Source organism: Pseudoalteromonas sp. P1-9, assembly GCF_001399975.1.
Lineage (GTDB): Bacteria > Pseudomonadota > Gammaproteobacteria > Enterobacterales > Alteromonadaceae > Pseudoalteromonas.
Window position 1 is genome coordinate 1 of the sequence record NZ_LKBD01000006.1, and the last position, 57,671, is coordinate 57,671.

Annotated in this window: 49 protein-coding genes, 1 tRNA gene and 2 pseudogenes (1 of these 52 running past the window's edge); 10 read left to right on the forward strand and 42 right to left on the reverse strand. The window is 36.9% G+C overall.

Annotation, left to right across the window (positions count from 1 at the left end; translation table 11 throughout):
* The 20 genes and pseudogenes from AN214_RS05850 to AN214_RS05945 all read right to left on the reverse strand — a co-directional run.
* Window positions 1–3,972: pseudogene (locus tag AN214_RS05850) on the reverse strand (hypothetical protein); the annotation flags it as partial.
* 268 nt (window positions 3,973–4,240) lie between these two features.
* Window positions 4,241–6,232 carry a hypothetical protein gene (locus AN214_RS05855; RefSeq protein ID WP_054978855.1) on the reverse strand — a complete coding sequence of 664 codons (1,992 nt, stop codon included), beginning with the start codon at window positions 6,230–6,232 and terminating at the stop codon, window positions 4,241–4,243.
* Between the two features lie 317 nt (window positions 6,233–6,549).
* Entirely contained in the window at window positions 6,550–8,562 is a 2,013-nt protein-coding gene (locus tag AN214_RS05860) for a secretin N-terminal domain-containing protein (RefSeq protein ID WP_054978856.1), read from the reverse strand.
* A gap of 4 nt (window positions 8,563–8,566) precedes the next feature.
* Window positions 8,567–8,980 (reverse strand): hypothetical protein, encoded by a 414-nt coding sequence (locus tag AN214_RS05865; protein ID WP_152960721.1) that lies wholly within the window; start codon window positions 8,978–8,980, stop codon window positions 8,567–8,569.
* Between the two features lie 4 nt (window positions 8,981–8,984).
* A complete protein-coding gene (locus tag AN214_RS05870) occupies window positions 8,985–9,569 on the reverse strand; it encodes a hypothetical protein (protein ID WP_054978858.1) in 585 nt (194 codons plus the stop codon).
* Complete coding sequence (locus AN214_RS05875; protein ID WP_054978859.1) at window positions 9,566–10,612, reverse strand: hypothetical protein; 1,047 nt, start codon at window positions 10,610–10,612, stop codon at window positions 9,566–9,568. Before AN214_RS05875 ends, AN214_RS05870 begins: the two co-directional genes overlap by 4 nt.
* A 12-nt stretch (window positions 10,613–10,624) precedes the next feature.
* Window positions 10,625–11,521 (reverse strand): type II secretion system protein GspK, encoded by an 897-nt coding sequence (locus tag AN214_RS05880; protein WP_054978860.1) that lies wholly within the window; start codon window positions 11,519–11,521, stop codon window positions 10,625–10,627.
* Window positions 11,508–12,200, reverse strand: a complete 693-nt coding sequence (locus tag AN214_RS05885) for a prepilin-type N-terminal cleavage/methylation domain-containing protein (RefSeq protein ID WP_054978861.1) — start codon at window positions 12,198–12,200, stop codon at window positions 11,508–11,510. Before AN214_RS05885 ends, AN214_RS05880 begins: the two co-directional genes overlap by 14 nt.
* Window positions 12,200–12,634: a type IV pilin protein gene (locus AN214_RS05890; RefSeq protein ID WP_082428504.1), complete on the reverse strand. Its 435-nt coding sequence runs from the start codon at window positions 12,632–12,634 to the stop codon at window positions 12,200–12,202. The genes AN214_RS05885 and AN214_RS05890 overlap by 1 nt, the downstream gene beginning before the upstream one ends.
* A complete protein-coding gene (locus AN214_RS05895; protein ID WP_054978863.1) occupies window positions 12,616–13,023 on the reverse strand; it encodes a Tfp pilus assembly protein FimT/FimU in 408 nt (135 codons plus the stop codon). The genes AN214_RS05890 and AN214_RS05895 overlap by 19 nt, the downstream gene beginning before the upstream one ends.
* Window positions 13,010–14,218 (reverse strand): type II secretion system F family protein, encoded by a 1,209-nt coding sequence (locus AN214_RS05900; protein WP_054978864.1) that lies wholly within the window; start codon window positions 14,216–14,218, stop codon window positions 13,010–13,012. Before AN214_RS05900 ends, AN214_RS05895 begins: the two co-directional genes overlap by 14 nt.
* Window positions 14,218–15,870 carry a GspE/PulE family protein gene (locus tag AN214_RS05905; RefSeq protein ID WP_054978865.1) on the reverse strand — a complete coding sequence of 551 codons (1,653 nt, stop codon included), beginning with the start codon at window positions 15,868–15,870 and terminating at the stop codon, window positions 14,218–14,220. The genes AN214_RS05900 and AN214_RS05905 overlap by 1 nt, the downstream gene beginning before the upstream one ends.
* On the reverse strand, window positions 15,867–16,259 hold the full coding sequence (gene gspG, locus AN214_RS05910) for a type II secretion system major pseudopilin GspG (RefSeq protein ID WP_054978866.1): 393 nt from the start codon (window positions 16,257–16,259) through the stop codon (window positions 15,867–15,869). The genes AN214_RS05905 and gspG overlap by 4 nt, the downstream gene beginning before the upstream one ends.
* Window positions 16,260–16,325: 66 nt before the next feature.
* Window positions 16,326–16,979, reverse strand: a complete 654-nt coding sequence (locus AN214_RS05915) for a formyltransferase family protein (RefSeq protein WP_054978867.1) — start codon at window positions 16,977–16,979, stop codon at window positions 16,326–16,328.
* 347 nt (window positions 16,980–17,326) lie between these two features.
* Window positions 17,327–17,911 (reverse strand): annotated as a pseudogene (locus AN214_RS22950) (sugar transferase); the annotation flags it as partial.
* Complete coding sequence (locus AN214_RS05925; RefSeq protein ID WP_054978868.1) at window positions 17,895–19,091, reverse strand: DegT/DnrJ/EryC1/StrS aminotransferase family protein; 1,197 nt, start codon at window positions 19,089–19,091, stop codon at window positions 17,895–17,897. The gene AN214_RS05925 and the pseudogene AN214_RS22950, both read right to left, overlap by 17 nt.
* 70 nt (window positions 19,092–19,161) lie before the next feature.
* Window positions 19,162–20,469, reverse strand: coding sequence for a hypothetical protein (locus AN214_RS05930; protein ID WP_054978869.1), 1,308 nt, complete (start codon window positions 20,467–20,469; stop codon window positions 19,162–19,164).
* 6 nt (window positions 20,470–20,475) lie between these two features.
* Window positions 20,476–21,726, reverse strand: coding sequence for a lipopolysaccharide biosynthesis protein (locus AN214_RS05935; RefSeq protein ID WP_054978870.1), 1,251 nt, complete (start codon window positions 21,724–21,726; stop codon window positions 20,476–20,478).
* A gap of 6 nt (window positions 21,727–21,732) precedes the next feature.
* Window positions 21,733–22,287, reverse strand: coding sequence for a sugar transferase (locus AN214_RS05940; RefSeq protein ID WP_054978871.1), 555 nt, complete (start codon window positions 22,285–22,287; stop codon window positions 21,733–21,735).
* A gap of 1 nt (window position 22,288) precedes the next feature.
* Complete coding sequence (locus AN214_RS05945) at window positions 22,289–23,203, reverse strand: NAD-dependent epimerase/dehydratase family protein (protein WP_054978872.1); 915 nt, start codon at window positions 23,201–23,203, stop codon at window positions 22,289–22,291.
* Between the two features lie 147 nt (window positions 23,204–23,350).
* Between AN214_RS05945 and AN214_RS05950 the strand changes: the two genes are divergently transcribed.
* Window positions 23,351–24,571: a glycosyltransferase family 4 protein gene (locus tag AN214_RS05950; protein ID WP_054978873.1), complete on the forward strand. Its 1,221-nt coding sequence runs from the start codon at window positions 23,351–23,353 to the stop codon at window positions 24,569–24,571.
* A gap of 516 nt (window positions 24,572–25,087) precedes the next feature.
* On the opposite strand, the gene AN214_RS05960 is transcribed toward AN214_RS05950, so the two are convergent.
* The 10 genes from AN214_RS05960 to AN214_RS06005 form a co-directional block, all read right to left on the reverse strand.
* Window positions 25,088–27,358, reverse strand: coding sequence for a N,N-dimethylformamidase beta subunit family domain-containing protein (locus tag AN214_RS05960; RefSeq protein ID WP_054978875.1), 2,271 nt, complete (start codon window positions 27,356–27,358; stop codon window positions 25,088–25,090).
* A gap of 202 nt (window positions 27,359–27,560) precedes the next feature.
* Entirely contained in the window at window positions 27,561–28,628 is a 1,068-nt protein-coding gene (locus AN214_RS05965) for a DegT/DnrJ/EryC1/StrS aminotransferase family protein (protein ID WP_054978876.1), read from the reverse strand.
* Between the two features lie 2 nt (window positions 28,629–28,630).
* Window positions 28,631–29,215, reverse strand: a complete 585-nt coding sequence (locus tag AN214_RS05970; protein WP_054978877.1) for an acyltransferase — start codon at window positions 29,213–29,215, stop codon at window positions 28,631–28,633.
* Window positions 29,215–30,162, reverse strand: coding sequence for a Gfo/Idh/MocA family protein (locus tag AN214_RS05975; RefSeq protein ID WP_054978878.1), 948 nt, complete (start codon window positions 30,160–30,162; stop codon window positions 29,215–29,217). Before AN214_RS05975 ends, AN214_RS05970 begins: the two co-directional genes overlap by 1 nt.
* A gap of 17 nt (window positions 30,163–30,179) precedes the next feature.
* Window positions 30,180–31,484, reverse strand: a complete 1,305-nt coding sequence (gene wbpA, locus AN214_RS05980) for a UDP-N-acetyl-D-glucosamine 6-dehydrogenase (protein ID WP_054978879.1) — start codon at window positions 31,482–31,484, stop codon at window positions 30,180–30,182.
* A gap of 13 nt (window positions 31,485–31,497) precedes the next feature.
* Complete coding sequence (gene wecB / locus AN214_RS05985) at window positions 31,498–32,574, reverse strand: non-hydrolyzing UDP-N-acetylglucosamine 2-epimerase (protein ID WP_054978880.1); 1,077 nt, start codon at window positions 32,572–32,574, stop codon at window positions 31,498–31,500.
* Window positions 32,575–32,605: 31 nt separating this feature from the next.
* Window positions 32,606–33,709, reverse strand: a complete 1,104-nt coding sequence (locus tag AN214_RS05990) for a glycosyltransferase family 4 protein (RefSeq protein ID WP_054978881.1) — start codon at window positions 33,707–33,709, stop codon at window positions 32,606–32,608.
* 16 nt (window positions 33,710–33,725) lie between these two features.
* Entirely contained in the window at window positions 33,726–34,997 is a 1,272-nt protein-coding gene (locus AN214_RS05995) for an O-antigen polymerase (protein WP_152960722.1), read from the reverse strand.
* 9 nt (window positions 34,998–35,006) lie between these two features.
* Window positions 35,007–35,924 (reverse strand): Wzz/FepE/Etk N-terminal domain-containing protein, encoded by a 918-nt coding sequence (locus AN214_RS06000; RefSeq protein ID WP_054978883.1) that lies wholly within the window; start codon window positions 35,922–35,924, stop codon window positions 35,007–35,009.
* Complete coding sequence (locus AN214_RS06005; protein WP_054978884.1) at window positions 35,924–38,617, reverse strand: SLBB domain-containing protein; 2,694 nt, start codon at window positions 38,615–38,617, stop codon at window positions 35,924–35,926. Before AN214_RS06005 ends, AN214_RS06000 begins: the two co-directional genes overlap by 1 nt.
* A gap of 182 nt (window positions 38,618–38,799) precedes the next feature.
* Between AN214_RS06005 and AN214_RS06010 the strand changes: the two genes are divergently transcribed.
* Complete coding sequence (locus AN214_RS06010) at window positions 38,800–40,029, forward strand: glycosyltransferase family 4 protein (RefSeq protein ID WP_054978885.1); 1,230 nt, start codon at window positions 38,800–38,802, stop codon at window positions 40,027–40,029.
* A gap of 32 nt (window positions 40,030–40,061) precedes the next feature.
* On the opposite strand, the gene AN214_RS06015 is transcribed toward AN214_RS06010, so the two are convergent.
* The 3 genes from AN214_RS06015 to AN214_RS22200 form a co-directional block, all read right to left on the reverse strand.
* The gene (locus tag AN214_RS06015) at window positions 40,062–40,838 is read right to left on the reverse strand and encodes a YdiY family protein (protein ID WP_054978886.1); all 777 of its coding nucleotides are present in this window, start codon (window positions 40,836–40,838) and stop codon (window positions 40,062–40,064) included.
* 12 nt (window positions 40,839–40,850) lie between these two features.
* Window positions 40,851–41,672 carry a mechanosensitive ion channel domain-containing protein gene (locus tag AN214_RS06020; protein ID WP_010561160.1) on the reverse strand — a complete coding sequence of 274 codons (822 nt, stop codon included), beginning with the start codon at window positions 41,670–41,672 and terminating at the stop codon, window positions 40,851–40,853.
* Between the two features lie 73 nt (window positions 41,673–41,745).
* Window positions 41,746–42,156 (reverse strand): YbaN family protein, encoded by a 411-nt coding sequence (locus AN214_RS22200; protein ID WP_082428505.1) that lies wholly within the window; start codon window positions 42,154–42,156, stop codon window positions 41,746–41,748.
* A gap of 113 nt (window positions 42,157–42,269) precedes the next feature.
* Here AN214_RS22200 and AN214_RS06025 point away from each other — a divergent pair.
* Window positions 42,270–42,345, forward strand: a tRNA-His gene (locus AN214_RS06025).
* Between the two features lie 407 nt (window positions 42,346–42,752).
* On the opposite strand, the gene AN214_RS06030 is transcribed toward AN214_RS06025, so the two are convergent.
* From AN214_RS06030 to AN214_RS06050, 5 genes are all read right to left on the reverse strand, one after another.
* The gene (locus AN214_RS06030; protein WP_054978887.1) at window positions 42,753–43,583 is read right to left on the reverse strand and encodes a TIR domain-containing protein; all 831 of its coding nucleotides are present in this window, start codon (window positions 43,581–43,583) and stop codon (window positions 42,753–42,755) included.
* Between the two features lie 128 nt (window positions 43,584–43,711).
* Window positions 43,712–45,250 carry a caspase family protein gene (locus AN214_RS06035; RefSeq protein ID WP_054978888.1) on the reverse strand — a complete coding sequence of 513 codons (1,539 nt, stop codon included), beginning with the start codon at window positions 45,248–45,250 and terminating at the stop codon, window positions 43,712–43,714.
* 96 nt (window positions 45,251–45,346) lie between these two features.
* Window positions 45,347–45,820 carry a hypothetical protein gene (locus AN214_RS06040; protein WP_054978889.1) on the reverse strand — a complete coding sequence of 158 codons (474 nt, stop codon included), beginning with the start codon at window positions 45,818–45,820 and terminating at the stop codon, window positions 45,347–45,349.
* A gap of 64 nt (window positions 45,821–45,884) precedes the next feature.
* Window positions 45,885–46,580, reverse strand: coding sequence for a DEAD/DEAH box helicase family protein (locus AN214_RS06045; protein ID WP_054978890.1), 696 nt, complete (start codon window positions 46,578–46,580; stop codon window positions 45,885–45,887).
* Window positions 46,568–46,837 carry a hypothetical protein gene (locus AN214_RS06050; RefSeq protein WP_054978891.1) on the reverse strand — a complete coding sequence of 90 codons (270 nt, stop codon included), beginning with the start codon at window positions 46,835–46,837 and terminating at the stop codon, window positions 46,568–46,570. Before AN214_RS06050 ends, AN214_RS06045 begins: the two co-directional genes overlap by 13 nt.
* A gap of 342 nt (window positions 46,838–47,179) precedes the next feature.
* Between AN214_RS06050 and AN214_RS06055 the strand changes: the two genes are divergently transcribed.
* The 5 genes from AN214_RS06055 to AN214_RS06075 all read left to right on the forward strand — a co-directional run bounded on the left by AN214_RS06055 (window position 47,180) and on the right by AN214_RS06075 (window position 50,529).
* The gene (locus AN214_RS06055; RefSeq protein ID WP_054978892.1) at window positions 47,180–48,355 is read left to right on the forward strand and encodes a site-specific integrase; all 1,176 of its coding nucleotides are present in this window, start codon (window positions 47,180–47,182) and stop codon (window positions 48,353–48,355) included.
* A gap of 104 nt (window positions 48,356–48,459) precedes the next feature.
* Window positions 48,460–48,819: a hypothetical protein gene (locus tag AN214_RS06060; RefSeq protein WP_152960723.1), complete on the forward strand. Its 360-nt coding sequence runs from the start codon at window positions 48,460–48,462 to the stop codon at window positions 48,817–48,819.
* A 101-nt stretch (window positions 48,820–48,920) separates the two neighbouring features.
* Window positions 48,921–49,412: a hypothetical protein gene (locus tag AN214_RS06065; RefSeq protein ID WP_054978894.1), complete on the forward strand. Its 492-nt coding sequence runs from the start codon at window positions 48,921–48,923 to the stop codon at window positions 49,410–49,412.
* Between the two features lie 91 nt (window positions 49,413–49,503).
* Window positions 49,504–49,908 (forward strand): DUF2787 family protein, encoded by a 405-nt coding sequence (locus tag AN214_RS06070; protein ID WP_054978895.1) that lies wholly within the window; start codon window positions 49,504–49,506, stop codon window positions 49,906–49,908.
* Between the two features lie 174 nt (window positions 49,909–50,082).
* Window positions 50,083–50,529, forward strand: a complete 447-nt coding sequence (locus tag AN214_RS06075) for a lecithin retinol acyltransferase family protein (protein ID WP_054978896.1) — start codon at window positions 50,083–50,085, stop codon at window positions 50,527–50,529.
* 262 nt (window positions 50,530–50,791) lie between these two features.
* On the opposite strand, the gene AN214_RS06080 is transcribed toward AN214_RS06075, so the two are convergent.
* Entirely contained in the window at window positions 50,792–52,543 is a 1,752-nt protein-coding gene (locus tag AN214_RS06080; protein ID WP_054978897.1) for a DUF927 domain-containing protein, read from the reverse strand.
* Between the two features lie 20 nt (window positions 52,544–52,563).
* On the reverse strand, window positions 52,564–53,550 hold the full coding sequence (locus AN214_RS06085; RefSeq protein ID WP_054978898.1) for a site-specific integrase: 987 nt from the start codon (window positions 53,548–53,550) through the stop codon (window positions 52,564–52,566).
* A 207-nt stretch (window positions 53,551–53,757) separates the two neighbouring features.
* On the opposite strand from AN214_RS06085, the gene AN214_RS06090 reads away from it, so the two are divergent.
* Both AN214_RS06090 and AN214_RS06095 read left to right on the forward strand, forming a co-directional pair.
* Window positions 53,758–55,266: a hypothetical protein gene (locus tag AN214_RS06090; protein WP_054978899.1), complete on the forward strand. Its 1,509-nt coding sequence runs from the start codon at window positions 53,758–53,760 to the stop codon at window positions 55,264–55,266.
* 312 nt (window positions 55,267–55,578) lie between these two features.
* Window positions 55,579–56,406 (forward strand): hypothetical protein, encoded by an 828-nt coding sequence (locus AN214_RS06095; RefSeq protein WP_152960724.1) that lies wholly within the window; start codon window positions 55,579–55,581, stop codon window positions 56,404–56,406.
* A 461-nt stretch (window positions 56,407–56,867) separates the two neighbouring features.
* On the opposite strand, the gene AN214_RS06100 is transcribed toward AN214_RS06095, so the two are convergent.
* Both AN214_RS06100 and AN214_RS06105 read right to left on the reverse strand, forming a co-directional pair.
* A complete protein-coding gene (locus AN214_RS06100) occupies window positions 56,868–57,410 on the reverse strand; it encodes a YniB family protein (protein ID WP_054978901.1) in 543 nt (180 codons plus the stop codon).
* A gap of 109 nt (window positions 57,411–57,519) precedes the next feature.
* Window positions 57,520–57,671, reverse strand: partial view of a hypothetical protein gene (locus AN214_RS06105; RefSeq protein ID WP_235576714.1) — the 3' portion only. The gene runs 94 nt beyond the window's last position; 152 of the gene's 246 nt are visible here — the last part of the coding sequence; the start codon falls outside the window, past its right edge — the gene reads right to left on this strand; its stop codon occupies window positions 57,520–57,522.

Consider the following 57,671-nt stretch of genomic DNA (forward strand, 5'->3'; position numbering starts at 1 on the left):
ATTATCCCAACCATCACCATCACTATCCGCTGCGACTAATGGGTCGTTATCTTGGCCATCAATTATACCGTCATTGTCTTGGTCGTTATTACCTGCATCAAGTCCATTGTCAAATTCATACTGATTAGAGAGACCATCGCCATCTGAATCACCATTCGCATCAGCTACAACTGGGTTGGTACCGTTAGCAACTTCCCAACTATCTGGTAGTCCATCATTATCACTATCCGCACTTTTTGGGTTCGTACCGGCTAAGTATTCTTGATAGTTTGTTAATGAATCATTATCTAAATCGGCATTTGCATCATCACTAAGCGCATTAGTACCATTTATTACTTCCCAGTTATCTGGAATTCCATCACCATCCGTATCAGCGACAAGAGGGTTAGTGCCATTTTGATACTCGCTAAGGTTACTTAAGCCATCTGAATCAGAGTCTGAAGTCGCACTACCATTACTCGCTAACTTTCTATATTCAGCAGGAATCCCATTCTCATTTATGTCAATAGGAAAACTTAAAGTATCAATATTCACGGTCTTACCATCACAAGATGAGTTACAGATCATTTTCCATGATAGCTGAGCAAAACCACTTAAATAGCTTTCATTTGCAACTAAATGCGAGGACGTTAATTCAAATTTAGCAATATGCCATTGATTTTTCGTATCTTGACTTGATGATGCCCAGATTTCAGATCTTTCGATAATACCCGTACCAGGCATCCCCTTCAGAGCAACCACTAGTTTGTCTTGGCTGGGTTCAAAACCATCTGAGAATTTAAAGCTAAAAAACACCGTTCCAGGGGTTAATTTGCGTACTGTTGGATTGGCAAATTCATCAGTTTTAAACACCGAATTAAATGCTACAGTTTTATTATTGTTAGTTAACTGCAAAGAATGGTTACCGTCATAGCCATCTGTTAAATCAAGTAAGCGTGTATAATCATTAACAGCCGCAATTGGCGATAACGATGTGTTGTCTTCTATAAAAGACTCAACACTATCTATTTGACCTTGTGAAGCCCAAGGGTAATCTTGAGTAAATTCACCAGAAGAGAAACTAAAGTACCTTCTATTGAGTAATGAAGTATCTAGGGCTGACTTGTATATAGCATTTTGGATATAACTTAGATTAAGTGGCCCAAGTACACTTTCTCTTAAACTACATGACGAATCCGTAACATGATTACACGTTTGGTAAACCGATAACTCTTCAAGGTTTGTCATACCATCTAAATCAGAATCTAATGCGGCATCAGATGAGTCAAACGGGTTCAGTCCTGCTTCACGCTCATCATCATCAGAAATACCATCATTATCACTGTCACCATCAAGCTCATCGACAATGCCATCGCCATCGGTATCGACAGTAAACCTTGGGTCATCAACAAATAAATCGATATGGTCAAAAGCACCATCACCGTCTCGGTCTGTTAAGAACACTTCTTTTGGTGTTAATGCATAGGTTTCACCAAAAACTTTAGCTGAGCCTGTCTGACTTTGTTCGTTATAGCCCCAACCAGTAAGAAGGCTGTAGTTTGCGATTCCTAGACTATGCTTTGCACTTGAATCAATATATGTATAGTTGTAATCATTCAATACTTGGATTGGTAGATACTCAAACGATGAGTCGGCCCCTGCGCCTGTTTGCGCATTTACATTATTACCCCATGCCCAAAGTTGACCTTCACTGGTTAATGCTAGGTTAGTATTTCCATCTGAAACTATTTGGCGCCACGAAGAAACAGTGTTAATGGCATTACCTGCGTCGAACATTTCTGGTGTTTCAACATTTACAATATCAACCGTTTCGCCATTTGCGACTTGCTTGGTTTGCGCCCCCCAAAAATAGATTTTATTATCATTTTTGACACCAAAGCCATAACCATTTGACGCAGTAATCATCAACCAACCAGAGTCTACTAAAGTAGGTTCGACAAACGTGTCAACAATACCTGAATCACCCAACTCTTCATTTGCATTTTTACCCCAGGCAAATCGCTGCCCTGACGAATTTAAAGCAAAACTATAGCCATTAGCCGCTACAACTTGTTGCCACTCTGTTTCTAAACCAACTTGTTTAGGAACAAAAGAAGTACCTGTATAGCCTAATTGATTATCGCTATTACTACCCCACGCCCATAATTTACCATCAGTGTCAATCGCTAACGTATGCGTATCTGAAGTAGAAACGGTTTTCCATTTAGTGCCGAGTTCATTAGGTAAGGCTAGTTTGATTGCTGAAGAAACACTATTAGTATGCCCTAATCCTAATTGCCCGTGACTATTCGAACCCCAAGCATATAAATCTCCATTTACGTCTAGTGCGATTACGTGATTATTTGCAGACACCAAATCTACCCAGTCTTCTTTTCGATTGTAACTATCATCCAGCATAGTTAACGGGGAAGGCTTATCAATATAAGCTGTATTTTCTCCCGGATCGATAATAGCAGTCGTTAGCTGATGTGCTGTGTTATCTCCCCACCCCCAAATAGGTCCAATACCGAATGTTTCGTTAATCGTTTCTTTGACTGGACACACATCGGAATTGTAATCTGCAGGATTAAATGCGTAGTTTAAAACATCAAGGCTGTCATCATTTTTAAAACATACATCTTTAGCCATAATAGCTAAGCTATGACCATTACCGCCTGCAGCTACAATCTTACTCCAACGCGTCCAAGCTTGGGGAGTTTTGCTGTATGAAGAAGATAGCAGATATGCAGACTGCAAGCCTAGTTGGCCACTCGAATTACTACCATGCGCAAAAATATCTCTCTTGTCATTTACTATTATGACACTTCGTTCTTGAATAGCGTATTCATGGATTTTATTCCATTTTTCTACATGTTCGATATACCTAATCGCATCGTTTGAACCAGAAAAAAACTTATCAGAAGAAGTGGTATAATATTGATTAAGTCCCCAAAAATATAAATCATTGTCCTTATTAGCGATCGCTTGGTAATTCGTCCTAACTTGAACTTTCCCGTTCAATGATTCACTGGCTTGTGAAAGCCCCTCAGGTGATGTAATAAAACTGTCAAATGGCTTGAAATTTCCTGATGAAAAAGGCACTGTTTGAGGAGCAATGACATTATCACCCCATTGCAAAGCATAACCAAATTCGTCGATAGCTACCGCTTTATATTTTCCAGCGTCAATCTCTACCCACTTCTTCTTAACATTTGCAGTAGAATTTGGATGAGTTATTTCCGTTAAATTAGTAAAAATTCCACCGTTGATGCCCGTACCACTTAATCCAGCATCGTTTTCGCCAAAAAAGAAAGCTTCACCTAAATTATTTATCGCAAAGTAACCACCTAAACTGCTACTATCAGCCGCTGCAACATCAATCCAAGTTGCGCTTCCATCCTTTAATCTAGGCGCTTTAATTTCTGTTACCGGTACTTCTACCTCATTAACCATTTCGGTAACATCAAAAAGCTGCTTCTCATTGTTGCGGCCCCAAACAAATAAGTCGCCATTCGTTGATATAGCGATTGTTCCAAAGCTTGCAGCTTGGAGATTGTTGATCACAACATTCTCTATTGGTGTATTACCGTCAGCTTGATAAAAACTATCTACTTTCGTTGGCGTTAGAATTGTTGTACTTGATTGATTGATGCCAAGTACTGAATAGCGATTTGCACCCCAAGCCCAAAGTACTCCATCAGTATCTAAAGCGAAGCTATTATATGGTCCTGCAAAAATCTTTTGCCACTTGACTTGAGGCTTTTCAGCGATAAATACTTTCTGAGGGTTATACTCTTGAGCCACAGATAAACTTGGGTTACCTAATTGACCGCTTGAATTGCTACCCCAACTCCAAAGATCTCCATTATGATCTATTGCAAGAGTATGGTACCAACCAGCGGTAACTGTACGCCATTTAGCTTGTGTTGAAGCTGATAGATTAGCAACAAAAAACAATAAAAAGAAAAGTAGTATAAAGCGCATATACAACATACGTTACTCCAACAAAAGTGACCAATAAATCATCACTCGGAATGATACATTAACAGGGCATTATGACTCAAGAGAAGTCATGTATCCGAATTGTAACCAAACTAAGAAAAAAAGACCAGTTATAGGTTAAAATTAATACAAAACAATTAAGTACTGTTTTTATATTACTGTTTTAGATGAAAAGAATTTAAATAAGTTCAACTTACCACATTGTGAATAGGCATAAAAAAAGAGGGCTAATGCCCTCTTTTTATTTAACAATTAACAATTACTGCCACTGACGGCCGTCGTTGTTGTTGTTTGTTTTGTATAGTACTGGAGAATCAGCACGGCCATCTGGGCTCTTGTTCTGTGCTGCAGCATGTACAAAGTTTTGTGGAGCATTCACTAGGAATGTCGCTTCGATGTGCCAGTTAAGAGAAGCATCAACTGTACCCGCACCGAATTGAGTGTTGATAGCATTGATTAAGTCAGTACCGTTGAACGTGTACTGGCCTTCTGCTGGAACCATCTTAGGTAGTTTAACACCAACGAAAGTGTTACCTACAGCTGGAGTATTGAAACCTGCATCAGTACCTGCGCCTTCACCTGCTGGAGCGATGATGATATCAGCTTGGATACCAGCGTCTGCAGGGAACTCGTTAGTTACTTTAACAACTGAACCCCAACCATTTGCATTTGGTAAGCTATATAGGTACGGAGTCTTGAATAGAGCACCGTCGATACCCCAAACGTGAGTTACGCCGTCAATCTTAACTGATTCAGCATCATCACGGTTATAAGTGATAGCACCAAGAACTGTTGACGTTTCACCGTATACAACAGGAACGTTAACGTCTTGAGTGATAGAACCACCTTGCTTGATCACAACACCTGAAAGAACCCAGTCTTCAGCTGATTGAGCATTCGGGAATAATGGATCTACACCATTCGCTTCAATGTCAATGTTAGCTTCAAGGTTGTTGTTAAGCGCATCCATTAAGCCTAGAGTAGCTAGAGTACCTGAACCTTTGAACTCTTCATTAATGTTAGCCGTTACAGTTACACCACCAGTACCAGTGTTGTCTTGACCGAAAGTTACATCTTCAACACCTGAAATCGACTCACCATCTAAACGAGATAGAGTGAATTCCATAGTATTAGTGCTTTGTACGTCTAGACCTACGTCAGAACCGCTTGCGAACATAACTTTAGCACGTGAAATCAGACGGTCGCCTGAAGTTGCACATACATAGTCTTGGAACGCTTGGCCGTCTGTAGTTGTTACTGTCTCATCCCACGTTTCACAATCAGCGAACGTAGTACGGTCAGTTTCAACTTCGATAGTTGTAGTCGCTTGGTCAACAACTGTTAGTTCGAAACCATCAGTTACTGTAATAACTTTAGAGTTAACGCTACCTGTGAATAGTGCTGTTAACGGAACACCCGCAGTGTTCGTTACTTTTTCTAGGTTAAGGTGAATTTCGTCGCCCTTAGTAGCAGTATCAGATAGTGCCCAAGTAGTTGGGTTATAAGTACCAGCACCGCTGTTAATCGCTGAATCAGTAGTTAAGAATAACTGAATGTTTTCAGGAAGCGGGAAGTTAGCTTGTAGTGGAGCTGCTGGAACGATGTCATCTGGGTCTACAGTTAAACTACCGTCGTGGTTACGACCGAAGAACTGGTTGCCATCAACTTCTGACGTATTCGTATCGATCTGGATTACGAAGCTATCTACTAAGTCAGAATCGTTAGGGTTAACTGTGTATGAAGCTACTGAACCAACTTCTACAAAAGTGTTCGGTGTACCTAAACCACCAGCTACCTGAGCAACGATACGAACACTTTGAATATCAGAAACACGAATACCACCGTTAGCTGTGCCATTCGAACCATTGTGGATTTTGAATTCAAATGTTGCTTCGTTCGGAATCGCAGTATCAGCAGCGTAAGCTAAAGTTACGTCTGTACGCATTGAACCAACGAAAGAACCATTAGTGTTCCACACTGTATCAGCATCTAAATCAACGCGGAAACCAGCAAGAATCTGATCAACAGTTAGGTCATCGTTCACTACGTTATCGTAGTCGATACCAACGATCTCAGCAAAAGCAGCCGTACCGTTGTCAGCATTAGTTTGCGGACCAAATTGACCTACTTGCGTAGTAGGAGTAGTGTCCTGACCACCGTATGTAACTAAACGAGCAGCGGCATTAGCTGTCAATGGAGCAGCTAGAGCACCTGTGATAGCTAGCGCTACTAGACCTTTTTTATAGTTCATTAAGTTTCTCCTTTAGAACTTATTTATTTTGGTATACCAATTAAAGGTTGTATTAAAGCACAGGCGATAAAGATGTCAATGTATAAATTGCCAACTACTACCTGTTTAAATTATTATTTTGGCTAACCGATTTGTTAGCGGCACTTTTTATAGCCACTCCACGCCCTAAAGTCAACCAAAACGTCTAATAATTAGAGCAAATTAACGCTATTGTCGCAATATTTTTATTGTTATTTTTACATTTTTTTAATAATTAATGAAAAATAACTAATATATTGGAAATTAATTAACTCTACCTGCACTAAAAGCGTTTTAACTTACAAGTTAAATTCAAAATTTTCGTACTCACTTGTAATGGCATCAATTGCCTCATTAATCCCTTCTTCACTAGCTATGATTCTAGGTGTAATCATAACCACTAATTCAACTCGATTTGCGCGTTCACTTTTACTGCCAAAGAATAAATTACCAATAATAGGTAACTTCGAAAAGCCTGGCACACTCGTGCCGGCATCAGAGCTATCTTCACTAATTAAACCGCCAAGAATGATTGTTTTACCATCAATTGCGAGCAAATCTGTGTTAAATGAACGATTTAAGATTGTTGGAGAATTAATACCATCTATTTTATCTTCACCTACAGCGGAAACTGATTGCGTTAAGTTTAAGGCTACAACACCACGCGCATTAATTGTTGGCGTTACACTTAAGCTCACACCTGTACTTCTATATTGCACTGTTTGAAGGACCTGCTCTGTGTTTTCAATGTCACTAACAGTTTGAGTAATCACTGGAATTTCTGTCCCGACACTCATATTTGCACTGCGTCCATCTCTAACAAGTACGCGAGGTCTAGAAACTATTTTAATACGCGAATTCGACTCTAAAAACTCCAAAGACGCGTTAAAGTCAACACCTTGAATAACGTAAGAAAGACCGTTACCAATAGATAAGCTAGATTTTTTATCTTGAGCAGCAAAGCCACTTTTTCTTGACCAATCAATACCTGTACTAAAGTTATTATCTAAGGTTACTTCAACAACCGCAGCTTCAATAAGCACCTGCCCAGGCATTACATCTAGGCGTTCAATTAACTCTAAGGCTTCATGATATCTTGAAGGTGTTGCGTAAAAAACTAATGCATTTTGAATTTCATCTACTGTCATTGCTAAGTCTTGCATAGAAGATGAACTAGAAGCCTCTTTTTTACCACCCTCAGCAGGTTTATCTTGTGAACTTGCTGAACTTTGATTTTTACTGCCACTCAACTGAAAAAGCTTGCTCAAGCTTTTTCCCATATCGGCTGCACTGACATTCTTAGGGAAATAGGTGTAATACCTGCGACCATCCGAAGTACTTGGCACATCTAGCTTTTCAGTCCAATACATCACTCGGTCAAAAATCTCTTTAGAAGCAGAGTGAACTAACGCCGATCGCATACGTTTCATTGGCGTAATTGCAATGATTCCTTCCTTACCTTTTTCTGCAACTTTTAGCCCTTCAATAGCAAATATTTCTGTTAATTGACTCTCTAGCTCTTCAGGCGTTAGATAAACTAATTCGACAATACCAATATGGCGACCTTTCGCTGAGGGCCTGTCAAAAGCATTAACAATTTTTAGAACTTGCTCAACTTGCTGACGTACCCCTGTAATTAAAAGCGCATTGCGCTCAGCAAGGTATTGGGTTTGGCTATTCGTTAAACTTTGAGTGATACGATTAATTGAACGCCAATCGGCAAAATATAATGGTGCCACATGTAAAATTTGCCCCGTGACATCAGGCACATCACTTAAGCTTCGACCAACACCTAAGTTAAAGCCATCTTTTTTATTAAGATCCAACTCTTCAAAGAAGTAAACCCCTTTTTTTTCTTTAAATGCTATCTTATTTTGCTGAAGAATCTCTTTCGCATTCAAATAAAGCTGCTGTTTCGAAATTGGCTTTCTTAAGGTAAGCGACACGCGCTCTTGCTTACTTCGCACTTTATTAGAAAGTGCATAATCCAAATCTAGTTGTTCGCCAAAAACCAGCTGAATAAAATCTCTTATAAGTAAACCGTCGGCACTAATTGTCACCTTACCATCATCAAAACTAGGTACCGCTTCCTGCTGTGTATTTGGAGGTGTAACCCCTGCACTATCTAAAGGTCCCAACTCTTTTAAAGTTAACTCCCCAACCTTATCAGCTTGCTGGTTAGGTAATACCTTCTGATTACTTGCTCGATCTGAATTAGACAAAACAGAAGGCTCAACCACTATACGTTCACTTGTTTTACATCCCGCTAACGCTAAGACCACACAGGCTAATAAACTAGTCTTAAATTTCATTAATTTACCTTTTAAAAACTTTTAATTCTTGAGATTTACCAGCTTTTTCAAAAACCGCACCGGACTTAGTGACTTTTACTAATTTGTACCCAGCAAAAACTTCGCCTGCTTTTAGTTTCTTAGCAGGCCACTTTCGATTTGAAGCATTTACAAATGCATAAGGTTCAGGGGTGCTATAAATTGCTAACAATTGTAATTTAGGCTCTTTGGGAACTACTTTTTTTGCCTGCCCTTCAGGTTTATCTGTTTCTTTTATTTGACCAAACAAATGCTTGTTAAAACCCGGCTTTTCCGGTGCTTTTAGAGTTAACTCTTCAAGCGCTTCATCTGTAAACACCACATCTTTAGTGTCAGTGTCAGACGGTAACACTCTATAATAAAGGTCAGAAGCAACAACCACTATAACAAATAGCGCCAACAACCTACTCATCAACTTGCCCTTTAATTATTAATTGCTGGAAACGAACATTAACCTCTGCAGCAGCACTACCGCGAGATGAACTAAAACGCGTATTCTTTAACAATAATTTTGGCTGCACATTTTCCAACCAATAAACAAATTCTTGCAACGACTCTGCATATCCTCGTGCTCGAACCGTGTATTCTATCGTCACCATGCCGTTTTTTTCGTAGAGCTTTCTTGAGTTATTAGAAGCCAAGCTCAAATCAAGCTCGTTAACTTTACTTTTAATCAAGTCATTTAACTTAACTTGATTTGCTGTTACGGCACCTGTGTAATACCAACTCTTAATTTCATTCAGTTTATTATCTAGCTCTTCAGAGTTTTGCTGAATAAGATTTGAAACTTCCGTAATACTGGCTTCACTTCGATACTGCAAGTTGTAAAAATCAGTCTGTTCTTTAATTTCTGCTTGCCACTCTAGCACCGGCATAACTAAAAATTTGATAGTCAGCAGCAACATGCATAGCAAAAGAAGTTTTGTATGCTTTTCCGAAATACCTTTTTTGGCTGCTAACTCGAATATATTTAAGGATAAAAAAGTCATGAATCTGCCAATTTAAAACCGATTGTAAATGCATCACGCTTACCTGACTTTCTGACAGGTCTAACATACCGTAAATCTACCAACCTACTATCTTCAGATAGCTTTTTAAACACGGCACTAGCATCATCTGAAACACCGTTAATTGAGATTTCAGTGCTATTAATAGTAAAAGTCTGAATGCTTACAAATACATCCATATCATTCATGACATCAAAAACGACGTATGAATATAAGTAATCTTTAAACGGCTCTGCAAACTGAGTTAATTGCGTACGTTTGTCTAGGTATTCCCTTTCAAGCCCTTTAAATTCAGATAATATTGCACGATTGAGTTGGAATTGTTCATAAGCCTTGTCATGTTTCCAATACAACCACGCGCTGGTTGCGGCAAAATAGATTAAGGGTAATCCGATGGCTACAAGTAAATGCGCTACCTTAAAACCAAACTTTTTATTTGCACCTTGATGAAACGCACGCCAAAAAGAAATTAATTTCTGAAGTGAAATAGACTTTAAAAGCAGAGTAGTAAACTGTGCTAAGCTCGTTTCGTTAGCATCATTAGACAACAACTGTGAAATAAGTTGTGCTTTAGGAAGGGTAAATTGCACTTTGTAATTTGGGTCAAGTGTATAATTCCCGTGATTTTCCACCGCACCTAAAAACGGCTTACTCATCTTTCTGACAAGCGCCTGCTCTGGGAGGATAAGTCCACCTTGCTTCTGTAATTGCAAAAGCTCCTGGTATAAGCTTTGCTCAATATAATAAGCAACGACAAAAAAGCCATCGTCAACTTTAAGAGCATCCGTCCATGTATAGCTATCGTCGAAAGGATCTGATTTCTTAGCAAAGAGTGATAATGCCAAAGCAAGATCTTTTCTCTTTTTAACTTTAAAAAATGATTTTCGTTCTAACACATGTTGCGCAGACACCACAATAAATCGCGGATAACTGCAATCCGAACCTGCATAATGAAGCTGGCCATTTGCAAAGTATGCTGAACTATCTACGAGCTTCTGATCTAATTTTTCTACTAACTTGGTCATAGTTACTCGATATTACTCTGACCAATGCCAGAACTGTAAAATTGGTCTTGGTTTATACCGCATATTTTGGCTAAACACAATCTCACGCGAGGCTATCGCATTACCATGTTCCACCTGTACTCGCACTTCAATATCTTTTGACAATTGCATGTTCATCGCACTAATCGCTGCGTCAGGTACACCAAAATATTCCTGAGCCAGTGTTTGGTTTCCATCTTTGGCTAAATCCATTAACAGCTTTCGTCTATCCGGCGCTAAATTTACACCTTTAATCAATTCTTGCTTCGCAAAAATTGGGTTAAAACTTCCCATATTATAAAGTAAGAAATTATCTAAAATCAGCTGCACCTTTTTCGTTTCAACAGGAAAGCCACAAATAATTGTAAACTCAGATAAGCTTTGAATTCTTCCATTACGAGGTCCAGGTAGTTCCTGCTCCCGATAATAATCACTTTCTTCACCGTTGATCCGTTTAAAGTCATCTTTATCTTGCCAATCTTCTAGACAGTCACTCAATCGGTTTACTTCATTTTGTTCAAAACCGTTATTCAAGAGAAAATTACTAAATAAATTTTTATTTAAATTAATCAGTGATAATTTACCTTGTGTATCTTGAACCTCAACACTCTGATTTTTATTTGGTTTAAAGGGTTTACCTTGATAATTCCAGTTTTGAAATTTATCCTCAGCTAAATATGATTTGGAAAAATGATAAAACATCACTTCATCAATTAAAGAGTCAGCCTCAACCTCTGCCATGACTCTTTGCTTTTGAAGCGTAGCGAGTTCAATATGCTGATGAGTTTTACTAATAAAATAGCTAATAATCCAAGTTAATAATGCAACGACCAAAAGCACGCTCAATAACGCTGCGCCTTTAGATTTTGACAAACTTTTATGCATTCCCATCAAAGCCGTCCATATTGAAATATTTTCTGCGATTCTCAATTTTTGTTTTAAATCGCCAATTGATTTCCCGGTCCGCAGAAACAAAAGTAAAAGTCAAAAATTGAGGTAGCAGGTGAAACGTTAAAACATCTTCAATCTGCCCAAAACCTGGGAGAGTGCTCAATGAGTTGTCATTATTAACTCTATTAACACTTATCGAGATGGTCTCAGCCGAAATTTTATTATTAATGAGAGTACACTTTTTACTATTTGGGCTTATGGTTGCTACCCCCTGAGAAAATGGCATCTGCTCTTTAAGAGGGCACTCCCAAACTTCCAAACGCTGGTTTTCATCAATTTCTGATTCGATTACTTTGATTGTGACCAACACTTCAGGCTGCTCAGAGTAAACCATTGGGGAAACTGAAATATATTGGATAGCATTATCCACTTCAATAAAGTATGGGCGCATATGACCATCTTCGTTGCGTGCATAATAGTCCAGCATGCCCCGAATTGAGGCTCGCAATTTCACTCTCAATAAACTGGTACTTTGTGCTTTATTAAAGTCACCACGACTTTTACTCGCTGCAGTTAGAAATACAGACAATGACTGATAACTTAAAGTAAGTACCAAAGTTAAAATCGTTAATGTAATCAGCACTTCTACTAATGAGAAACCTTTATTGGCTTTTATCATTATCCGAGGTTTCCAATATTGCCAATTTCAGTGCGAAGAACCTGTACCGAGAAAGGTTTTAATTGATAAGTTAAATTACTGCACGATACTTCTACCTGGTCAAGGTAGTACGTTATGCCACCTCCAGATACTGAACCTGTTTCTAAATCAAAGTTAAGGCCTTGTTTTGATTTAGAATCGACAACTAACCACTCACACTCTGTATTATTAACATTAATTAAACCTTTTTTTTCACTATCTTGCTGAATGAGCGCTCTTACTTCATCGGTTATTTCCAACAAGTCAGCATATAATTCACTTCGATTATTAAAGCGTTGATCATTTTGAACATAATTGGCATAGACGACATTAGTTAGCGCTATTGTCATGGTTATAATCGTCACAGCTATTAGCAATTCAATTAACGAAAACCCGTTTAGACACCTTGTTGGCATAACACCTCTGACAATTTTTCCGTCTCAATTGAATGCTTATTCTTTAATTTTATCTGGCAGCTACTTACCATACCGCTACTTGCAATAGTTAACCGTTGTTTTACAAACTCAATCTCTTTAAAAGATTTAGCTTCAACGGGTACACCATTACCACTCGAAACGGTAAATTTCGTGCCGTTAAATTTGACGGTTAAATCTTTGTTCTGCCACGCAGCACGATATTGTAGATGGCTGATATACTCTCTTAGTTCAATTAGTTCTATTTTTTTTTGCCGCTTCTCAACGATTTCAGCACTCAATGGGGCAACGATTGATAGGCTTGCACCAATCAAAACAAGTACAACTAAAATCTCTGGCAGCGTCATGCCTTGGTGATTAGATACCAACATTTTGCGCGCTCATGATACTTAGCATCATAATGATCACGACACCACCGACTATTACACCCATAAGTAAAATAAGAAGCGGTTCAAGCATTTTTAGTGTACTTGCTAACTTGGTATTAAACTCATGAGACTTTCGCTCTAACATTTCACTGAAAGCTTTAGCAATGTCTCCCGTCTCTTCACCAACTTCTATAAAACCTATCTCCATAACGGAGAATAGCCCTGTGTCTTCCATTGACTTGGTCAAACTGACACCTGATTGGATTTTACTTTTTACTTCTAAAAACTTGAGGCGAGCATCATTGTCAGTAAGAGTATTCGCGGATAGGTTTAACGCATCAGTAATAGACAGCCCCGAGTTCAAAGTTGATTTCATTGCTGATGCAAACCTTAGTTGCTGAGACAAGGCAACCATACCATTAACTAAAGGGGCTTTTTGTAAGGCTAGTCTAATTTTCTGCCGTGTTTCTTTAATTGACGTGCTATCCGTGAAAATAAAATAGAAAAGCGCTGCTGCCGCACCAATCAGCGTTAGAGTCCCAGGTGTACTTCTAACAAAATCTGAAGAAGCCATTAACGCAATGGTATAACCAGGTAGCTCTTTAACCTGTTCAAGCATACCTGATAGCTGCGGTACAACACTATACAGAATAAATAATATCGAAAGAATACAAACAAATACAATGATTACAGGGTAAATGGCTGCTTGCTTAATTTGACTATTAATACGGCTTTGAAATTTAAGTTGTTCACTCAAATCAATTAGTACTTTATCTAGCTGACCTGTACTCTCTCCAATCTCGACAAGATTAACAACCAATTCATCAAAATACTCTGGAAATTGCGACAAAGAATCGGCAAACGACTTACCACCTCTTATACCATTTTGAATCTGGTTAACCAGTTGGCCCAAACTTGCTGTTTCGGCCGATTTTGCAACGAGCGTCAATGCCTTATCTAAGCTAATACCACTCGATAACAAACTTGATAAGTTAGTAATCACCAACTCGATCATTGCAGGGGTGATACGATCACCGCGAACGGCATCTAAGATACTTTTTTGCGCTTCTTTTACACTAATTGGAGTAGCATCAATTTGCTCTAGCTGTTGATACACATCTAACTCATCGGCTGCAGTAAACTGTTTTTTAGTTTTAACGCCACTGCTATCAACAAATACAACATTAAATGCTTTCATTAGCCCGCCACTCTGACAACTTCTTCAATAGTAGTAAGCCCTTTAGCTACTTTAACAATACCATCTTGATATAAGTTTCTCAGGCCACTTTCTTTCATATAGTTTTCGGCGTTTAGTGTAAAAGATGAGTCTTTATCGGTACCTTTGATAAATTGATCGTTAGGTAAATACTCGATCAAAGCCAAACGTCCTTTATAGCCAGTACCATTACACTTTTCACAACCAACAGCTTTATTGATCTGCATATCACTTGCAATAATGTCACCATGTGTTGCTAAAAGCTTTTGTTTAATTTGCGCTGCATTTTCATCTTCAATACTACAATGTTCACATAGTTTTCGAACTAATCGCTGTGCAATAATTGAAATAACCGACGCATTTAATAAAAATTCATCCACACCTAAGTCAATTAAACGTACATAAGCGCCTGGTGCATCATTAGTGTGAACTGTACTAAATACTAAGTGACCCGTAAGAGATGATTGCATTGCAATTCTTGCTGTTTCAGCATCACGAATTTCGCCCACCATAATTACATCTGGATCTTGTCGTACAATACTTCTTAGGCCTGCAGCAAAGTCAAAGCCGATGTCACTATTAACTTGTATCTGATTCACACCTTCTAATTCATATTCAACCGGATCTTCAAGCGTAATGATTTTCTCATGGCTAGAATTTAACTGTTGTAAAAACGAATACAAAGACGTGGTTTTACCGGAACCTGTCGGGCCAGTCATTAAGATAACTCCTGCGGTTCGAGTAAGATCTTGATTAATGCGTTCTATGGTATCAGGCTCAAAACCTAATTCTGCAATATCAAAACGCAACGAGCCTTTTTCAAGGAAACGCATTACTACGCTCTCACCATTATTTAGCGGTAAGATTGAAGCTCGAATATCAATATTTAAATTATGAAGTGCAATCTTTCCATCTTGTGGACGACGCTTTTCTGCAATATCTAAATTAGCTAAGATTTTGATACGTGATACAACAGGCATCACTAAGCTTTTGGGAATATCATCTAGTTTTTGCAACACACCATCAACACGAATACGCACACGACCACCTTGTTCCACAGGCTCTATATGCATATCCGACGCTTTGAGTTCAAGAGAGCGATGAATAAGTGAATTAACTAAGTTAACAATAGGAGCTTCTGAAGCAAGTGCCCTTAAACGCTCAACCTCAACAACACCACTTGAGATAACCTCTTGGTTTTGTTCAAACAAGGTTACAACTCGCTGCAAAAGAGACTCAGAAGCTAAACATAATTGATAGTCTACATTTTTAAATGCCAATAAATTTGATGCTTCACTCGACAGAGGCTGATTTGTAATAATGCTGAGTTTATCGTTGTGTAAACTCAGCGGGTACCAGCTTAATTTAGCGAGTAAGTCCCAATTCACTTCCGTTTGACAGGCATCTTTTATGCTTTGTTCAGAGATATACTCATTTGCATTGTCAAAAGTAATTAACTCACATTTAGCTTTTTCACTAATGTAAGCTAATAATTCTTCCTCTGAAACACCAGCTAAAGAGCAAATAATTGTCTCTGGCGTTACATGGTGCCCAGCAACATATGCATTAAAGTCACTTTCTGAAACGGCTTCTTCAGTTCTTAAATCATTGATAATGGCTAACAATTGGTTCATCGGTAAACGATGTCCTCATCTAAGTCTTCACCACCTTGTTTACCATCTCTACCCAAACTTTGTAAGGTATAACCTTTTCCTGTTCTTTCATAAAAGTAAGGATTATCCCATGGATCGTTCGGAACATCTTTAGGTAAATATGGGCCATCCCAATATCGACCTGTTTTAGTTACTAAATTATCCAGTGATTCAGGAAACTCATCATTATCTAAGCGATACGTATCAATCGCTGCGCCTAAAAGCTGCATTTGTGCTTGAGCTGTTTTAACTTTTGAAGAATCAACTTTGCCAAACATTGCGGGGCCAACAATTGAAGCTATTAAACCAATAATAACCATTACAATTAATAGCTCGACAAGTGAAAAACCAGATTGATTATTGCGTATCATCTTTACTACCTTAAAGTTTATTTGTGGGCAGACTAAAACATTCAATATTAAATTGAAATAGAATTTTTATTCGGATTTGTAATAAAATTTTTTACCGTGGAATTCAATCCAAGGTTGAAACTCGTGAAAGCTAGTTGCTCTAATTCTTTTGTTAGTTTCTTCTTCATCCATATTTAAACTAATTTTAAATAACTCGTTAAATTCCTTTCGAGTATAAGCCTCCCGACTCCATTCCTCTTTGCTTTCTGGGAAAGTTTGATCGGTATAAAATTGATCCATAACATCATAAAAAAGAGACAATTGATAGTCATATGTCCTCTCTAGCAAAGACTTAATAGTATCTCTTTCATGTATAGGAAATCGTTTTACTTTAATTATTTTACCCGCATCAACTTTACCTAGCATATGATGGCAAGTAACCCCAAAAGTTCCTTCATTATTGTAAAGTGCAAAATTTATACAACCTATTCCTGGGTATTCTGGAGGTGCTGGGTGAAAATTAATTGCACCAACCTTTGCTTTTGATAAAAGACTATCCGGCAAGACCCAACGGGACAGATAGGAAATAATCAACTCACCTTCCCAGTCTTTAGCTGTACTAGGTAAATCCTCTCCCCACGAGCCAAAGAAAGGAACAACTTTCCACCCTAATTGACTAAGATAATCAGCAGCTTTCTGACTATGTTGATCCTTTTTTTTAGATAAAAACAATACTTTCATTTTTTTCTCAGTTACAAACCTAAAATTTGTTCAACTTCTTTTGGGTATGGTATTTTGCTGTTGAAAATAAAGGTATCATTATCTCTAGGTGTTTGCTTATCTTTTAATTTATTCCACTGAGATTGCCATGATTCAATATGATTAATTAATAACTTACAAGCATTCTGATATTCAGTATTGAAAGAATGATTAATTACTTCCAATTCATTAAGTTTAGATAAGTTATTAAGATACAATTGCTTAGCGTAAAAAAACGTTTTACCAAACCTTAGGTAATTTTGATAAATTGAATGACCTTCTTTTGTCTTATGCCTTAACATCTTAATAGCATTCGATATTGCCTCATCGTTTCCATTAAAGTAAGTTGTTGTAGCTTGACCTATTTCACTTACACCTTCTTTTTTAAGTACCTTGAAAAAAGTCATAAAAAGAATTTTTGAATCTAACAAAAAAGTTTGATTATCAACGTACCAGACGTCTAACTTAAACTTTTCATACCAAGAGATAGCATTTCTTCCATTCACTTGAGCCCAACCAGTTATACCAGGACGGACTTCATGTCTTCGAGCTTGTTTTTCACTATACAATGGTAAATATTGCACGAGCAAGGGGCGAGGGCCAACCAAGCTCATATCGCCTTTTATTATATTTATGAGCTCGGGAAGCTCATCTAATGAGGAAGCACGAAGAAATCTACCAAATTTAGTTAATCGTGCTTCATCAGATAGTAGAACTCCATTGCAATCCCTTTCACTAGTCATTGAACGGAATTTATACATTTTAAAAGTTTTACCATTTAAACCAGGGCGCTCCTGAGTGAACACAATCGGCCTACCCAAAAAACAAGCTACGGCAAAACATAAGCTCAGCAGTACTGGTGAAAGCAAAATAAATAAGAATAACGCTACAAGAAAATCAAACGTGCGCTTCATCATAACTTTGTAAATTAGCTAAAACATAAGTGATTGCTTTACCCATAGCTTCAATTTCTGAAGCTTGCAATGAAGGATGAACAAGAAACATCAAACTTGTTTCACCCAACCTCTTAGCATTAGGCAAGCGGTGAGTAGGTTTACAATTAAGTTTTTCAAATACCTGCTCTAAATACACCTCTGAACAAGCACCTTCAAAACAAGGAACTCCAGCTTCTTCAAACAGCTCTATTAACTTTTTACGATTCAAGCTATCAGATAGCTTTTCAACATTTAAGTATGCATAAAATTTGTACTGGGCATGCTCAATATTTTCTGGATAATTTGGGCATTCAATAATATCGAACTGTTCAAGCACCTTTCTTAATTTATCTGCATTATAGTTTCTTAACTCAATCCAATTTTCGAGTTTATCAAGTTGCAAGAGTCCAATAGCAGCTTGCATTTCAGTCATTCTAAAATTTGAACCTATCGAGGTATGCAACCACTTAAAGCCACCGTTTCCATGCTCTATGCTTGAAACTAAATCTACACATTTACCATGTTCTTTATAAGACCACATAGCCTTGTAAAGGTACTCTGTGTTTGTGGCCACCATCCCGCCTTCACCACCAGTAGTTATAATCTTATCCTGGCAAAATGACCAGCAGGCAATATCACCAAAAGAACCTACAGGCTTGCCGTTCAACTTAGCACCATGAGCCTGAGCGCAGTCTTCTATAACCTTTAAATTATGTTCAATAGCAACACTCATTATCTCATCCATATCACATGGCCATCCTGCTAAATGAACACAAATAATTGCCTTCGTTTTTTTTGTGATATTTTCTTTTATTGATTCAACACAAATATTACCACTATGGAGCTGTACATCTGCAAAAACTGGAGTTGCACCAACTAGAGAGATCACACTGGCATCAGCAACAAAAGTACGACTAGGAACAATAACTTCATCTCCAGGCCCTAGACCAAGAGCTCGCAATGCAAGCTCCAATGCCACAGTCCCATTTGATAAGCTAATAGCCCAATCTACACCAATTAATTCAGCATACTTTCTTTCAAAGCGTTTACACAATTCACCTGTCCAATAGTTTACTTTATTTGACAAGATTACATTCTTTACAGCTTCAGCTTCTTCATTTGAGTAACTTGGCCAAGGGCTATATTGAGTATTTAACATATTGAATTCACATTACGATGGTTAGAATTAATAAAACCATCTCAAAAATTGAAATTTGGTAAAGGTAAAACTAATTGGCTTCACATTCAGGGAAAGGTGCATTATAACAGCCCACTACACCAGCAAACAATAGAGCGAAACCGTTATTAAAATAATCAGGCCATCTAAATTTCACATGTCGATTTCTAGTTGTATTAGGGCCAATATAATACTGTAACGCTGTATCTGACAAAGGGAACAACGAACGAGTTTGCTTCATACTTTCAGAATAAACTTTTGAGTCCAAAAAGGCATAGTAGCCCACAAACAAAGTGCCTGATAACTCATAAGCTTGGTAACCATTCCCTTCACCTTGGGTATCGTAGTTATATCGATAAACACCATTGGTGCCATCCATAAAATTAGTTTGTAAAAATAAAGTTTCACCTGCTTCATAAACACTTTGAAAAACTCGCTTTTCAAATGTAGCCTTTAGCCCATGTTTTGCTTGTTGAAAAAGTGATTTATTAATAGCTACATCTTCTAACGAAGTAAGCCATAAAGGTAAGCGGTGAGAATGCGAGGAATCAATTGCAATGTCAAAAACAGGAAAAGGGGTTATGTCAGGGTATATTTCCTCATTTCCGGCATAAATATAATCAGGGTGATCAAACCAAACCCCTTTTTGAAAATAAAATTCCTCATCAATATATATACCAAACTCCTGAATTAACCTTTCTCCAGTGTTAACTATTTCAGTTTCATTAAATAATAAGGGAACACCGATTTGGCGACTTATATAAATTAGATCACTTAAAGCGACAAGAGATGCCCATTCTTCATCAATAACAGCTCTGTAAAACGCTTTTTCTGTTTCTGCAGTTTCTAACTTCCAATTAAGACGCTGCTTAATACCTTTAAAGTCTAATTTTTTGTCCCAATGAACAGCTTGCTCTTCAAACCACATATCAATTAAGCTTTTTTCGACTTTATAAAACAGTCTGAGCATAAAGTCATTTTTTAAAATTCGAGTGTGATTAAGCTTCAAATACTGAGTAATAAAATATAAAAACTGAGTTCGTGTAACTCTATTTTCAATATTTTCAGGAATAAACTCTAATTCTAAAAGGTTAAAGAACAAATCGAATTCAATCGTTGGGTCATCTTTGAAACGATCTCTATGAGAAAATGCATAATGCATAGGCAACATAAGACTTGTTGAAGCATCATATGCGTAATCAGCATGCCAAAGAGGATCTGCAATTACATCTGAAATGTTCTCATTCCAAGTACTTTGAAATTCTGATGAATGTTTTGTTTTTAAATCTTTTACATGGTCTTCATCAGAACAACCATAGATACTTAAAGCCAATAATATTAAAAATACGTTTTTAAACATTGTAACTTACCTAGGCATATGAGTTTTCTGTTTTAGTTTATACCAAGACAATATCAACAAAATAAGATAACAAAGAGAAAGAACAATTGAATAACCAACTAGAAATTGTTCAACATCCAAGTTATATGAAATTGTCATCAAGGTAACAAATAAAACTGAAGATAGTCTAAAAAAGTCCCAAAATAACATTAAATGCTGACACTCTAACATATTTAATGTGTTAGAAATGGGAGTTACCGAAAATTGAAATATTAACATTGGCGTTAAAATAATAATGAATTCAGAAACTTGAACCCACTGCTCACCCAAAATGATAACAATGAGCCATTCTGACAATAAAGCACCCAGAATAAAAATAACACTTGAAAAAATAAAGCTTTTGAAAACAACCCTTTTGAATAGCTCTATCAAAGCATTATATTCATGCTTTTTTATGCCAAATTCACTTGAATAAACCTGAGCCATAGACTGACCTATCAGGTTAACAGGTAAAGCAACTAACCTGTTTGTCATCAAGTAAATTCCAGCTCCAGAAAAGCTAAAATTAGCGGCGATAAACAATGTAGGTATCTGCAGTGATGCCACGTTAAAAAAAGCAGCTAAAGACGTAAACTTTAAAAACCTTTTATTTAATTTTATAGTTTCAATGAAGGTTTCTACTTTGTACGTTTTTAATTCTTTTTCAGCCAACCCCCTCCTAAAAAGCGAGAAAATACCAACAGCCCTACTTAAAGTTTCCGCAACAACGAGACCAATTGACATAATTGAAAAACAAAACTGCAATAAAGCTTGTGCTAATGATCGTTGCACCTTAACTTTTGCAACATGTTTAAACTGCTTATCTACAATCACAAAATTTGTAATTACATTAAATAAAGCAATCATAAAAGCAGCTAAAGGAATAAAAAAGAGTGTAAAAGCTGAAAGCTTATTTTTATAAAAATCTAAAAAGCGACTTTCAAAAACAAAGGCAGTAACGGTTAAAGTTAAAAGAAAACACAATGAAAGAACAATAGCGGTATAGACAATAGCCTCTCTTTCAACTCGCTTTGAGCGATTAAAAAGAGCTACTTCTAATTTTAAAGTCATTATTATAGCTAAAATGCCACTACTACTCATTAAAACAGCCAACTCACCAAACTGTTCCTTTGTATACAATCGAGAAATAATTGGTAGTGCAGCTAGAGTAATAAGATGAGCAGCAGCAGTACCAGATACAAGCGTAATTATTGACTTTAGAAAGTAACTTATTTTCATAAAGCGCTATTGCTTTACTCTATCACCGCCACCTTTACCGAGCGCTGTTTTAAATATGTACATAAAGTATGTCTTGACCGAAAGGGTTCTAATCATCTCTGCATCATATTTCGCTAACTTTTTAGGTGTTGACATATCTACTTCATTTATTTGTGCATAACCTGTGATACCAGGACGAATATCAAACACACCAGCCGCAGAACGCTCTTCAAGAAGCTCTTTTTGATTATATAAACCAGGGCGAGGGCCAACCAAACTCATTTGCCCAAGAATAACATTAAATAATTGTGGAAGCTCGTCTAGCTTAGTTCTTCGCAAGAACGCTCCCATTTTAGTTACAGCATTAGCATCAGCAAGGTGCGTTGCAACTGATTTTGTATCAACATTCATTGTTCGAAATTTAATTAACGTAAATGGTTTTTTATTTTTACCTACACGCTGCTGTCTAAACAGCGGAGACCCTGTATCCAAATAACCGACAAGCATGATTACTAAAAATACAGGGAAAAGTAGTAAAATACCTATAGTGGATAGCACTATATCAAAAAATCTAAATAACATATTAGTGATTAAATATCCGTATCATTGACTCTGCAGGCGTGTATTTTGGTGACCAATTTAAATTGCTCTTAGCCTTCGATATATCAATTTCTAATGGAGAGAATAATTGAGGTATCATACTACTTTTACCTAATAACATAAATGCAAATTTAGGAAAAGGCATCTGATATATACGCTTATTTTTGGCTATAGCTAATAACCTCACAAACTCTTTGGTAGACAAATCATCTCCATCACTTATCACATAGGTTTGGTTTTCACCGCCTTTAACTGTAATTACTTCAATAAAATCAATTAAGTTGTATATAGAGATAAAGCTACGTTTTGCTGAACATAAGCCAAATGGCACAAACGGTATTTTGTCTATTAATTTACTTAATAATGCAAAATTTCCTTCAGCACCTTTCCCATAAATTAGGGGAGGTCTAACAATCGTAAATTTCATTTGCCCAGATTGACAAACCTTTTTGATCATCTGTTCAGCAGACTTTTTCGAAAGAGAATAAGCATTGTGAGGCTCTTCAAATTGCTCATTAAATTTATCTCCTTCGCTATTATTGCCACAGACTCCTATAGAACTTAAAAACACAAAGTGCTTAACACCAGCTTCTTTTGCTCCTTTTGCAAGTAAATTCGTCGCATTGCAATTAACGTCAAAAAGGTGCTCATCATTCCTTGCTTTATTATGGGCAAGACCTGCGACATGTATTACGACATCGATATTATTTAAAAGCTTACTCCAGTTGCTTACCAACTCTAAGCCATCAACATAAAGTAGGTTATCAACCCACTCGGGAGGATGACTGTTTTTATTGCGCCTTAATTCAAAAAGAGAATAATTAGGATTAGAAGCTAAAGAGTTAACAAGCTCACATCCAACGAACCCTGTTGTTCCCGTTATTAAAATATTAACCATTAAATAATTCTAGCATTTACAACTTTCATGAATTATACACTTAAAAAGTGGTAAAAAACTTCTCTTAAAATTGACTTTAATATTAACAAGAGTACCATTTCCGCCCTCACGAATTATATTGAACCCCAACAGCTTTTTAGGTTTATAATGAAACTGCTAATTCTTTCACAGTACTTCCCACCAGAAACCGGTGCTCCTCAAAATCGTCTTTACGAATTAGCAGTAAGACTAAAAAAACTTGGTGTAGATGTCACAGTTTTAACTGCTATGCCAAACTATCCAAAAATGGAAATATTTGAAGAGTACCAAGGTAAAAACTACCATTTCGAGGAAATTGACGGTATTCCTGTACACAGAACCAAAATTTTTGTTAGCAAGAAGAAATCTATTTTTCACCGCTTGTTGAATTATTTTTCTTTTACTATTAGTTCATATTTAAAAGGAAGAACGTTAGATAACTTTGATTTCATTTTGTGTAACTCGCCTCCACTATTTTTAGGTTACACAGCTATAGCTTTAAGTAAGAAGCTAAATGCAAAGTTGATCTTTAATGTTTCGGACCTATGGCCCGAAAGTGCTGAAAAGCTTGGTATTGTTACTAATAAACACTTACTAAAACTCGCATATAATCTCGAGAAAAAGTGTTACCAAACAGCCTGTTTAGTAGCAGGACAAACTCAAGGAATTGTTAAAGATATTAGTGACAGGTTCCCTAACAAAGATGTTTATTGGTTACCCAATGGTGCAAACCTAACTGACTTAAATCCGAGTAAAATAAAAAATACAGGGGCTTTTAGAAAGAAATACAATATTGCACCTGACGATTTGGTCTTTTTTTATGGCGGCATACTTGGCCATGCGCAAGGTCTAGACCTTATCATTCGAGCCGCTACCCAAACTAATAACGAAAGAGTGAAGTTTGTAATTCTTGGTGATGGGCCTTTAAGCCAAGAATTAAAGCAGTTGAGAGTCGAGCTTAATGCAGACAATGTTGTATTTGCCGAGCCTGTTTCAAAACAAGAAATACCCGCAATTATCAGTGAAATAGATATATCACTAGTACCACTTAAGAACTTACCCATTTTTAAAGGGGCTATCCCGTCTAAAATATTCGAAATCCTTGCCATGGAAAAGCCCATTTTACTGGGGGTTGACGGGGAAGCTAGGGAACTATTTATTGAACAAGCTAATGCTGGCTGGTATTTTGAACCAGAAAACTTGAGCGATCTAGTAAATAAAATAGAGTTTATCAGTTCCAATATCGATGAAATTCATAAAAAAGGAATTAGTGGTAGAAAATACGTTGCTGAAAACTTTGATCGCCAAAGAATAGCTGAAAATTTTCTTAACAAAATTAAAGTTATTTAAATGATGCGTTGTAAAAATTTTACATCACACATCATAACCAAGCATGTAATTTAAAGCATGATTTAATAAAGCGTTTTTTTCGATGCAGCCAAAACCCAATAATACTGTATAGTGCTCGATTTATTTCACCTTCAGACGTATAAAGGTTTAACTAAAAGTAGAACACTTGCCAATATTAGTTTGACCACTACAATATTGCCGCTCAGAAGAGTAAAAGGGTTAAAATATACTTGCTCAAAACCACACTCATCTGCAGTTAGATTTAAATTGGAAAAATTAAGTGTGATTACAATTGCAAATACAATTTTTGTTCTCATAAGTTCGCAACAACGATTACAATAATAAATAACAATGAATTAATTTTTTAGTAAAAGGCCTAAAATTATTACTGATACGACTTGGTAAGGAGAGAGAAAAGAGTATACTGCTGCAAATAAGGGGACCGCAATCACTTAGTTGTATTAGACTATGCTTGTTATTGACTAGGCTGCTCTAGTCAATAACAAACGATAATATTTAATGACAGTTTACGTCAGCGCCTTCATCATTATCTTTAATGAAATTATTTATCATTCGAGCATAGGTTAAATTATATTCCCCTTTCATTTCCCTACCTACCGCAAATGTTTCTAAGGACTCTTTTGGAGTCAAGGCAAATCCTGAGCCTAATGATGCTCCATGCAGTAATTGGGAGCAATTTATCAAACGAATATAAGTAGGATCCACCGAATACGTGTCTAAGTTTGGGAAGAATCCTTTTCCAATAATTAAAAAATCCTTTAAAGAATTTTCGAATGGAAGTACATGACCATATTTTGCATCATCTAATCTAGTATCTGTTTCAATAAAGCCATAGTTATTAATTTCAAAAGGAAAATCTGATGGACTCATATCCGTCTCTTTATAGAAATAACTTGTATCACCTTTAATTACAGTAGAGCTGGGGTCGATTACAACAGGCGTTACGCTACCACTCGAACCCGCAACATAGCGTGAGCCAAAGTACTTAGTTTCTGGGTCACTAAGAGTATTCGCAAATTTCGTTCTTGTTCGGTTATTCGGACGACAAAAAATTATATCATCTGAGATGTCAGCATAATGTTCACCACACTGTGATCCTTTTAATATTTTTTCAAACCGAGTGTTCGCAGCATTAATAGAAAGCCACTTTACCTTACCCACCTCTGATAAAACTTCGATACTCTGTCGCATATTGTCAGTATGATATTCACTGTGCCCAACATCTATTATAGTTCGTTTACCTGATGCTATTACTTGCTTAATAAGTTCTTTATTTTGCTCCCAATCGGACATATATGTTACGGCAAAATTTTCTTTCTCAAAGTTAGCAATAACTGATAAATGTGAGAGTAAAACATATCGTTGAGCTCTATATGTCTGAGGCCGCTTAAAGCCTAAAACATGTTCAGTATTTCCTGTATAATCCATGCTTACAGATTTACCATTAGAGTCAATAGCTCGGTAGAAGCTAGCACCAATACTTGGATCGGAAACTCCTACGTTGTAAGCACCAACTTCTGTCACAAAAGCTGAAATAAATAGAGATTCACCGTCTTCCCAAAAATTTGGCTCGGTCTTATTGCTAACTCCCTGAATTAAAAACAAAGACGTGGCGGTTAATTGTGATTTTTCATCCTTTACTTTGAGCATATACAAACCACTCAACCAATGACGAGGAATCTTAAATTCCAAACCTTTTTTCCAGTCACATCGATTGTAATAAGAATTATCTATCGGTCGCTTACACTCATCCTGGGCAAATATTGTCATTGAATTCTTATATTTAAGCGTCGCAAGCGCACCTCCATAGTAGCCAAATCTGAAAATTTCTATAGAAGCGTTACTTGCTTTCCCTGACGCATAAATTGAAATAGAGTCTTGTTTGTTGTACCAAGGTTTGTCAGTGAAGGTTAATAAACTAACTTTCGATGGTGCTGAAAGCTTAGGTGAATTATTAGTGATATGCCAATCAGTTGTGCCTTGATAAGACTGTTCCAATTCCAATAATTTTTTGTGTTTTAGCTCCTGATCAAAAGGCTTTGATGTGTCGTCTAAATAATCAAATTGAAATGTGCGCTCCCAACTATCGGAATATCCATCTTTATCAGTATCTTGTCCTTCGCCAATTACCAAAGGAGTTATTACTAATACTGTCTCTTTAGTGGTAGATTCACCATCATCATCTGTTGCGGACACGTTAAATGCGACTTCGATTGGATGCTCACTTTGCGTAGAAGGAGCTGTAACGTAAAGCTTTCCGTAATCTGAATTCCACTTTACAGATGGGCCTTGAGTTTGATTCCACTGAATAGTTGCAACCTCACCGTCTTTGTCTTGTATTTCAGCACTAATAACTATATGTTCCCCCGCCATAACGGTTTGCTTTTCGATCAATGAAATTTCGGGCGAAAAATTGTAATTCACAATTTTCACTGAAATTTTGTTTTGTGAAGATGCCCCTTTATTGTCTCTTGCTACCACTTCAAAAAATAATGTTTGATCTTGTGTAATGCGAGGAGCAGTAAAGGTAGCTATTGATTGATTTGCATTTTCAAGTTGAACTGAAACTCCACTAGTTTGACGCCATTGAATATCAGTAATATTTCCATCAGGATCTGAGATAGTTGATGGTAAAGTGACAACATCGCCTTCGTTTGCAACTATATTAGCTAACGTATCGATTACTGGCGGTTGATTTTCTCCGCTATTTTTTCCACAAGATGCAATCAGTATCAATATTGAGATGTACGAGAGTATTTTTTTCATTAACAGCCTTTATTTAATCTAAAACTAAATCGATTAAACTAAGGCGTGATAAACTTTCTTTTACGAAAAGCTAATATTGAAATTTATGAAATTATTCTAATCAACATTGGATTTGAGATTAGCCACGAAAAAAATCAAATTCCATATTTTCAAATACTTAGTTCAATCCTTTAAACGCTAAAATACTCTCACTTTCAACTAACTACGTCAAGTAAGGATGCATCGGTAAACTAAATACTTGCCTTGCTAGTCGCTCTGCAACTGGAAAGTCTCCATGACTGTAACCCAGATTTTTAAATGCGGTTTGCTCATGCATGCACGTACCATAATAAATCATGGTCGGGATACCTTGTGCTTTATACTCTGCCATTATTGCATCGCGATTTTCATCAACAAGTGTATATTGCGCCCAAGAACTTAAGTAACCAGCTGGTACATGTGGTGTGTTAAAACGCGCAGAGAGTTCCGCTGTATACTTTTCTGCAGCTTTATTTCGCTTCACTAATTCAGTGGGAAACTCAGCTAATTTCTCTAATAAAATCGCAGCCTGAATGGTGTCTAAACGACTATTCATACCAATGCGGATATTGTCATACTTATCGCTTCCCTTGCCGTGTACTCGGTAAGAGCGTAATAATTCAGCAAGTTCGTCATCATTGGTAAACAAGGCGCCACCATCACCATAACAGCCTAGTGGTTTTGCAGGGAAGAAACTAGTCGTGGCGATATCGCCAAAACTGCCTGCCCTTTGTCCATTAATTTCGCCACCAAAGCCCTGTGCTGCATCTTCAATAAGTTTTAAACCAAACTTATTAGCAATGCGCTCTAATTCTGGGTAGTTTGCCGGTAAACCAAACAAATCAACTGCGATTATCGCTTTCGGTGTTAGCTGACCTTCAGCAATCACTTTTTCAATTTGACGCTCTAAGTCTTGCGGGCAAATATTAAATGTCGCCTCATCAGAGTCCACAAATACTGGAGTAGCTCCCGCAAACGCAACCACTTCTGCCGTTGCAAAGAACGTAAAAGTAGGACAAAAAACAGCATCACCAGCTTTGATATCAAATGCCATCATGGTGAGTTGCAGCGCATCGGTGCCATTAGCACAGGTGATTGCATGCTTAACACCAACATACTCAGCAAGCTGTTGCTCTAACTCGTGCACTTCTGGACCCATTATATATTTGCCATGTTCCAGCACAGTGCGAATGCGCGCATCTATTTTGTCTTGCAGGTGCTTATATTGTGTTTGTAAATCGATAAACTGCATTATTAATCCATCTCTACTGATAGCTGACCATCTTTCAAACAATACTTCTCACCAGTGTGCTCACACACCGCTTGAGCATTACCTGTTAACGGCAGTGGCAACTGCTCGCCATATTTACTTATCCAACCAATTTGTTTTGCAGGTACGCCTACCATCAAAGCAAATGGCGGCACATCTTTATTAACTACAGCACCTGCGCCAACCAGTGAATATTCACCAATGGTAACACCACAAACTACCGTGCAATTGGCTCCTAAGGTGGCTCCTTTTTTCACCAATGTGTCTCTGTATTCCGTTTTGCGTTCGATAAACGAACGCGGATTATACACGTTGGTGAACACCATACTTGGTCCACAAAATACGTCGTCTTCTAAGTGAACATTATCGTAAACCGACACATTATTTTGAATTTTAACGTTGTTACCAATAGTAACTTTATTGCCAACAAACACATTCTGACCAAGTGAGCAGCCTTGCCCAATTTGAGCACCACCACACACATGCACAAAGTGCCAAACGCGGGTGTTGTCGCCAATTAATGCGCCATCATCAACGATGGCGCTGTCGTGTACTGTATAGCTACTCATTAGATTAATTCTTTAGCAAACGGGTGAACTTCCGCTTCAGATTCAATATGCACTTTACCTTTTCGAATTCCCTCAACGGTTTGCACACAATGACGCGCATCTTCAATACCATAACCGCGTCCAGCTAAAATCTCTTGGTAACTCACAGTGTGTAAGTCAGTAAAGCCGCCTGAGAATTCCAGCTCATTGCCATCGCAAGTAATTGAACGGAATGTTGGTTGCTTTCCTTTTACCGAATCTGGTAAATCACTGGCATCAATCGATAAGAACCAGCGAACACGAGCTTTTTCATACTCTAAATAACCAGACGCCTTATCTTCATTCATAAAATGAAGGTCATTGCGCTGTAAATCACCAAAAATAAAGTGCAGCATATCGAAGAAATGAACACCGATATTGGTTGCTACACCAAACGATTTACGCGGGTCGCCTTTCCAACTTTCCATATACCACTTACCACGTGATGTAATGTAAGTCAGTTCAACCTCATGCTTTTCATCTGAAGTTGCGTTCGCTACTTGCTCTTTTAAGTCTAAAATCGCTTGATGATGGCGCAGTTGTAGAATGTTATATACTTTACGGCCCGTTTCTTTTTCAACTAACGCTAAATCGTCAAGTTGCTCAATAGTTGGTACTAACGGCTTTTCACAAATCACATCACAACCTAAACGCAAACCCGCTGTAATGTGAGAATGGTGTAAGTAGTTTGGTGAACACACCGATACATAATCGAGTTGGGTATTTACATCTCGTTTCAATGTGTGGGCAAAGTCATAAAAACGCTCAAACTCTGTAAACATTTCACTTTGTGGTGAAATGCTATCAATAATGCCAACTGAATCATTAATATCAAAACACACCGATAAATGGTTTTCTGTTTCTTTAATCGCTTTCATATGACGTGGTGCGATGTAACCTGACGCACCAATAAGGGCAAAATTCTTCACTGAAAATCCTCTTCAATCTAGGCTTTGATAATGTGGTCTGCAGGCGCTCTATACTTGCCTCGCGTATCTACCAATAACTGGGCGTTTTCTTTGATTAAGCTGTAATCAAACTTATCGTGATCTGTTGCTAACACGATAGCATCAAACTCTGCTACCGACGCAGGTATCAACGCAACCGAAGACAAATCAAAGTTATGCTCGCGCATTTTAGGGAAAACCGGTACATGAGGATCTGAATACGCCACGTCAGCACCTTTCGCTTCAATTAATTCCATAATTTCAACTGATGGCGATTCACGCATATCATCAACATTCTTTTTATAAGCAATACCGAGCACAAGTACCTTACTACCCTTTAATGCTTTACCATGCTGATTTAAGCCATCCATTAACTTATTAACGACATATTCAGGCATCGCCGTATTAACTTCACCGGATAATTCGATAAAACGCGTATGTAAACCATACTCGCGCGCTTTCCAAGTTAAATAAAATGGGTCAATCGGAATACAGTGACCACCTAAACCAGGGCCTGGATAATACGGTGTAAAACCAAATGGCTTGGTTGCCGCGGCATCAACAACTTCAAAAATATCAATGCCCATGCGATCCGCTACAACTTTCATTTCATTAACAAGACCGATATTGACAGCACGGTGAATGTTTTCTAACAGCTTTGTCATCTCAGCGGCTTTGGTTGAACTCACTGGCACAACTTTATCAATCGCAGGCGCATACAGTGCAACACCTACTTCAGCACAAGCCGCTGTATGACCACCGCATACCTTTGGTATCGTACGTGTTTCAAAGTCTGGATTGCCTGGGTCTTCACGCTCTGGTGAATAGATTAAGAAAAAGTCTTCACCAACGGTAAAACCACGCGCTTCAACTCGCGGGAGTAACTCTTCTTCAGTGGTACCTGGATAAGTTGTACTTTCCAGTGACAACACTTGCCCTTTTCTAAAATATGGCGCGAGTGCTTCTGTTGTATCAATGACAAAACTTAAATCTGGCTCACGGTACTTATTCAGTGGCGTGGGTACACACAGAATTAACGCATCACATTCAGATGCTCTTGAAAAGTCAGTAGTTGCATCAAAACCATTAGACAACGCTTGCTGAATAGAAGAAGGTGAGATGTGCTCTATATAACTTTGACCATTTAATAACGCATCGACTTTAGTCTGGTCAATATCAATGCCCAGAACGTCAAATCCAATCGCATTATATCTTAACATCAATGGCAAGCCTACATAGCCAAGCCCAACAATACCTATTTTGGCGGTTTTATTACCAAACTTATTAATCAATTGATTCTTCATACAATTCTATTCTCTATTTTAACAACATCTGAGCTATTTTTTCAGATGCGTCACCTAATCCATAAAACTTTTCAACGTCTTTAGGAAACGCTAAATTCTTAACTTCTTTATATTTGTCTAACAATAATTCTTTATTAGCGCCTACTAAAAAGTTTACATTTGCATTAACCAATTCCACCCACTCAGTTTCATCCCTCGCAGTTATGCAGTATTTATCAAAGAAAAAGGCTTCTTTTTGTAAACCACCACTATCACTAATCACTAATTCACAATGCCTTAATAATTTCAGCATTTCGATGTAGCCGAGAGGTTCAACAAACGTAATATTCGGTTTTAAGTCTATTTGAGCAAGTTTATTACGTGTTCTAGGATGAAGCGGTAGCACTACTTCAACGTTTTGGTGTATTGACTCAAGTGCAGAAAATATGTTCTCTAAGCGAATTTTATCGTCCGTATTCTCAGCGCGATGAATAGTTACGAGAACAAAAGGTGTACCTTTATCTAGTAACGCATTAACTTCAACAGAATCACTTTCTTTTTGAGAATAATAAAGCGCAGCATCGTACATAACATCGCCACATACGTCGATACATGTATCTATGTTCTCATAACCTTCGTTTAGCAAGTTAAGTTTAGCAGTTTCCGTTGGGCATAATAACAGGGAACTCACTCGATCTGATAAAATGCGATTCACTTCTTCTGGCATTTTCATATTAAAGCTTCGTAAACCAGCCTCTACATGTGCTACTTTAACATGAAGTTTTGACGCCGCTAATGCGCCAGCCAATGTAGAATTAGTATCACCATAGATAAGCAACCAATCAGGCTGCTCTTTTAACAACACCTTTTCGATTTCAATTAACATTTTACCGGTCATATCACCATGACCGCCAGAGTTAATATCTAATGAATAATGAGGCTTTGGGATTTCCATTTGTTCAAAAAAAACATCACTCATATTTGCATCAAAGTGCTGACCTGTATGAACAATCACTTCGTCGATGCAGTTTGTATTTTTGAGTGCTTTTGAAACCACTGCTGCCTTCACAAATTGAGGTCTAGCACCTATTACTGTAACAACTTTAATCATTTAATTCTTTCTTAGATAAAAATATTGAATGTTAAATACATTCGTAGAATTGAATTAGCTTATTTGATTCAACATTCCAATTATATTTACTTTTTACCGCGAGCTTTCCAGCTTGTCCCATAGCTTCCGCTTTTTCTGGATTTTCGCAAATATAATTAATCGCTTTTGCTATTTCATCTGGTTTAAATGGATCGACACATATGCCGCATTGGGCGCTCGTTATTATTTCACTCCATAAAGGTATATTAGACGCTATAACTGGTACTCCTGCAGCCATATATTCAAACATTTTAACTGGTAAAGCGTCTTGATAGTTAATGATAGGGTGTAATGTCACGATACCCGCTTTTGCAGAGTAAAGTACTGACGCCACCTTATTTCTATCAATCCAACCTAGAAAGTCTACTTTGCTTTCCCAACTAGCATCCTGCCTGACCTCATCTTCTAAATTTTTTTCAGAAAAACTGCCAGCTAAACATAATTGAGTATCGCCATTTACCCACTTTAACGATTTTACTAATTCAGCTATTCCTCTGACACGACTCAAACCTCCGATGTAGGTAATATAGTTCCTAGGCTCTTTTACTAAGCTTGGAAATTCAAACTCATCTAATTTTGGATAATTATTAACATCAATTGAGTTGCTATTTATCGCTAAAAATTTGTCCCTAATATATGGGGTAGCCGCAATTACACCATCTAATTTTGAACAGATAACTTTTTCAAACTGTGTTGCAAAAGTTGACATAAGCTTCGCTATATATTTATTTAAATAGGGTTTACTCAAAAGTTGTAATGGAAAGTCTTCATGTGAGTCAAATATTACTTTTTTCCCTTTACGCTTTAGGAGAAATGCTATTAATAAAAGCTCGGGATCATGCAAATGATATATATCAGCATTATTCTTTAGTGCAGCCCTATATACATCATATACAGTTTTGAATGCGCGTCTTAGACGTCCTCCAGTTTTCGGGCCTACATCCTCTATAGAAACGCCATCAAGAAGTTCATTTCCTTTGCCATCAGCCACAATTAGAGAAACATCGCACCCCTGTGAAGCTAATGTCTTACACATTTTAACAAATATGCGAGTATCGTAACGAAAATGAACAGAGGTTAGATGTGTAACTTTCATAGTTGCTCTTTAATCCTTAAACATTTCCACTCATAGCATTCTCTCTGAAGAAAAGCATTATAAACAACAAAGCTAGCAAACCATGAGTTAACAAAGCTGTCGTTAAGTCAGTCGATGAAAAAAGCGTAATAACCACAACGAAAGTTGCACCAAAAACGAACTTCTGACCGATTCTATCACCTAACGCACTAAAATAAGCTAATATGGAACCCAATATTACAGAGTAAATAATTACTCCATAGATACGGAAATTAGCAAATCCAGAGCCAATCCAACCAGTGTTTGCTGATATCTCCATATCACCATAAAAATTATATCCAATCATAAAAACTGATGGCAATTTGTATGGCATTTCTGACAAGCCAAAACTAAATTTACTCTCTGACCATAAATATACTGGGTTTTGGGAAAAAAATTCTATATACATACTATTCAAGTGAGCAGGGATCAATAGTGCTCTTCGACTTAGTATCGAGCCAAACCATCCGAAATATGGACTAGATGAATTAGCCATCATATAAAAGTCCCAAAAGGAAACTATACAAATAAAAATGACCCCAGATAGCATGTAAATTGGTAAGTTTCGCCATGGCATATAATACAAGGCTAAAACAAGAATCGGATAAATCACGGGAGCTTTATGGGAGGTTAATCCGAATATCATTACTGAACAGCCAACCCCAATGAGCATATAGAATATCTTTCTTTTAATAACAGACATTACAATTATTAAAGGAACAAGCACCTTTCCAACCAATGGACTCAAATACTTATAAAAGCTAGGTAAATTATCCGCCGCAGCACCTCTATAATCGTAAACTTTTGATAAGTTAAAGTTCAAATATGAGAGGCCTCCTTGAGCTACAATGCTAAGAATGTAAAGTACAGAAATAGCTATAAAAATTAACAACAATGTATCAGTATTAAATTGGTAACCAGTAACAACAGGCGGCTTCATATATGTCACAAAAAAAGCCACTATGAGTGTAGAAAGAAAAGTTATGAAAAAAAACTCTATACTAGCACCACCGAAGGTAAATAAAACTAAGCTTGGGATCAAGATCAACACATAAAGCACCTGACTATACGCAATAGCTAAACCTCTTGGGTTCAGTAACACATAGACAGACAATATACTAAATATTGAAAGTGCTAGATTAAATAAACTAAACTCAGATTTGAATTGGAAATAGCCAAATAAAGTACCTACATAGAAGTATTGAACAGCTCCTAGTAAAAAAAAGTACAATAAAGCCAAAATTGTTATTGTTGATTTAGAGTTTTCCAAGTCTGCGTATCACTTTTTTCTTATAATTGATTCTAGATAAATTATAAAAATTGAAACTAAAAAGCCTAAAACACAACCTAAAATTACAATTGAGGCCCTTTTCGGTGATGCTTTTTCTTCAGCAACAACAGCAGGGTCAATTACTTTTAGAGCATATTCCTTTTGAATACTTGCAAGCATTCTCTTTTGTTCCTGTTGCTCTATTAGAGTGAAGAAAACCTCTCTTAGCTTTGATACGCTAGTTTCATCTATCATTTCCTTCAGATATTTAATACTCTTATCAGCTTCCTCAATATCGTTTCTCTTCATTTTTAAGTTTATTTCTTTGACAATATTGCTTGATAACTCTTGTGCAAAATAAGGCGAATAATGCGTAACATTGATTGTAATAACATTAGTTTTAGGATCATGCTGAATATTTAAGAATTCACTTTTTAGTTCGATATAAGCTTCAAGTAAGCTCGGCTCGGACACTTTAGGTAAAGGAACTTCTCTTACCCATAAATTATTCTCAATATCGAAGACGTCTTGATTATAAGTATACTCTTTACTTAAATAACTCCAGCTTTCTATCGCAAAGAGCTCTTTTTTTAGATCATAGGTCTCAATAAGAGAAGTCAAAAATTCTCTGCTTTTCATTGTTTCAAGTGTAATGGTTAAGTTTGAGTCATTCCCCCCCAGATTTACACCAGCCAAAGAAGCTAGACCACCAAATTGCCCAGCAATGGAAGAAAGCGCATTAGAACCATTAGATTCTGCAGGAACTGTAGTTACAGTAGAACGATACATGTTCGGCAATGAAAGAGCATAAAACACTGAAGCTACAGCAAAAAGAATTACACCAAAAGATATTTTAAGCTTTTGTTGCCATAGTGCTAAAACCAAATCTGTTATAGATACTTCTTGAATATTATTAGCAGTGTTCATTACAAGCTACCTATTGCTGCAACAGCTACACCTAATTGATAAACAATCTGAGTAACTTGAGTCCAAAGTGTTAAATTATCTTTGTACTGACTATCAAGAGGAACAACTATTGTATCGCCTGGCTGAATTTGGGATTGCTGCTCATTAACAGCAAACCAGCTGTTGTTATTAGGTATAACAACTTTACCACTAGCTTTTACGATAAAGACTTTATCTTCAGCAGCTTTATCTTTCATTCCTCCACTTAAACCGATGTAATCATCAACATTAAAGTTTTCTTGATGTAAATGAGATGTAGAGACAAATACCTCTCCGATAACATTAACAGACTGCTTTTTACTGGGTATATAGAGGGCATCTTTATTTTCTAAAAGCAAATCAATTTCATTGTTAAGCACTGAGTCAACATCAACGACCAAACGACCAACAGCTTCAATATCTGAAAGCTGATCAATAAGCTTATCTATTCCTGATGTATTTGATGTGCCAAGAATACTATTTTCAGAGTTCAGATTATTTGTAATTAAGTCTTTTTTCATTGAGTCAGCTAATTGCTTAATTTGCTCACGTTCTTTTAATCTTAAAGATTCACGAGTGAAAACTATTGCACCGATATCGGCAAACTCAGTAAAGCCACCAGCTCGTTCAATTACCTCTTTTAAAGTTTCACCTTTCCTGATTGTATATTTACCAGGTAGCTTAACTTCACCATTTAACGTTACAGAGATATTTTCTTGCCAATTAGGTATTTGGAAAATATTTAAATAATCCCTTCCTTTCAACTCTATATCAGCTGATTTATCGCCTGATAAAATACTATCTAGGTCAACAGCAATATTATTTACAGACAAATATTCACTTTCTAAAGTCTGACGCGAAAGCTCAGCTTGTTCTAAGTATGCCCCTTCAATTAAGCCACCTGCGGCATTAATAAGATCGGATACTTTTCCATTAACAGGGATTGGATACAAACCAGGGTATTTAACACGACCTGATATTTCAGCAATATGAGCTCCTTCAACACCCGTTTTTTGTGTAATTAAACGGTGAAGTAACTTAGGAAGAAACTTCGAACGACTATAAAATGCAAGCTTAGGTAAATCGTCTTGCGTTTCACTTGAAAATATCTCTTCAATGTAAACTGGTGTTTTCACTGAAACTTCAGGTAATATAACTAAATCAGCTTTTTTGCTAACTTCCTTCTCATTACCCAGCTTTGAAAAACTTTGTTCAGAGCTAATGTAATCTTCGAAAGCGCGCTTCTTATAATTATTCCATTTGTATATACTTGTTTCTTTCTCAAAATCTGACTGAGTTAAAGCATAATTATCAAGCATTTCTCTTTCATGCTTCTCTAGTTCAAAGCGACTAAAGACAATAACTTTGTCCCCTTTCGACAACAGAAAATCATTATCCTCAACATACTTTGGTTCAAATTGAAAAACCTTAATTTTATCTTTAATCTCTCTTACTACTAGTGCATACCCTAAATCACTGAAAGGCAGGAGAATGCTATTTTTGTTATTAAATAATCGCGCAAGAGATAATCCGTCACTCCATTGATAAAAACCGGGCCTAGAAACCGCGCCTATTAAGGCAATACTATTAGCTGTTTGCTGACTCTTTTTATCAATATAAATTTCATCGCCATCAACAGGGGTTGCATTGCTAAGTTCATCTTGAACAACTGATCTAATGACTGTATTTTCATTGCCAGATAACTGTTTAACACGAATAACTTTTTTGAATGCTGAAGGAGAAAACCCCCCAGCATATTGAATAGCGTCGAAATATGTCTCTTGCTCTTTCAACTCATAGATAGCAGGACGCTTAACTTCTCCTTGGATAGATACTTGTTTACTAGAAGAAGGCACAAAAACAACATCTCCATTTCTTAAGGTTGTATTGCCATCAATTCCTTTTTGTAAAAGCTGATATAAATCGAACTTAGTTACAAGTTGATTTTGTCTACGAACTGTAATGTTTCTCAACGAAGCTATCTCACTTACGCCACCAGCAAAACTTATCGCACTAACAATATTTGAGAATGGAGGTAGTACATAATCCCCAGGATAATTGACCTCTCCAGCAACAAATACTTTTATAGGCTGAATTTGACTAACAGCTAGAGTAACTTGAGTCCCAATTTTTTCACGTTGAACAGTGGAGGTGATAACATCAGATGCTTGTTGAAGAGTTAAACCTGCAATATTAACAGGTGATATTCCTGGAATAATAATTTTTCCACTTGAATTTATAGATAACTCAAATTGTTCAGACTCTTTCCCATAAAAAGTTACATGCAATACATCCCCTATGACAAGAACATAATCAAGCGGTACTGCTGCAAGGGATTGAGAAAGCACTGTTGATTCAGCGTTATTAAAAACTTCTGCACCATACAATTTCACCTTTTCTACATTAGGTTCAAATTTGGCATCGAAATCATCAAAAGTAGGTAAATTATCATCTGGTGATTTTATTTGAGATTGATAATCAAATTCAGGATCTCCAACATTATTTTTAGAGGGGTCAATACTATTTAGATTAATGCCCATTTGCTTTGCCAATGCAGCTTGTTGCGAAGCTGGTAGCTTTTTAAATGCAGCCATTTGTTGACTTGATATAGCATAGGCATTTACTGAAAACGCTATAAATATATATACCAAAAACACTTTTACAAAGCGCAACATTGATATCTCCCTGAATAAAATTAAAACCGGACCTAACTAGACAAAATGACGTTCTGATTATCAAAATCGACGCGAGATAATACCAAATATTGATAAAAAATGACAATCAATTCGAAAACTAAAGCCGTATCATTCATTTTGGGATATTATCATCAAAAAACCTACGTATCTTTAAATATCCAATGGTTATTCTTTATCTTCATCAATATTTTGCTACCCCGAAAAGTAATGGGGGTACTCGCTCTTATGAATTTGCAAAAAGACTGGTTGCCGATGGGCACCAAGTAACTTTTGTAACATCATCCGCATTTTTGAATTCTAAAGAATACTCTTTAACCCCTGGGTGGAATGAGCTACGTATTGAGGGAATTTTATTACACGTATATCACTTACCATACTCCAATACAGACTCTTTCGTTAAACGCATATCCAAGTTCATTAAATTCTCTTTTGTTTCCACTAAAAAAGCGCTATCAATTAAAAGCGATGTATTATTCGCAACTAGCACACCTTTAACTATTGGTATTCCAGCACTTGTTTATAAAAAGCTAGAAAATGTACCTATGGTTTTTGAAGTAAGAGACTTATGGCCTGAATTACCAATAGCTGTTGGTGCAATTAAAAATACTTTACTGATCAAGATTTTATATGCGTTTGAAAGGTATATTTACCGTAATGCTGAGCATATTGTCGCGTTATCTCCAGGTATGAAAGATGGGGTAGAGAAACAAGGCATTTCAGATAATTCCATCACAGTTATTCCTAATAGTTGCGACACAGCTTTATTTAAAGACGTTAAATCAAGTCAAAAATTTATAGATAACAATCTAAGCTTTATTAACGATCGAAAGTTAATCGTATATGCTGGCACCTTTGGGTTAATAAATCGCGTCGACTATATTGCAGATTTAGCAAAAGCAGCACTCGATAAACACCCTAATCTCTGTTTTGTCGCAATAGGTAGTGGCATGCATAAAGAAGATGTTATCGCAAAAGCCAACTCTTTAGGTGTACTAGAAAAGAATCTATATATTCTAGATCCGATAGCGAAAGAACAGGTTAAATATCTTTATCGCGAAGCTGATTTATGTTTAAGCTTATTCGGCCCAGTTGAGGAAATGTGGCATAACTCGGCGAATAAACTGTTTGATGCGTTAGCATCTCAAACACCTATCGCTATTAATTATGGTGGCTGGCAAAAAGAGTTTATAGAGAAAACTGGTTGTGGTTTAGTATTAACTAATGACTTTGACAACGCAGTTTATCAAATTAACAATCTACTTAATGATCAAGAAAAGTACAAACAAGCCCGGTCGGCTTGTTATGATTTAAGTCATAACGACTTCTCGCGCGACAAACTATATCAAAAGTTTAAACAAGTTTTATTAGATGTAAAAAAGAGCGCTAATTAGCGCTCTTTTACAATTTAGTTTAAGCCTAAAACTTAAAAGCTATACACCAAGGTCAATACTGTCTCAGTGTCTGTATTTACTTTATCAGCATCAACTTCTGAGTTGTGAGTTACGTTAAAGCCAACTTTCATTTGTAATGAGCCGTTGATCTTAGTCAGTAATGCTGTTTCAGAAATACTTTTGGTATTGGTACTACCCGATTCAACTTTTACGCGTTGGGTAAATTTAGCGTTATCGCTGATTGTCCAGCTAAAGTCAGCTTTAGCTAGCGCAATCCATTCATCATCGCGCTCACCTGCTTTCGGGCGACCATCTTTGAAAAGCTCTTGATTTTTCTCTGAGTACTGGAAATATTTATAACCCGGACCAAAATCGAAACCAAGTCTCATATTTGACTCATCAATCAAACGAAAACCATAACCACCTGAAAGTACTGTTTCGTGACGGTATGCACCAAAGTAATCGCTATCGTGTGTTAAACCAACAAATAAGTGAGAGTGTTTTTCACCAAGGTTGTAGTTACCTTGAATCGCCGCACCGTATTTTTCATTGGTACGCTGTGTGTCTTTTAAACCACTATCAAGCGTCACTTCGTCTTCTTTATAAAGTGCGTTTAACTTGTATTCATTGGTCCATTTACCAATATCATGTTTAGCATTTGCACCGAACTTAAACGTAGTAGTTTCGGTATTACCACTGGTAATAATGGCACCAAGCTCGCTACTTGCTTCCCATGTTTTATCTTCGTCAGCAATCGCTTGATTGGTAAATGCAATTGCTACAACTGACGCTAAATATCTTAATTTCATTATCTCAGCCTATTACTCGCTAATTTTATTTAAATGAACATCCATTTGAGGGAAAGGAATTGAAATACCCGCTTCATCTAATGCAAGTTTGAAGTTTTCTTGAAGGTAAAAATAAACAGCCCAATAGTCTTCAGTTTTTGCCCAAGAGCGCGTTACAAAGTTAACGCTTGAGTCACCTAACGTATGAACACCGATGAAAAATGCAGGATCTTTAAGTACTTTATCATTTGATTTGATTACATTTTCAAGCACTTCACGCGTTTGCTTTAGACATGAGTCGTAGCTAACGCCAACCATAATATCAACACGACGGGTTGCTTGACGGCTGTAGTTTACAATAGCGCCACCCATAATTGCCGAGTTTGGTACTATGATTGTTTTATTATCTGGTGTTAACAGTTCTGTTGAAAAAATCTCGATTTTAGAAACACTACCTGAATGACCCGCAGCATCAATAAACTCACCTGATTTAAATGGACGTAGAATAATAATAAGCACGCCTGATGCAAAGTTTGAAAGAGAGCCTTGTAACGCTAAACCAACCGCTAAACCCGCTGCACCCAAAATTGCAATAAACGATGTTGTTTCAATACCAACTTGAGAAAGTGCCATTAGTACTGTTGCCGCAAATACCAGTGCGTACACAATATTTGCTAAAAACGAACCAACTGCTTTATCTACTTTTTTCTTTTCGATCGCTTTTTTGGTTAATTTTTCGCATACTTTTGCTACACGAATACCCACGAGTAAAATGACAATCGCGACTACAGTTTGTAAGCCGTAATGTAAAAGTAAATCAGAGTTTTCGTTCAACCATTTAGCTGCAGAATCCATGAGTATTCCTTTTGTCGTTGATTTAGGTAATTTGAAGAATTATAAAGATTTTTGAAATTTACGTCACTTCTTTTCACAGTTTAAGCGGATCTTTAACTTGATTGTCACTTGGTTTTGAAGGTCTACTCCAAATAAACAACAAAACGCTTACAATACTGATCACAACAATCACTTTCAGCCATATTGGGAAGGGAATAAAGAGCAATGGATAGGAAACGAGTAACAACATGGAGCAAGTCGCGATTACTTTAACTTTTGTTCTTATTACGCCATGTGTTTCCCAATCTGTTATTAATTGGCCAAATATTCGATGATTTAATAGCCATGAATGCATTCTTGTTGATGATTTAGAAAAGCAAAATGCCGATAACAATACAAAAGGTGTAGTCGGTAATAACGGAAGAAAAACCCCAAGTATTCCCAGCAGTAAACTGACCAAACCAATTAGCAACCACACTGAACGAATAACAGTCTTTTTTAACACTACAAAATCGCAAACTAAATTTATTTAGCTAAAAGCATAACATAAGTCTTCACACGGGCATGTTTTTTATGTATTATGCGCGCCACACCAAATAAGGTGTTTCAAATTTTGTGGCGGCTGTAGCTCAGTTGGTAGAGCCCTGGATTGTGATTCCGGTTGTCGCGAGTTCAAGTCTCGTCAGTCGCCCCACTTCTTATTTAAAGCCTACTTTTATAAGTCTAATATTCTCAATTAATTACACCTGTCCGAACAAAATAATTACGTCTGAATTTCAATAGGAAAGACTCCTTTATTATTACAGCCCTGTTCATTTACTGTGAGTGGCTAGAGATCAATAGATACTGTTTAGTCTGTTTATTTCTAATCTAGTACACATCAACGCCAACATTGCTTTAGATTAATAAGAAGCAGCTCACAGGTAGGTTTGCTTGTCTTCTTACTGGCTATTTAGGTTTGAATGCTCTACTTCCGCTCTGTGCCATAAGCTGTCATTCGTAACAGGCTAATTTTTGTAAAGAATTTTGTGTAATACTGGCGCGTAGCGGCAACACAAAATGCGTAGCTAAAATTTGTCCTTGTTGACAAACTTGTTAGCACTAGAATGGCACCTCACCTTTAAAGCCTTGCGAGGGTTCTTGAGGTTTTGGTTGGATAATATCTTCATTTTGCAGCAGTACATCTATTCCCATCTCCGTAATTGAGTAAGCATAAAAGTCGTATTCATTATGATGATCAGTTTCCACTGTTTTACTCAAATACCCCATTCTCTCAAGTTTTACTAGTGATATTTGTAAAGCTGCTTCATTTGCACCGCGAAAGCTGTTTGAAATTCTATGGAACGGTAACCCCTCAGGATCAGCTGTATGACTTTGTAGGCAAGCTGCTAGAAATTTGTAGTCTTGTTCTTTGAGTTCATAGCTTGCGGGATTAGCAATAATTTTTTTAAATTCTGAAAGGCTTTCGTGATTGATTAGACCTAACCTATCAACCTCTGATTTTATCAATGAGCAGGCACGATTAGTTGCTGACACCAAATCACTGTCAGAACGATTAGCATCATAATCCGCAGGAGTCACACCCAATAAATCAGTTGGAAGGTGCATTTCTATATCTCGTGGCTTTAATATGAATGAACGAGATTTACCAATTGCCCCAACAAATAACCCCATTTCAAAGATCACGTTATCTCTAACCACATGCTCACTTCTACTTCGGATCGTAGCTATATCGTCTGGAGCGAAAATAAAGAGTGCAAAATCTACAAATGATGATTTTTCTACGAGATCATCAATTGCTGATGATGAAAGCTTGAATGTTCCATTCTTCCACAAGGTAACTTCAAACTCATGATCCAAATTTACATTCACAGCCTCAGCAACCGCTAAGCTCTCAATAGATGAAGCTATAAATAATCTTGGTTTTCTCAACTTAATATCTCCATTTTCGATTGAGTGCTAACGTTTTGCTAAGCGGCAATAAAATTGCTGGCTAAAATTAGCGAGGAACGAGCAAAAGCCAGCCATTCTTATCTGTTTAAACAACTAGTTAGAAATTTTTATTCAATACTATTTTTTAACAGCCCTTCAATCCATAACTTAACTTCAGTTTGAATTTTATCAGACACAGAAACTGCGACTTCAATGGAGTCAATATTAGTTTGAATCATTTTCCAACTAGCACACTTAGGTTGTGAGAAACTTTTCCAATCATTTCTTTTCAATACTTCATAAGCGACATGAAACACCATATGTTTATTGGAATAAATTGGAACTATGTGTAAAGAAAGTGGTTGTGCCAACTCTACTTTTGGCTTGAAAGATACTTTAGTTATCCTATTTTCAGAATGGTGCGTGTACTCAAAACCATCAATATACTTATTAGTTTTGGTAACATTCTCTAGTTTATATTCAGTATCATCTTCATCTCCCCATAACCCCATAGCTCTGACACGAGCCACTGCACTTCTATTTGGTTTTTTAGGGAGTGCCTTATACTCCTCTACCTTATAAGTATTTTCATTATATGTAGGCTCAGAAAAGTAATTTTTGCTTTGATTTTTATCTAACCAAGTTCCAATTACCGCTTTATTAGGAACTCGGTATATGCTCAGATCCAACTCAGTTTCAATTTCATAAACACTTTGAAGATCATCATCCCATTCCGAAATGTTTTTATTAAAGGTATCTATAAACTTGAGGAAATCATCTTCATTAAAACAAATCTCATCTGATTTGATCTTAATTAGGTCAAAAACAGAAAGCTCTTTCTTTTCAGGTAAGTTAGCCTCATCTTTATCAACATCGCTGTCTTTCACCGAAGTCTGTGGCAAACTTTCAGAGGGTTTAATATCAGAATCATCTAAGCCAAACGCATCGTAAATTATTTTATGAGTATTTGTGGTTACATGCCCAAACTTTTCAATATTATCAGCTTGAGTTACAAAAATTGGTTTAGAATCTCCGTTATTAGAAAAATCATCTGCTACATAAGCCATTATTTCTCTATATCTAACATCACCGCTATGCTCTGTAATTCCAGTCAAAATACTTTCGGTAAATCGGCTAAACTCCTTACCTGCAAATGATGTTTGATTTTCTCTAGATGAGAACCAAAAATATATATCGTTTAAACCATATTTTTGAGCCGATTTTTTAAGTTCACTTTCAGTATTTGATTCACTTTTTATATATTGCGTTCCACTAAAACAAGCATCTACAATTTTGACGCATAACTTAGGGGATAAAGTTTTAATCCAATCATCAACTTCAGAATTTCTTAATCCTGTACTTTCTCTTTTTGCCAGATCAAAATCTGACAATAGGTAAAAGAAATCATCATCATGCCTGTCTCCATGCCCAGTGAAATAAAAGAAAAGTTCATCTATTTCTTCTCCTTTATATTTCTCAACTAAATCAGATATTTTTCTTTTTACTTCATATCCAGCTTCATTATCATTTATAAAAAGAGTTTCTTTAATATCTTTTACATCATTGAGAACTTCACCAATAACTCTTGCATCATTTTTACAGGCTAATAAGTCATCAAAGTTTGATGACTTATATTTTTCAACACCTATGATTATTGCTAAATTCAATTATGACTCCAGGGTGCCACTGAGGGCAAAATTTCTAACGCCTGGCTCAGCCGCCGCAAAAAATGGCGGTCGGTTGCAGCCACTTGTTAGGCCTTTCTAGTATATTGAGTTAAATCCTGCTTCAGTCAGAAAATAGCCGCGTTCATTTTCCTCAATGAGGCCTTCTTCTATCAATGACTTCATAGCTGGCTCTAAGCCATGTTTTTGTTTTGGATTCCAGTTTAGTACTTCTGTATGCATGAATGATTGGGTGTTAAAAGCATGCCCAGCACGAGCGTTTGCTTTAGCAAAGAAATCCAATATAGCTACTTTTACAGAGTCTCCAATGTCAGGATAGAGATAATCTACTCCTTGCTGCGTCAGGAAAGGCGTTCCCTCTCGATCTTCGATTAGCCCTGAAGATACAAGTTCTTCAACTGCTCTTTCTAACAAGTCCTGTTGTTTTGGGTTCCAGCGGGGAACGACATTGAGCATAAACCCACGAACATTTAATGCTTCGCCAGAATCTGATTTCTGAATCTTAAATTGTTCCATGATTTGCTGTTTAACAAAGTCTATATCGTTGGACATCTTACTTCTTCCTGATTTAAGTTATGGTAAATATCTGGCCTAACGCTCAAATAACCGGCGCGATTTATTCGCGTCCGGTTGGTTTGCTTGTTAGCTCTGGAATGGTGGAAATAAACTCTTCTATTTTAAGCTGCAGAGCCTTTGCTCCAATTACTAAATCTGAAGGTTCAGATAAACCCATAAAGTTAATGTAATCATCACTTTTTGCACTCCCCTTCAAAACCTTAGTAGCAGTAAACCCCAGTGATAAATGCTTTGTTTCATTGAATAGCTTTTCATATATTTCATAATTATTATCAATTATAGAGTGGTGCTCTTCATCGAGAATGATTATGTTATATGTGTGTTCTTTATCTGACTCATCTAACTGGGATTTCAGTTCAACTAAATCACCTACAAACAATTTATGAGAAATAGCGCCAAACGCTGCATTGTTACTATACAACTCTTCAAACAATGACTCATAGGCCTCGTTGTATGAGCTATATAACCAGTTTATTCGGGTTTTACGAAGCGCAGCTCTCTGAAAAGTGTCATGCGCGAGTTGGTCTATGGATTGGTGAATTGAATACCATTCTCGTCCGACTGCGTTACCTCTAAGTTTCTCTATTTCCGACTTAATAATTGAGGTAGATGGAGAACCTGGCAGAGATAGACCCTTAACAAATGAATGCGCCATAAAAATCGGTTCAAAGTATGACTTTATAGCATTGATGGCTAAATCAGGAATGCTTTGAATGATGTATTTTACTGTTCCCATAACGCTTTTCCTGCTTTAAATGACGTACGGACAACATGAATTACAAATAAAAGTATATCAACGAAGAAAAGTAAATATTCTACACCAACCAATCCAATTATGATGATGTTGTCAACTGTTCCCTCGAGGCTTTTAATCCAGAGGTTTAATCCTATTGCAGGGAGTGCAATTAGAACAAATATTACCACTCCTATAAATATGTGCACTCCGAACTCAAAGAGAGGAAACCACCACTTATCTTTATTTTCTTCAGTCACTTTTTCTGATCTCCATGAATCCTAACTGTAGAGCTAACATGTTTATAGCGAGCTAATCGCGCGTTTTTCTACCAAAGCGTCGCTCGTTTTTCTGCATGACTCATTTGTAACAAACTTCATAACTATTTGCTAGTGCTATCAAAATGCAACAATCATGGCTTTTATCTCAGGACAAAAACGAGCGATTGGGTCGTTTTCCTGACTATGCAAGCAATATACTTTGACGAAATAGAAAAGTAATTGTTAAAGACCACTATTCGCTCTTTTGAGCCATACACAGAACCGAATTAACCACGCTTATCAAACATATATTAACCCTTTGAATCTATTCAGGAGGTTAATATGAATAAACAGTTTAAGTTTACTGATAAACAAATTATATCCCTTCCACCTAACCCCAGAAATTCGAAATCTACCGAATCAGAGTACAGTGATACACAAATTACTGGCCTTAAGTGTTTAATTGGTAAATCAGGCAATAAACGCTTTTTGTTTCGCTACACCTATCAGGGTAAAAAGCAAAGCATGGCGCTTGGTAAATTTGGCGATATCAATGTTGCTACTGCTCGCAAAGTTGCTCAAAAGCATCGGTTAACCCTATTAGAAGGCAAAAACCCAAAGTCTAACAATGACAAATTATTACACATGACAATGGGTGAGTTTTTTAAAGACCATTATCTCCCCATGATTAAGAAGCGAAAGAAAACATGGATTGATGATTTGTATCGTTGGGATTCGATATTAGATAAGCGTTTTGCGCTCATGGAGTATCGAGACCTTACTACCATTGAAGTGCAGAAGTTACACATTGAGTTAACTGAAACCTTAAATAAATATGGAAAACCCTATGCTCCAGCAACCTGTAATCAAGTGCTGATGCTATTGAAGTCAATGACGCGCTATGCAAAAGAGCTTGGAGTGGTAGAACAAGATGTTTGTAAGCCAGTAAAGTTATACAAGTTGAACAATGCAAGAACACGTTTTCTTACCAAACATGAAGTTAAACGATTATTGGCTGAATGTAAGAGATACTCGAATAAAACCATATCGGGGTTTATTGCGACGCTAGCGTTAACAGGACTCAGGCGTTCAGAAGTATCGAATATCAAAGTAAAAGATGTTGATATTAAAAATCGCATTATCTACATCCCAACTACCAAAACAGGTAAGCCGCGTACAGTGCATATTACCGACCATTTATTGTCGTTTATTGCGTTAGTCCCACTTAAGCGAAGCAACCCGTATTTGTTTGCCAGTAAAGTAGCCGGTAAGCCATTACGATGTGTCAGAAAGACATTTAAGAAGCTATTAAGGCGCGCAAAGATTGATGATACCGATGTGTGTATTCATACCTTACGCCACTCTGTTGCATCAAACCTAGTGAGCTCGGGTGTTAGTTTACGACTAGTTCAAGAACAATTGGCTCATGCTTCGATTGCTAGTACGCAACGCTATGCCAAGTTAACGTCTGAATCACTTAAACGTACTAGTGAACATCTATCTGACCTATTTCAATAGCGAGTACTGAGGTTTTACTTAGCCCGCTATTAATCACCACAAATTAATTATCAATTAAGCCCATTCCTACTCTTGGAATGGGCTTTTTTATTGGAGAAATCCCAATGCAATTATTTAATCGAATACCGAACGAAAATGAGCTGTCACTTAATCACGAAGTCAGTGAAGAACTTATAAAGCAACTCTATTTACCTTTCTCATCTGAGCAAGAAGCCAATGCGTTTTGGCAAACTTGCTCAACATACTTAATCGCAATTACTACAAAGAACGATATCGAACTCGTTAAGCAAGTACTAAGCACACAATTCCGAGCTTGTTTAAAAGAAACACTTAACAATCCTGAATTTGTTGAAAAGCTTAATGATGAACTAAATATTTACTTACTAGTTACCCAAGACAATGGAGGTGGCACTTATGTGGTTATATCAGAAACCAACAAATCCCATTTTCTTTCATCTCTTTAACGCACTCATGCAAATCATCTGCGATGGTGACAAATCATTTTTAACCCGTTACTTCGCACAAACAACCCTAAGAACATTAATTATTTTATTAAGGAAACATCATGTCTATACAAGATAAAAAAGACGCTAAAAGCAACCCTGAAGCTACTGAGCAGGTAGAAGTTAGTGATGAAAAGTTGGCTGATACCAATTACCAGACTGTATTAGTCGGGCTCGCTGATAAACTATCAACTAAATCAAATGGTGCAATTGGATTTGAGCTTGCCAGAAACAAGCAAGATAAAGGACTTTACATTCGCGCCACCAGCAATAGTGATGCAGGGCTATTTTCTAAAGAGTGGGTAAGCATGGAAGCTATTTACACTCTGCTTGATAAACACAAAGATACCACTTTTAAATCCAGTATTTTTAAGTCAGTAATAAACGGCGCTTCGAGTAATAATGCATCATTCTTAGCAGCTATTTTACGTGACAAAGATATCGCATTATTAGTGCCAGCTGAAAAAGGCATTTACTCACATCAGGTAAATCCACTTATCACAAATCAGCAAGATACCTTAAGCAAACTAAAGCCGCTCCCTCAACCAAAATAGCAACCTAAGTAACAGCAAACAATCTCATTCGTTAACGCATACAAATTTGCTTAACACCCACCCCTCAACTTTTTTCAATTAGAAACACATTATGAACATAATCAAACCTACTTACTTAACAGTAAGTGATGACTTGTTGGCGATTATTAGAAAACTGGTTGTCGATATCATCAAGCCTACGGATAAGTGTATCAACCTTTCTTTTCAAGATACGGATTACTCTTATGAGAAAGGTGGCTTTCACCCTGTATTTATTAACCTAGAAAAAACGGAGGATAATTGGCGGTTAATCACTTTTACTGACTGTCATGCAATAAACCATGAGGGCGAGCTACGACAAGAAATAGACCTGAACTTTAAAACAGGTGAAGTTTATTTACTCGGTTGTGGCTTACTTAAAAATGACGCAGCACAGTCATTATGTGAACTCGCTATAACAAACTTTACAACGTACTTTGAAATGGATGTTTACATCATCACTGTAGACGCCAACTAACCCAAGTATGGACAGGAGCAGCCCCTTCTTACGCTTCTGGACAAACTTAACCAACACATCTTTTCAACAAACTTAAAGCGCCCAATCAAACCCAGTTCAATCGTCACTTAACTGTAAAAAGAATGAATTATCCGGTTTGCCCTATGTGGGCGCTTGTCATTAGGAATTAATTTAATGGGAATCATCAAAAGCTTTATTGATAATGTATTTCGAGACCGAGTCACGCCAGTAATAGGTAGTGTACTTTATTGCGATTTAACAGGCCGTTTAACCAGTCATTCTGGCATTTACATCGGTAATAACCACATCATTCATTTGAACGGTAGAGGCATCGTAGAACGCGTCACACCTGATGAGTTTATCGATGGTACAACTGCAATGAGTATTTACGTATCGTGTAATGGCACAACACCTGTCGGCTGTAAAAAAGCAGCTAACAGAGCAAAACAAATGCTAGGTAAAACTCGGGACTACAACATGCTATTTGATAACTGTCATCAGTTTGTAGCTGGCTGTTTAACCGGCGATTTCGAATACAATGCCAGTAACTTTTTATGGATTTTAGAAATGAAAACAGAAAACTACACAGGTAGTAATACTTGGCGAGTTTGGGATAGATAACTCAATCTGTACCTCCCCCTAACCTTTAATATAGATAAGGTATAAAAATATAAAATAACTAAACTAGATAGGGGTAACAGGGGAATAAGGGGTAGTAGAAGTAGTAGTAATAATATAAATAAATTTAAATAACCATATAACTTACAATAAATAATAAAATAAAAAGAGTTACCCCTTTTATAATGCTTCCGGCATTTATAAAAGCTTCCTGGTAAGTAACTCTTTTTTTTGATTATTAATCGCTAGCTATAAGTTCATTCAATCAAATTTCTGACAGAATATCTCGACTAAGCACATAATAGTATGCTCGTTTACCAACAGCTTTAAGCTCAGCCCGTTTTACACGTTTTCCTTTGTCTGAACGTAACAACCCTTTTTGAGATAACAATTTAAGTACATCATCTATATGCGCAGTACCGCAAAGCCTTTCAAAACGCTCAGGCAAAATATAGAAGTTATTACCCTTTTCATAACCAATAATATCTGACTTCCCCCAAATATCATCGTTTTCAGCATCCAAAAAGCAGTGAGCATTGCGCTTTATGAAGTTAATAATATTTTTAACACCCACCTCAGCGTCCGTCATTGTATTTGAGTCTTCACTTTTCCAACACTCGTAAATAAACATCATTGCTTCGTCAATGTCGTCATAATTCCAAGTCAACACACCTAGTTCAAAGGCTATCTGAGCTACAGAATGAATAAACGCTAATCGTTGTAGGAACCGATTCTCAATAGACGTTTTTGGTTCCAACTTTTCGATATAGTTATAAAAAGCAACTGAAAAGTAATCTTCCACCATAGAAGCAACATCTTCATAGGTTTTGACGTAATTAAAAAGCTTAACAATAAAGTCCCTCGACAAGTGCCCATAATTGTTAGTAATTACTTTTGTAACCTCTTGAACATAATCATGAGATGACTGCTCGTCAGTTTCAAAATACTCAGGCTTTATTAAAATCGAGGGAAGTCTTACAGCTTTGCCCTTAGCTTGGTTTGACTCATTTGCATTTGCTAGAGCTTGTGCTATCGAAATTTCACCAGTTGTTAAGATAAAACCACGTGAAGGCTCAGACTCAACCAATTCTAAACTTGTATTTGTACGAATTTTATGAGCACCACTCCCTATTTTATATAAAAATGCCGATAAGTCTAACGTGATAAGTTTCCCAAACTCATCAAAGATAAGCAGCAAATTGTTATACAATGGAAAAAGCGGCTCCACCGCGTTATCAGTCAGATTTAGTTGCTTTAGGTAAGAGCGACCACTTATATTTCTATCAGGTGCAGTTGCTCGACCATACACACTTCCTGCCAATCTTGCGCCCGTTGTTTTACCAGAACCAGAAGGGCCGTATAGGTGGAAACCACCTGACTCGACATCCGCAAAATCAAGCAACATTGATGATAGCGAATAGATAATTAAAAACTTAACTATGTTAGGCGCATTAGGCGCTAATATCTTCTCTCGATAAATATCATAACTTCCCTTTGGTTCTACTGCGCACTTCAAAATATTATTAATAGATGGATGTATTACGGTAGAATCAGTATCTAATTTTTGTATTACTTCATTCGGAAAAGCAAAAGCTAATTCTTTCCCGACAAATCCACTTTGTTTAGCAATTAAATGCTTATTAGGAAAATATTTTTCAGGGTCTTTTAGTAGCGCAGTGCAAAACTGTTTTATATCTTTGGCACTCTCTTCAAATATAATAAGGCCATTCAAACGACAACTATCAATGAAGGCTCTGTGAGAACCAAAAATAGCATCTGTCTTAATAGTAATTATCTTGTTTTCCGAGTTGATTAAGCGTATCGCTTCGATTTTTTCCAACTCCCCCTGCCTATCAACTTCTTTAACAAAAGCGTACGGTACATAGCTATCATTCATCACGACTTTTAAGTTATTAATCCGATCCACTAGATACGTTGTACCATTTATAATATTGTAGCCAGCAGGTAAAACTAGCTGCTCAACTGGCTTTTTCTCTTCATCTTTTCTAAGTTTCATTTTCGTTTTCCCCATTAATTCTAGTGTGACTTATGTACTGATAGCATGGCGTCTGCTGCAACTTGACTTGCATTCTTCAAGGTATCGTCTGCGTGATAGGCATAACGCTCAGTAGTGCGTACATCTGCATGGCCTAACATTTGTTGGACTAGACGGATGTCCGAGGTTGCTTTAAGTAAGTGTGAAGCCATAGAGCGACGCAAATCGTGAATAACAAATGGTGCGGTCAAAGCACCTTCTTCTTCCATACGTGCCAATACGCGTTTGAATAACTTCGTTGGCTTTGACATATAACCGTCCCCTCTTGTCGCAGGGAACAAATAACCATTTCGAGCATATTGCCTAGCTTCTTTAACAACTTGCTGAGCTTCTTTACTTAGATAAGCTGTGTGTGGTTTACCTGACTTAGTCATTGGAATTTCTAAACGAGTATCGTCATCAAACAACCAGCCAAGTTGGATTGACCTCACGTTGCCTGAGCGTAAACCGGTGTATAGGCAAAGCAGCAGCATCAATGCATGGGATCTATTTTCATCTGCTAGACAAGCCCTAATAAATGCGGCTATTTCAATTTCGTTCAAGAAACGGTTTCTGGGTGCACTTTCTTTAGGCTTAGGAATTAGCTTTACAGGATTAAAATTGATCAACCCCATTTGCATTCCAATCGAAAACATCTTTGATATCGCAGCTCGATAACGTGCAACAGTTGCTGGTTTTCTATCTTTTCCGATGTATTGAAGAAAGCATCTAATATGCCAAACTAATTTGGGGTCATTGAGCTTTACAAAACCAATATGCTCAACGATAAGTCGAACTTTAGCGATAAAACCTGCTGAGTCCCGATTAAATTCAAGAACGTGCATAATTGCTGGTTCAGCTAGTTCTCCAAGAACAATTTTTTTCTCTTCTTCATCAGAAGGAGGCATCACTCCTTGGGTTGATAAGTAATACTGCTGATAATCTAATTTTTTGGGTTCTCCAATAGGAACCTCATGATTTGGGTGCATTGTAGCGCTCCGTGTTGTTCATCATGGGTAACAATATAAACACCAGTTTCAAGGAGTTCCGCCAGGGGGGGCATCATTGTCTTCCAAGGGAAACGGAAAACCCTAATAACTCTAACCAACTGAAATAAAATAAAAAAGATAAGTTTCCCGTTCAATAAACAGCCTGTTAAAATCTAGTTTTGTATACCCTTTTAACCCGAGATAGATTTGAAAGTTTCAGTTTGGCTTTATTGGGAAGTGCCATTAGAGAATGCAACCAGCGAAGAACAGAAATGTTTTATTTTAGAGTGTTTAACCAAAGCGTCTGTTAACAACATCGATAAAACTTATAATTTAACGTTTGATTATATGGTTGAGGTACTACACCGATTTTTTAAAGTAAGTAGACGACAAGCATACTTAAAGCTTAGCGAAAGTTTTCCTAGAGATTATTTACCACGTTCAATTCCAACGAAAAACGGGTTAAATAAACGAGCGCACAATATTCCTAAAGAGGATATGAAAGATTTTGATGAGGTTGATTTAACATCGACCAACTACTTAGTGATAACTGGGGCATTCGAAGACTTGCCACACATTGATTTTTCAGATGCTCCTCCGAGTAATAATGGCTCTTTTTACGTCCACGAGCTTATTTGGACGAACAAAAATATCACCACTCGATCAAAAATTGAAAGCGTAAATAAAAATCAAGCTCTTAAGTTTTTTTATTATTCAAACATCAATACTATTTCTGAACTTAAAGAGCTGTCATTTTTGGCGCATAAAAAAGTAACACTTGAGCTACTATCCCGCTTGATGAGTCCTTTTTGGCAATATGCGAACGACTTAACAACGCTGGAGGAACAGAAAAACCTCATCAATCAAACCTTAAAAAGAGAACAATTAATGAGTCGAGATCCCCTCAAATGGCAGTTTGATCAACAGGAGCCTTATTCTCGGATCGAAAAACACAACACAGCTCGGATTATTAAAATACATCTAACTAAAAAAATTGTTTATGCGCTTTACGTTAAACATCACTTAGAAGGGATCTATATTCTTCTGCTGAACAAAGCAATTGAAGTCGCTGAAACAAGAAACGATCCAAACGACAAAAACAATACTATTCAAGTTTATAGCTCTGAATACTCATTAGACAATTGGCTAGAAAGTATAAATAATGCAGAAACGAAGATTAGAATCAAATATCACTACTTCCCTATCAAATCCAAACCTTTAAATTATCCAAGCTGTAAAGTTACAGTTTATTTTAGTTCAAGTGTAGACCAAGGGATGCGTCGCTATAACTTACAACAAACTAACTCGATACCAAATAACTGTACAGGAAAGGCTAACTATGGATCGTTCGATAGAGAGCTCCTTACTGATTTAAGCCTTGAAAGTGCGGAAGTTGCAGTTTACCCGTCATATTATACGAGCTACTTAATACCATTTGAACGCTCGCAAATTCAGTTAAACTTACAACACCTAAGTATTGAAGAAAAACACATAGAAACAATCCTGCATCAATGGGCTGCAGCATTAGACACAACAAAAAGGCACAATTATTTAGCACCAAGAATTGATACATCTTCTTTATATAAAGAACCAACGAAGAGTAAGAGCAACAATAAAAAAGCTGGGAGTAGCGTAAAAACTGAAAATGAAAAACCGCAGCTCCGCTACTCTTATGATGATCTATTAAAGGGCAAAACGCTTGGCGAGAATTTGTGACTGATTTTTCCTTGATTCATGTTAGAGCGATTGGCGAATTGATGAAATGGGTTTCATTTTGAGATCTCCTGTAAGTTAATTTAATTGGAAATCTCATCAAAGTCATGGTGTTAAATTTGGGGGAAAGGCCAGATACTATTTATATTGCCTTTTTTATGCTGCTTTTATTATTTAATCATCATTTCATAAGTACCAACTAATTGACTTCGAGAGCAATAAATTGCCAAAATAATAATGTTATCTGATTACACTATTTATTCATTGTAATTGGGGTTCAATACCATTAAATATAACGCTGCACGGATGCTAATAATGAATGATAAGACTGTCGACACTGAGATAAAGAGCGAAAGCAAGCTCACACTTTCGCCAAAGCTATTACCTCTCTCAGCAATAGTGACCTTCTTAATTGCATACACTCACTTTTTTGGAATGAGTTATCGCAAGAGCTTCCTTGAAGGAGTTGGATTTGAGGCACTTTCAATAAATATTTCGCCTGACGAGTCGATCTATTTTGCTGTTAGAGGTTTAACTGGTGCTATTTCTAAATTATTAAAACTAGAGATTGAATTATTTGATCTAAACCATTTAATTCCTGGAGCTGCTTTCTCTATATTTTTCATAATCATTTGGGCCAACAAAAAATATCAATTTATAAAGAAAAATGAATCAGAAAAATCTGACGATCTTATTAGAAGTTTTATTGATAAGATGACAGATACATTTTTTAAGACATCAATCATATCTATCATAAGCCTTTTCAGTGCTTATTTCCTTCAATTACTTCTCGCCTTTTTATTTATTTTTACACTAGCAACCTTATGGATCATTATGGCACTCGGCATAGCCGCTGGAGAATCAGATGGACACGCGCTTATTAACAAAACTATTTGCACTGACTTTGATTGGGCTGATGAGAAGAAAAAGGGCATAAATAGAGTGCTTGGTTGCAGGCGTATTACTTTAAATGACGGTAGAGAAATAAAGGGAGTTTATATTCACAGGGAAAAGGAACGGTCTTACTTTTTGGCAAACGACGGAGCATATGAGTTAAATGCAAATAAAAAAGTACTGTCTTACAGGCCTATATACAAACGACTAGAAAACAATATAACCAATAAAATAATTAAAAAGCAGTAAGAAAATGAATTACTGAGGCTTAAGGCAGCCTTTGACTTCAACTTATAAAGTTGTATATTAAAAGAGTGGAATACTGCTATAGCAAGGAACAGCTAACTCCAGTCTTTAGTATAGCCGCCATTACCCATTTATTAAGAGAGAACTTAGTAGTATGCATTTTTTGACAATGTACGCTTTAAGCATGAGTGATCGTGTTGCACGTACACCCGATAATCTCTGCTCAGAGATTCTTACTTTTTTAGACCATAGTTATACTGAAAGCGGAACAGATTCTCACTGAAACGGACCAGTATGGTTCTCAGTTTTTTGGACCAATTCGATTGAATTTTGATCCCCCTGCTTTTAGTGAAAACCTATTAATTAGCTTTAAATTAAATAACGTTGGCAGCAAAAAAGGCAAAACCAGCATCCGCTGGCTTTGAGAGCAAATAACTGACATTACTACTCCAATTAACCTCGACTTAAACACCAGCTACTTTCAAGAGTATGCCGCCAATAATAGCGACTACAATTGGCGCAACATACAACTGGTGAAATTGTGAAAAAATAGTTGAGGACGGAACATCAATAGACTCCTCAATTTGTTGTCGATTTCGGCCAAAACCTCCTTTTATTGACTCAGCAATAAGTTGATCTTCAATTTTTTGATTAATCTTTCTCAACCTTCGATTTAACTTCCCACCAGAAGTAAAAAACGCTAGACCTACAAAAAGTAAAACATAAATACTTAAAAAGTAAACATTCTGCCTGCTCAACAGCTCATCCAAAGTAGGTATTGGTGAGTATTGCCAAAACAGGTTTAATGCCTGCGTATTCTCATATACTCCTGAGACTAACTGTTTAAATGGCCTCGCAATAGCAGCTCCCATTGCTGTGCTGCCTTCCAAACGGAAATACAACATTTTCAGCATTGAGATAATAGTAGATGTTATTGCTGGCAGTGCAATGAGGACTCCAATAATCTTGTAGGTCCATACTTTCGATTTAGCTTCATGGAAATTCACGCAACTCTCCTTTAAATTATTATCAAGGTCTTACGCATCGATCAGAGCGCAATGCGTGACGCTTTTTAGTAGACAAATAAAAATGGGACGGCTCAAGCAGCCCAATTCATTACCGTTTTTTATTTGATTGGGATAACAAAGACGCCGCTAGAGACTTAGTCGTGTCACTGTATTTGTCGCTTTGCATGACAGCAGAGGCAACACCCTCCATTTCAGCTCCGGTCTGATGTGAGGAGCTAGCCTGACTTAGAACGGAGCCAG

Coding starts and splice junctions, on each gene's coding strand:
- AN214_RS05890 (WP_082428504.1), bottom strand. CDS start 12,634: ATGCCAACAAGGTGTCTAAACGGGTTTTCGTTAATTGAATTGCTAATA.
- AN214_RS06095 (WP_152960724.1), top strand. CDS start 55,579: ATGAATGATAAGACTGTCGACACTGAGATAAAGAGCGAAAGCAAGCTC.
- AN214_RS05970 (WP_054978877.1), bottom strand. CDS start 29,215: ATGAGTAGCTATACAGTACACGACAGCGCCATCGTTGATGATGGCGCA.
- AN214_RS05930 (WP_054978869.1), bottom strand. CDS start 20,469: ATGTTTAAAAACGTATTTTTAATATTATTGGCTTTAAGTATCTATGGT.
- AN214_RS06075 (WP_054978896.1), top strand. CDS start 50,083: ATGGGAATCATCAAAAGCTTTATTGATAATGTATTTCGAGACCGAGTC.
- AN214_RS06085 (WP_054978898.1), bottom strand. CDS start 53,550: ATGCACCCAAATCATGAGGTTCCTATTGGAGAACCCAAAAAATTAGAT.
- AN214_RS06060 (WP_152960723.1), top strand. CDS start 48,460: ATGCAATTATTTAATCGAATACCGAACGAAAATGAGCTGTCACTTAAT.
- AN214_RS05960 (WP_054978875.1), bottom strand. CDS start 27,358: ATGAAAAAAATACTCTCGTACATCTCAATATTGATACTGATTGCATCT.
- AN214_RS05900 (WP_054978864.1), bottom strand. CDS start 14,218: ATGAAAGCATTTAATGTTGTATTTGTTGATAGCAGTGGCGTTAAAACT.
- AN214_RS06020 (WP_010561160.1), bottom strand. CDS start 41,672: ATGGATTCTGCAGCTAAATGGTTGAACGAAAACTCTGATTTACTTTTA.
- AN214_RS05855 (WP_054978855.1), bottom strand. CDS start 6,232: ATGAACTATAAAAAAGGTCTAGTAGCGCTAGCTATCACAGGTGCTCTA.
- AN214_RS06080 (WP_054978897.1), bottom strand. CDS start 52,543: ATGAAACTTAGAAAAGATGAAGAGAAAAAGCCAGTTGAGCAGCTAGTT.
- AN214_RS05885 (WP_054978861.1), bottom strand. CDS start 12,200: ATGATAAAAGCCAATAAAGGTTTCTCATTAGTAGAAGTGCTGATTACA.
- AN214_RS05915 (WP_054978867.1), bottom strand. CDS start 16,979: ATGAAAGTATTGTTTTTATCTAAAAAAAAGGATCAACATAGTCAGAAA.
- AN214_RS05950 (WP_054978873.1), top strand. CDS start 23,351: ATGAAACTGCTAATTCTTTCACAGTACTTCCCACCAGAAACCGGTGCT.
- AN214_RS06040 (WP_054978889.1), bottom strand. CDS start 45,820: ATGTCCAACGATATAGACTTTGTTAAACAGCAAATCATGGAACAATTT.
- AN214_RS05880 (WP_054978860.1), bottom strand. CDS start 11,521: ATGGGAATGCATAAAAGTTTGTCAAAATCTAAAGGCGCAGCGTTATTG.
- AN214_RS06055 (WP_054978892.1), top strand. CDS start 47,180: ATGAATAAACAGTTTAAGTTTACTGATAAACAAATTATATCCCTTCCA.
- wbpA (WP_054978879.1), bottom strand. CDS start 31,484: ATGAAGAATCAATTGATTAATAAGTTTGGTAATAAAACCGCCAAAATA.
- AN214_RS06015 (WP_054978886.1), bottom strand. CDS start 40,838: ATGAAATTAAGATATTTAGCGTCAGTTGTAGCAATTGCATTTACCAAT.
- AN214_RS05940 (WP_054978871.1), bottom strand. CDS start 22,287: ATGTTATTTAGATTTTTTGATATAGTGCTATCCACTATAGGTATTTTA.
- AN214_RS05935 (WP_054978870.1), bottom strand. CDS start 21,726: ATGAAAATAAGTTACTTTCTAAAGTCAATAATTACGCTTGTATCTGGT.
- AN214_RS06010 (WP_054978885.1), top strand. CDS start 38,800: ATGGTTATTCTTTATCTTCATCAATATTTTGCTACCCCGAAAAGTAAT.
- AN214_RS05875 (WP_054978859.1), bottom strand. CDS start 10,612: ATGACCAAGTTAGTAGAAAAATTAGATCAGAAGCTCGTAGATAGTTCA.
- AN214_RS05945 (WP_054978872.1), bottom strand. CDS start 23,203: ATGGTTAATATTTTAATAACGGGAACAACAGGGTTCGTTGGATGTGAG.
- AN214_RS05870 (WP_054978858.1), bottom strand. CDS start 9,569: ATGACTTTTTTATCCTTAAATATATTCGAGTTAGCAGCCAAAAAAGGT.
- wecB (WP_054978880.1), bottom strand. CDS start 32,574: ATGATTAAAGTTGTTACAGTAATAGGTGCTAGACCTCAATTTGTGAAG.
- AN214_RS05965 (WP_054978876.1), bottom strand. CDS start 28,628: ATGCAGTTTATCGATTTACAAACACAATATAAGCACCTGCAAGACAAA.
- AN214_RS06065 (WP_054978894.1), top strand. CDS start 48,921: ATGTCTATACAAGATAAAAAAGACGCTAAAAGCAACCCTGAAGCTACT.
- AN214_RS06045 (WP_054978890.1), bottom strand. CDS start 46,580: ATGGGAACAGTAAAATACATCATTCAAAGCATTCCTGATTTAGCCATC.
- AN214_RS05895 (WP_054978863.1), bottom strand. CDS start 13,023: ATGTTGGTATCTAATCACCAAGGCATGACGCTGCCAGAGATTTTAGTT.
- AN214_RS05925 (WP_054978868.1), bottom strand. CDS start 19,091: ATGTTAAATACTCAATATAGCCCTTGGCCAAGTTACTCAAATGAAGAA.
- gspG (WP_054978866.1), bottom strand. CDS start 16,259: ATGATACGCAATAATCAATCTGGTTTTTCACTTGTCGAGCTATTAATT.
- AN214_RS05905 (WP_054978865.1), bottom strand. CDS start 15,870: ATGAACCAATTGTTAGCCATTATCAATGATTTAAGAACTGAAGAAGCC.
- AN214_RS05990 (WP_054978881.1), bottom strand. CDS start 33,709: ATGAAAGTTACACATCTAACCTCTGTTCATTTTCGTTACGATACTCGC.
- AN214_RS06070 (WP_054978895.1), top strand. CDS start 49,504: ATGAACATAATCAAACCTACTTACTTAACAGTAAGTGATGACTTGTTG.
- AN214_RS06000 (WP_054978883.1), bottom strand. CDS start 35,924: ATGAACACTGCTAATAATATTCAAGAAGTATCTATAACAGATTTGGTT.
- AN214_RS05860 (WP_054978856.1), bottom strand. CDS start 8,562: ATGAAATTTAAGACTAGTTTATTAGCCTGTGTGGTCTTAGCGTTAGCG.
- AN214_RS06005 (WP_054978884.1), bottom strand. CDS start 38,617: ATGTTGCGCTTTGTAAAAGTGTTTTTGGTATATATATTTATAGCGTTT.